Below are 57,671 nucleotides of genomic sequence, written 5' to 3'. Positions count from 1 at the left end.
CCTGTTCGGTATTCAATCCCGCTAAGTAATCCAATGCTGTCTCCCCTTGTTTTATAAGGCCGCTAAATTAGTGATTAAGGCCTAGAGATTAAAGATTAGTTGTTAAAGATTACAGCCCGGCAATAACAATTGAATCAGCCTCGTTAAGAGGTTGGCCACTAAAACCCCCTAAAATTAGGTCTGCTTATCAGTGGCGAAAACGACCATGGTACTGAACTGAGAATTATAAGCAAACCAACTGTAAACCAAATTGCCATTGTTTTATATTTCTGCTTATCACTCTCTTTTTTTTTAGCTTTTACAGATCCTATTGTAATAACAATTATCCCGATCAGCATCATAAAAATATGCTCCATACCAAAAAACCTTATGATACGCTCGTGCACTGCTGTGCTGAAGTTATGCAGGAAATAAGAAACAATTGGACTGATAAAATACAGACAAACGCCCAGTATTAACTGGATATGCGCTATTGTGGCAGTAATGTGTCTTACCGAATCATCAAACTTTAAATAAGGTTTATTTAATAGCCAACCCCTGTAAGCACGAAAAATGGCAAAAATCAGGCTGCCTAATACCAGCCATCGGGTTAAGGAGTGTAAAGCTAATAAGGTTGGATACATATGATCATGGACGATTGAGAGTGGGAAATATTTTAAAATAGTTGATTTTTTGCGTTTCCTGCAATGTGAAATTTCTCTTTGTCCCTCTTTTTTCTTAATTTCCCGCTATAAATGCCGCAAGCATTTTAGTTAACTGAAAACTTCCTGATAAAGCTGCATAAATTGGAAAAATTTACCAGGCGAAATTTTTTGAGTAAAGGCGCTATGCTTGCAGGAGCGGCGTATCCGGCTATGTTGGCTTTGGGTATGTTAAAACCATCAGAGGCACATGCGTTTGATTTGCCCGGCAGCGGTAACGGCAAAAAGATCATTATCTTGGGAGGTGGTTTAGCAGGTATGACGTGTGCCTATGAGCTCACCAAATTAGGTTATAACTGTACCATTTTAGAGGCCCGCAAACGCGCAGGCGGGCGATGTTTCAGCATCCGTAACGGTGCTACCAATACCGAAATTGACCGACCAACCGCCACTGCAACTTTCGACCCGGACCTTTACTTTAACGCCGGCCCATCGCGCATTCCGCACCACCACAAACTAACTTTACAATACTGCAAAGAACTGGGTGTACCCATCCAGGTATATAACAACGTTAACGAGGGTGCCTATTATTTTGCCGAAGGAACAGGGCCATTATCCAACAAAAAGATCCGGGCGCGCGAAGTGCATAACGATATGCGCGGTTACATGACCGAACTGCTATCTAAAAGTATTGATAAAAGCGGTTTAAATGCCGGCCTTGGTAAAGAAGATGTAGAGAAAGTTATGATGTACCTGGCTGCCGAAGGTGGTTTGGATATTGACAAGCTCTACAAGGCATCGGCCCGTCGCGGCTATACCGAAGCACCCGGGGCAGGCAATCAGTCGGGAAAGGTGGCCGAAGCGAATAAATTAGCCGATATGCTGCACTCCGGTTTATTAGACCCCGATTTTTATAATGTGGCTGAATATACCTACGAGTTGCAAATGACGATGTTCCAGGCCGTTGGCGGGATGGATAACATTGCGAAAGCATTGCAAGCTAAGGTAGCTACAATGCTTAAATTAGATGCCGAGGTTACCGCCATTACCAACTTAGCCGAAGGCGTTAAAGTTGCCTACAAAGATGCGACTGGCGCACACGAGTTGCAGGGCGATCTGTGCATATGCACTATACCGCTGCCGGTACTCAGTAATATCAACACAAATTTTTCTGGCGATGTAAGCAGGGCCATTGATTACATTGCCTATATAAAAACAGGTAAAATAGGTCTGCAGTTTAAGCGCAGGTTTTGGGAAGAGGACGATCAGATCTACGGCGGTATAACCCATACCAACAACGAGCTTACGCAGATATTTTACCCATCAAACGATTATTTGGGCAAAAAAGGAATATTGATAGGCTATTATAACTTTGAGGAAAAGGCCCATAACACAGGCAAGTTAAGCTATACCGACCGCGAGAAGCTGGCGCTGAAAAAGGGCCGGCTGATACATCCACAGTATGATAAAGAGTTTGAAAAATCGTTCTCGGTAAGCTGGCACAACACCAAATACAATATGGGCGGCTGGGCCGAGTATGATACCGATACCCGTAAAAACTATTACCCGGTACTATTAAAACCAGACAGACAGGTATACTTTGCCGGTGAACACATGACGTATTTAAACGCCTGGATGGCAGGTGCATTTGAGTCGGCACGGAGCGTAGTGGCCGCTGTTCATGCAAGGGTAACAGAGCAGCGGGTGAGCTACCCGGCCAATAATACTAAAGGTTAAATTAACACATAAATTAAAAGGATATGGCAAACATCAATCGCAGAACCTGGATCAGAACCAGCGCTTTAATGGCCGGTGGCGCGGCTTTTCTGCGCGGTGGCGTAGAAAAATTATCGGCCATGCCGGTATTAACACGGGCAAAAACCACAGCTATAAAAGAGCAAACTTTTTTAGAGAGCATTCCACCCGAGTTAAAGGCGCGGTTGAACGCGAACGAAAACCCGTTCGGGCCGTCGCCCGCAGTTAAAAAAGCCATACAGGATACCATTGATATTGGTTTTAGATATCCAATAAATCTTTACGGCCAGTTGGTTGATAAAATAGCAACGTTTGAGGGCGTTAAGCGCGAAAATATTTTGATGAATGCAGGTTCATCGCCTTTACTGTTAGCTGCAGCTATGGAGTATAGCAAAGGAGGGAAAAGTATCATCACCGGTGATCCGTCATACGACGACCTGCCATCAACAGCCGAAGGTTTTGGCGGAAAATGGATAAAAGTACCGCTAACACCCGAGTTTAAACTTGATCTTGATGCGATGGAAGCTAAGGTAGACGATAATACCGGCTTGGTTTACATCTGCAATCCAAATAATCCTACCGCCACTATTTTAGACACTGCAAAGCTGAAAGCCTTTATTGAGCGGGTGTCAAAGAAAGCACCTGTGTTTATTGATGAGGCCTACATTGATTACCTGCCCGACCCGAAAGCTGCAAGTATGATGAGCGCGGTTATAGCCGGGCATAATGTTATTGTAGCGCGTACATTTTCAAAACTTTACGGTTTTGCAGGCTTACGCTGCGGCTATTTAATTGCACAACCCAAAACGGTTGATATGTTAGGTAATTTAACATCAGGGGCATTTAACATGTCGGCTACAACTGTGGCAGGCGCCATAGCTGGCTATAACGAAACTGCCTTTTTGCAGGATGCACTTAAAAAAACCAATGCCTCTAAAGAATTTCTTTACAGCGTGTTGAAAAAGGAGGGATACAACTACATTACATCATCTACTAACTTCGTTCTGTTCCCAATTAAAATGGAAGGACGCAAGTTTGCTGAAGAAATGGCTAAACGCAGCGTAGGTATCCGTACCTGGCAAATAGCAAACCAGCATTACTGTCGGGTAAGCATAGGCACTATGGATGAGATGACAGCCTTTGCCGAAGCCTTTAAACAGATCTCATAATAAATAATATCGCTTAAAATATTAAAACAATGCGCAGATCACTTTTTACTATTTGTTTGCTTGTTATAGGTACGTTGGCATTTGGCCAAACGGCAACCCCTAATCCGCGGCCATTAACTATGGACGAATACAAGAAAGGCAAAACCTTCTCCATAGCCAACTTGGATGAAGAAACCTATGTTAAATTTGAAAACACATTTGTACTGGATAGGTACGAGGGCCGCAAACCTTACTTTATTACCGGCAGCGATGGTTTGAAAAAGCGCATAGACCTGTACAAATTTGTAGCCCGCGAAGGTTTGCAGGAATTAGGCCTGATGGTGTTTTACACCTCAGAAACCGGCAAAAAGTACCAGGCGCTTGTACCTAATTTTACTGCCGATGCCGCCGTTTGGGAAACTTACTTTGATGATATTGACAATATTAACAAGGTAGAAAAGAACTTTATATTGAAGCTTTCTTACGTGCTTTCTAAAGAGTTGAGCTTTCAACATTATAAGGTAATTAACGGAGGTAAGGTTTCTAAAGACGAATCGGCAAAGTATGGCACGGCTATCTGTTTCCCGGGGGATGAGTTGGTTACGATGAGCAACGGTGCGAAAAAGCAATTGAAGGACGTAAAAAGCGGCGATAAGATTATTACCGTTGACCCGGTTACACATCAATCGTCTGCAACAGTTGTTAAAGAGCTTACCCAACACGAGCCCGAAAACTATGCACTTACACAATTGGTTTTAGTAGCGGCAAAGGAGCAAGATGCCGTTAATGGTTTGAAGATTAATTTATCTGCAAAAGTTGTCAAAGCTACACCTAATCACCCCATGTTAACCAAAAACGGCAACAGCAAAATAGGTGATATAGGATTAGGCGAACAAGTGCTTTGCCTGGACGAAGCAAGCGGAAAATACGAAACTTACACCGTTTTGCAAAAAAACGAACATGCCGAAGGCACGCAAAAGGTATATAATATAGTTGCTGAAAAAGGTAGTACACTTATAGTGAACGGGGTAATGGTACTGCAAAAGTAATGTTGTGCAGGTAATTACATTGGGTTATGGCTTACTCAAAAGTTTTTCTGAAATTAGCCACCGATGAAAACCGAATTGTTTATTCCCTGCTTTATAGATCAGCTTTTTCCGGATACTGCATTTAATACTGTGAAACTGCTTGAAAAGGCAGGCTGTGAAGTACACTATAACCCGGAGCAAACCTGCTGCGGTCAGCCGGCGTTTAACGCCGGTTTTTGGGACGAGGCTAAAACAATTGGACGTAAGTTTTTGGATGGCTTTTCAGATGACAGCGTAATTGTTACGCCATCAGCATCATGCACGGGCATGGTGAAGAATTATTATAATGATCTGTTTACCAACACAACCGTGCATAACCATTGCCGTAATGTTCAAGGTAATATTTTTGAGTTATCCGACTTTCTGGTAAACATTATCCATTTTGACAACTTTGGCGCTGAGTTGGAAGGCAGAGCTGTTTACCACGACAGCTGCTCGGCCTTGCGCGAATGCAAGATCAAGGAAGAACCGCGTCAGCTTTTATCAAATGTATTGGGATTAGAATTGGTTGATTTACAACAAGGTGATACCTGCTGTGGTTTCGGCGGTACCTTCGCGGTTAAGTTTGATGCGATATCCGCCGCCATGGCCCAGCAAAAAGTTGATTTTGCTACGGAGGCCGGCGCAGATTATATTATATCTACCGATGCTTCATGCTTGTTGCATCTGCAAAGCTACATAGACAAAAATAGTCTATCGATAAAAACCATGCACCTGGCCGATGTGCTGGCGCATGGATGGGGGAATGTTTAATTTACGATTTTAAATTTACGAAATACGATTTTGTGGCAGCCAATTTGCATGGATTTCTCTATGCAACGCTACCTATCAGCAGAAAAAAATACCGGCGTTATTGCTTATGAAATTGTGCCCGATGGTATCAGCATAAAGTTCAGGGATGGCTCGGTGTATCTGTATACAATTCAAAGTTCAGGCAGAAAGCATATCGCTCAAATGCAGCGCTTAGCTCAAAAAGGTGAGGGGTTAACGACATATATTAACCAGCATGTCCGCGAAAATTATCAGGAAAAACTCAATTAGCCTATATCAGCCACTTCTGGTTTTGGCATGAAGCTTGTTTTATTGCAATTACACTAATATTTAAAGCCATGGAAAACTGGGTGTATTATGCAGTAGGTGTTTTTGTAATAGCAATGATATACATACTCGCCATTGGCGGAGCCGCAATAGTTGGGGGTAGATTTGACAACTGGAAAAGCCACATCATCAATCGTACCAAGGGCGTTTTTCGCTGGAAGCGGAAGAAATTTCAGCGCTACTAAGATTGTATTTAGTAAGCTTTGATAGAGCCAGAACTTACCCCCATCAAAACAGACCGTACCATCCGCTTAAGGCTTTCTGGTCTATAGACTATCACACATAGTATTGACCGCCTTCTCTACCGGCAATTCTTTTCATCTCATTTTTCCAACCATAACGTTTATCTGGTTTTATATAACAGATAAAAATCCTAAATTCGCGTCACAAAATTAAGATCGCGTTAGTAGGCGATTGACTAAAAATTAAATTTTTAAACCGTGGCTTTTTAAAAGCCTTTCCTTTTTAGGGGGAGGGTTGGACAGGGGCGACAAATCATGTTTGTAGATGATCAAGATTACACTACCCGACGGTTCCGTTCGTGAGTACGAGCAGGGAATTACTTCTATGCAGATAGCGCTGTCTATCTCTGAAGGTTTAGCACGAAACGTATTAGCAGCCGAAGTTGATGGCGAGGTTTGGGATGCCAACCGCGCTATAGAAAAAGACTCGCAGGTTAAGTTATTGACCTGGAACGATGTAAAAGGCAAATCAACTTTCTGGCACTCATCGGCCCACATGATGGCCGAGGCGTTGGAGGCACTATATCCTGGCACCAAATTCGGTATCGGGCCGGCTATCGAGACCGGTTTTTACTATGATGTTGATTTTGGTGACAAACCCTTTTCATCAGAAGAGTTTAAAAAGATAGAAGATAAAATGCTGGAACTGGCTAAGGCTAAAGAGGAGTTTACCCGTAAACCTGTTAGCAAAGCCGATGCGATAGCTTACTTTACAGAAAAAGGGGATGAGTACAAGTTGGATCTGATAAAGGATCTGCCTGATGGCGCCATTACTTTTTATACACAAGGAAACTTTACTGATCTGTGCCGCGGGCCGCACATCCCTAATACAGGTTTTGTAAAGGCTGTTAAGTTGATGAGTGTTGCCGGTGCCTACTGGCGCGGCGATGAAACCCGTAAGCAGCTTACCCGTATCTATGCCGTTACTTTCCCTAAAGCAAGCGAACTGACTGAATATCTGCGTATTTTGGAAGAAGCCAAAAAACGCGATCACCGTAAATTAGGTAAGGAACTGGAACTTTTTGCTTTTTCTGAAAAAGTGGGTATGGGCCTGCCTTTGTGGTTGCCGAAAGGCACCGCCTTGCGTGAGCGTTTAACCAACTTCTTACAAAAGGCCCAGGTTAAAGCCGGTTACGAGCAGGTAATTACGCCGCACATCGGCCACAAAAATCTGTACGTTACTTCCGGCCACTATGAGAAGTATGGTGCTGATTCTTTTCAACCGATAAAAACCCCGCAGGAAGGAGAGGAGTTCTTTTTAAAACCAATGAACTGCCCGCATCATTGCGAGATCTATAAAACAAAACCACGCTCTTACAAGGATCTTCCGGTGCGTTTGGCGGAGTTTGGTACCGTTTACCGTTACGAGCAAAGCGGCGAGCTGCACGGCTTAACCCGTGTGCGCGGCTTTACGCAGGATGATGCCCACTTGTTTTGCCGCCCCGACCAGGTAAAGGATGAGTTTAAGAAAGTAATCGACCTGGTACTATACGTGTTCGGCGCACTGGGCTTTGAAGACTACACTGCACAGATCTCGCTGCGAGATCCTGAAAATAAAGCTAAATATATAGGCACTGACGAAAATTGGGCCCTGGCCGAATCAGCTATTATTGAAGCTGCCGAAGAAAAAGGTTTAAAAACCGTTGTTGAGTTAGGCGAAGCCGCTTTTTACGGCCCTAAGCTGGACTTTATGGTGAAAGACGCCATTGGCCGTAAATGGCAATTGGGTACCATTCAGGTGGACTATAACCTGCCTGAACGTTTTGAACTGGAATATACCGGCAGCGATAACCAAAAGCATCGCCCGGTAATGATCCACCGTGCGCCGTTTGGCTCAATGGAGCGCTTTGTTGCTGTGTTGATTGAGCATTGCGCAGGTAATTTCCCGCTGTGGTTGTCGCCGGAGCAATTTATTATTTTGCCTATCTCAGAAAAGTATGAAGATTATGCAAAAAAACTTTCAGATGAGTTAAAAGATTCCGATATTTGCGGGCTAATTGACTTCAGGGACGAGAAGATAGGGCGTAAGATACGCGACGCTGAGGTTAAAAAGATCCCCTATATGCTGATAGTTGGCGAAAAAGAGACCGAACAAAATGAGGTTTCTGTTCGCAGACATGGGCAGGGTGATCTGGGAAGCATGAGTATTGAAGAATTAAAAAAGCAAATAATAAAAGAAATAACCGTATAACTTGGCATTAAACAAACCATTCAACAGAGGACCAAGGCTTCCTTTCAAGAAGAAAGAAGCTGAACACAACATTAATCAATTTATCAGGGCCGCAGAAGTTCGTTTAACGGGCGACAATGTAGAGCAGGGTATTTATGCTTTAAAAGATGCTTTAGCAATAGCTGAAGAGCAAGAGTTGGATCTGGTTGAGATATCGCCTAACGCTGTTCCGCCGGTTTGTAAAGTAACTGATTATAACAAGTTTATTTACGAGCAGAAGAAGAAGCTTAAAGAGATAAAAAGTAACGCCAAGCAAACTGTTATTAAAGAAATACGCTTCGGACCGAACACTGATGACCATGACTTTGATTTTAAATTGAAGCATGCCACCAAGTTTTTAGAAGCAGGCGAAAAGGTGAGGGCCTACGTACACTTTAAGGGCCGTGCAATTGTTTACAAAGAGCAGGGCGAGATATTGCTGCTGCGTTTTGCACAAGCATTGGAAGAAGTAGGCAAGGTGGAGCAATTACCAAAGCTGGAAGGAAAGCGGATGTTTTTAACCGTTGCCCCTAAGCTGGGTAAAAAATAGCGATGTGCAGATTTCAGATGTGCGGATGTGCAGATGAAGTTTGTTGAGTAAGATTTAAAGATGTGCAGATTGTTTTATACAGATGTACAGATGAAGATAAAGCGTTGAGAAACGCCTGTAACTAACAAAAATAAATAACGACATGCCAAAAATGAAAACCAATTCCAGTGCTAAAAAGCGTTTTAAGCTTACTGGAACCGGTAAAATTGCAAGAAAGAGCGCGTTTAAAAGCCACATCTTAACCAAGATGAGCACTAAACGTAAGCGTAACCTTACTCATGGAACATTAGTATCTGATGCTGATATGGGTAACGTAAAACGTATGCTTGCAATCGGAAAGTAATTAACAAATTAATTAACCAGGTATTAGAGTATTAAAGTCCTTTAAAAGGCACTCACTACCAAAAACAACAAAAAATGCCACGTTCAGTTAACGCCGTAGCGTCGAGAAGACGCAGGAAAAGGATCATGAACCTCGCCAAAGGTTATTGGGGTTCACGCAGCAAGGTTTACACCATTGCTAAAAACACAGTAGAAAAAGGTTTACAATATGCTTACCGCGACCGTAAGACCAAAAAACGCGAATTCCGCGCGCTTTGGATCCAACGTATCAACGCCGGTGCTCGTCAGTACGGTATCTCTTACTCACAATTAATGGGTAAATTAAACGCTAAAAACATCGGTTTAAACCGTAAGGTATTGGCTGATTTAGCGATGAACAATCCTGATGCTTTTAAAGCAGTTGTTGACGCAGTAAAATAAATTACAGGATCTCACTAATTTGTTGGTGATTTTACAGATTAAAGGCTTTCCGGTATTCGGAAGGCCTTTTTTTATTATAGCGGCACTTGCTTGCGCTGCATTCTTGCGCCAGCGGGGCCGTATGTTATGGCTTAGCAAATCAATTATCAAATAATTATATTTTTTGACAAGGGAACGTACATTTTCTGCAACACCCCGCAAAACCAAAAAAACTCCGGCAAAGTAGCCTAAAAACCGCTATTCACCTAAATCATCACAGTTTGCCTTTCCAATAATTTCATGGATGACGGCATCCAGCTCCTCTGCAGAGACCTTCAAATAAGATAACACCTGGGGCAACGACTCCTGGTTTTCAGGCTCCATGGCCATGTCGGTAAGCCCGATAATGCGGGCCAAAGGCGCCCGTACAATGTGCGATTGTGACCAGGCAATTTCTCGCAATTGTTTATTCTGCGCCTCAATAGCGGTAAGATAATTCATGCGTTCTGTTATATCGCGTTCAATTGCGATGTAATTTTTCACCTGCCCACCGGCATCAGCAACCGGCGCTATTGCAAGCGAGGCCCAGTAAGGCTGGCCGTCCTTTTTATAAAACACAGCTTCAATAGCACAACTTTCCCCATCTTTCATAGCCTTGATAAGCCTTTCAATCAGGAGCGCATCTGTTTCCGGCCCGTGTAGCAAAGCTATCCCACCCAAATTGATCTCGTCACTTGTATAGCCCGTTAATTTGGTAAAAGAGTTGTTTACGTAAATAACAGTAGGTAGCTGATCGTCGTCTCCAACCGATGTGATCATTACCGCGTCAGTCGTATTAGTGATCACAGATTCCAACAGTTTTAAATGATGTTCCTCCTCCTTTTGATTTGTTACGTCTTTCATAGCGCCTATCATCCGCAATGGCTTGTCATGCTCGTCTCGAAGCACCACCGCGTTACTGGAGGTAATGGCATAGGAGTGGTCAGCTTTTTTAAACCGGTATTCGTCTCGCCAGCGCTCATTCAGTTCGCCCTTAAGTACTGCCTGGATACTCGTTAACACGTGGCGACGCTCATCCGGGTGCAGCCGCTCCAACATCCAGTCTATCGGCACCATCTGACCTGCCTGCCCGTAACCAAAAAGCGTAGCAAAGCCTTCGCCTATCCACACCATATTTGTTGAAATGTCCCAGTCCCAAATGGCATCGGAGGCAGCTTTAGCAGCCTGGCGAAACCGTTCATTGCTTTGTAAAAGATTGGCTTCGGCATTCACCTGCTCGGTAACATCGCGGCAAATAACCATCCGGGCCGCCCGGCCAACAAAGTCAATTGGGTGACCCGTGATATCTACCAGGATAACTGTCCCGTCTTTTTTAAGGTGCCGCCAGTACTTTTGCGGTTTATAAGTTTGTTCGGTCAGTTGTGGCAATGTTTTTTCAAACACATCAACATCTTCTGCCGGTCGGAGATCCTTAATGTTCATGTTAAGAAACTCGGCCCGGCTGTATCCGTAATGATGAATAGCCGCTTTATTAACTTCTAAAATACGCAGCGATTGCGTGTCATAGATCCACTTAGGCAAGGGGCTAAGGTCAAATATTTTATGATATTTTTCTTCAGAGCGTTCAATATTCTGTTTAGCAAACTGTAATCTTAACTCGGCCTCAACACGTTCAGTCACATCCCTGAAATTATCTATTATGCCGCCTATTGCCGGATCATGCAGCATGTTGGTAAAAGTAGATTCTATCCATCGCCAGGTGCCATCGTGGTGCAACACTCTGTACGCCTTAACATTTACAGGTACACCCGGATGGGCAAACACATCATCTATTGCGTGCCTTATGTTTCCCAGATCTTCTTTGCGTACGGTGCTGAAAGGTTCAAACAGAAGTGTTTCAGACTCCGTAAAGCCGGTGATATGTTCGCCTGCAGGCGAGACGTATAAGACCCTTCCATCGGCAGACCTAATCGCTATGGCATCTGCATTATTCTCCACCAGCCCCCGAAACCGCTTTTCGCTGCGAAACATCTTTTCCTCCGCACTTTTTTGTGCGGTGATATCCCGCCCTGATATGCACAAGCCTACCGTTTTTTCGCCTTCCAGAACAGGGTTTATGCTGAAACAATACCAGCATAAATTTCCGTCGGGGCCAGGGTAAGCCTTTTCATAAGCTATTGGCTCACCGGCAATTGCTTTGGTCGCGGCCATTTTAAACAGCAGGCGCCGGTCTTCGGGCAGATAATCTAATAGTGACGTGCCCGGTGTTACCACCTTCCCCGCGGCATGCTGAAAGATCAATATATTTGCTTTGTCGTTAGATGCGATGATGGCTAAATCGGTATCAACCAATACAAATCCCTCAACCGTATGGTTAAATATCGCACGTAAATTTTCCTCTGGAGCTTTCCACTTCCGTGTATCAATAATTTCGGTACAGTAGCGTTCGCCTTCTGCTTCATTAAAAAGCCTGACTGATGAATATTCGCAAGGGAACCGCAGACCACCGGGTAAAATTCCGGTAGTTTCGCCTTTAACTGTTCCAAACTGCTCTTGTTGCATTAACAATTGTTGCAAACGCGGGTCGTCCTGATCCAGCAGATCATAACGGGTAAACTTGGTAGCAGTTACTTTGGTGAAGCCAAACAACTCGCATGCAGCCTGATTTACTGCTAACACCCGCCCCTCGCCGTCTGATAAGAAAAAGGGATTTTGCGCCGTCTCAAAAATGTGTTCATACGTAAGCTTTCCCACTGAGGCGTTTTCATGCACTATTTGAAAAATGTAAGCTACGTTACCTGCACCATCAAACACCGGGATATATTCGGGATCCCAATATCGTAAACGATTGCTTATGGGGTAGGGTATGATGCCCGGGGTTTGCGGTTGCTTAAGTTGTATAGCGCTGCGGATACTCCGCCCGGTGCGACTGATAGGAGACTGGGGATCGCCGGGCTGCAGATCGGGAAATACATCAAACAGGGGTCTCCCGCATAAGTCTTCCCTGGTACGGGACAGCAGTTGAAGATAAGCGTCATTAGCGCCAAGGATTTCAAATTGCTCATCGACTGCTAACAGCAGTGCGGCCACAGGAAAATCTTCAAAAACAGGTTTAAGTTTTTCAATCGTCAGCATGTAAGGTATCTTTGGTATTCCTGTTAGGAATACTAATATAGCCTATGTGGAATGATAGTTACAAATTTTTCTTAGAAATTAAGTTCCGTAGTTATTAGTTGTAAATGTTATTTCTTGATAATCAACGAATAAAGCAATAAGAAAAAATGATGCGGCTACCACACGCGTGCTGTACTTTGCAATTCAAAAACCTGCTGTTGCAAAAGTGTTGCTAAACTGTTGCTTTTGTGTTGCTATTCTGTTGCAATTTATGGCAAAAAACAGCCAATTTTACCAATAGACAATAATTTGATAATTAGCATGTTAATAACATTTTACAGCTGATTATACTGACGAATAAGTTATTACAGTTTAAAAATTCAACTACCTGTAAATCAAATAATTATATTTTTCCAAAAGGGGAACATACATTTTTCTGCAACACCCCGTTAAACCAACAAAAAAAGCCCCGGAAAACGGGGCTTCTTTAGCATACAATTTCTGTGAGAGTAGCAATATTTTAGTGCTTAGCTTCTGCCTTATGGGTAATGCTGCCGTTACGTTGTACGGGTTTTAAACTGTTGTCAATGTCCATGTACTGCTTAAAGTTACGCACATCGGTATCCACCATATTTTTAAACACCGGGTTTAACAGGTTGGCTATGCTTGCACCAACCCCACCTGCCGGCGGCTGGTAGCTGATGATCACATCAACAATGGTTCCGTTGCCATCGGCAGCATCCCTAAAGAAAACCTTGCCGGCATTGTCTATGATTGAGCCGGGTAATGAGCTCCATCCAATTACCTCGCCCGGTTTATCTTTAACGATCTGGGCATCCCAGCTTACGGTACCAACGCCTGTAGGCAGCCGCAATATCCAGTGCGAGCGGGTGTCGTCCACTTCTTCAACGCTTTCCAGGTGGTTCATAAATAGGGGTAGGTTATCCAGCTTGCGCCAAAAATCATATACTGCTCTGCGGGGTTTATCAATAACAAAAGCCGACTTGATAGTTACATCCACCGGCTCCTGGCTGTTTTTGCCAATAGACTCGTAAATATTACAATGCCCGCTTATGCCCCTGTTTAACAGGTAACCGCCCGCGCCCAGCTTCAATAAACTAAACAGCGGACTTTTAAACAGGCCCTTGAGTCCAGAAAAGGTAAACTTAACGCCGGCCGCTATTGATATATAACGCTCGGGCCAGTTAAGGTTAATTGGCTCCTCCCTAAGCGGAAGAGACTTGTAATTTGATATAGTGGGTGTTAATGCTCGTGTTGCCATAATGCTCTATTAACAGCATAAATGGCATACGGTTTTAAAAAGTGTGGTTAGGTGAGCCGATACTTGCCATTGGCTGATACTTATTGTACATTTGCCACGCTTTAGGTTTCCCGGAAGGTGGCAACATCACCGGGAATTAAAAGGGAATACAGTGTAAATCTGTAACTGTCCCGCAGCTGTAAGCTCCATAACCAAACGTCCAATCAATTGGTCACTACCCCGAATGTTCGGGATGGGAAGGCCGGACAGGAGGGGAGCAAGTCAGAAGACCTGCCCATAGCCATATTAATTCACAGCTTTCGGGGATTGAAGCTTGAATGTGAAATACGCTATAATACCGGCGTGCTTTCATTCTGACGCATCCCGTCTCCGCGTGCTGTAAGTTTCTTGCAACCGTGAAAATAACAGCTGTAATAAGGGCATTTTATGATAGATCATTACCTCGCCGACTGGCGTTGGTGTTGGCTGTGCTTCCGTTTCACCAGGTTTTAGCACAATCAGACACCACTAAAAAACTAAAGGAGGTGGTGATCTCCTCATCGCGGGCTGAGTTATTGAAAAGCATCACGCCGGCACAGCAAGTAAAGGCAGACCAGTTTATCCGCTACAGCGCATTTAACATAGCCGATGCCATACGCGGTTTCTCTGGTGTTACCATAAAGGATTATGGCGGCGTAGGTGGCCTTAAAACTGTCTCGGTGCGTGGTTTGGGCGCTAATCACACAGCTGTTTTGCTGGACGGTATTCAAATTAGCGATGCCGAGAATGGGCAGATAGACCTGAGCAGGTTCAACCTTAATAACGTTGCCGAAATAACTCTTTATAACGGCCAGCCGTCTGATATTAACCAGCCGGCAAGGTCATCTGCCTCAGCTACAGTACTCTCTATAAAAACAATTAAACCAAATCTAACAGACGCAAAGCCTTATGCAATTACAGCAGGCTTAAAGGCAGGTTCGTTTGGTCTTATCAATCCATATCTGCAATGGCAGCAGCGATTGGGGAATCAATGGTCGTTTATTGTGAATGGGTATACAGAAAATGCAAACGGAAAATACGGCTATTACATTAATGATGGCAGTAAAGATATAAGGCAGGAAAGGGTGGCGGCTGATGTAAAAATTCAGCAAATAGATGGTGCGGTTTATTGGCAGGGTAAGGGCAGCAGCGCGTTTAACTTAAGGGTGAATTATTACCACGGCAACAGGGGGCTGCCAGGTCCGGTTGTTTTATACATACCTCCGCCTGAAGGGCAGCGGTTATGGAACAGTGATTTTTTTATGCAGTCCGGCTATCAAAAGAGTTGGAATAATGGCCTGCGCCTGCTGGTAAACGCCAAATATGCTAACAGCTACCTGCATTATTATAACCCTCAGTTTTTTAACTCAGACGGATTTTTAGATCAGCATTACCGCCAGCAGGAGTTTTATCAATCGGCATCCTTAGCCTACCTTATTACAAAAAACTGGGAAATATCTTACGCCAGTGATCTTGCTATTAATAGCATGACGGCTAACCGCCCTTTGTTTAAAAGCCCCACCAGGACTACTTTGCTAAATGTATTGGCTACCAATTTTAAAGTAGGCAAGTTAACCCTGCAAGGAAGTGTTTTGAATAGCAATATTAACGAAAGTGTTGCCACCGGCACAACATTACCCGATAGAAACGTGTTTTCGCCAACGTTAATGGCGAACTATAAGCTAGGTGAGCCGTTCACTGTTCGCGCCTTTTACAAGAATACATTCCGAGTGCCTACTTTTATTGAGTTATATTATCCCTACATAACCAATACCGGTCTTAGGCCTGAGTTTGCAGACCAATTTGATGTTGGCGCTACTTATGGTAAAAATCTGACGGGGGCAGTGGATTATCTCTCATTTACGGCAGACGTATATTTCAATAAGGTAAAGGATAAAATTATTTACACACCTAACGTATATGGTGGTTCAGTGCAGAATGTAGAAAAGGTTAATGGAGTTGGAGCTGATATTGGCATCAAAACCGAAACACGCTTTAGCAACGTCTACAAAGGTGTGTTAACGATTAATTATTCTTATCAGCGGGCAATGAACTTAAGTTACCCGGACGAATCGACCTACAAAAATCAATTGCCGTATACGCCGCAGCATCTTGTCAATCTAAATGCTGGCATTAATAGAAAGGGTTGGGGAGTTTATTATAATCAAGTTTTCTCGTCGCTGCGCTTTTATAATAATAATAATGATATAACCTTCCCAAATGATTACTTACCTGCTTACGGTTTAGCAGATCTATCTATTATTTACAAAGGAAGTTACAAGCTGTTGCCTTTTATGGTATCCGCAGAGATAAATAACCTTTACAGTGCGAGTTACGTCGTGGTGCGCAATTACCCCATGCCCGGCAGATCATTCAGAATTTCATTTCAAATAACTATATAACATAATCCCATGAAACAATTTAAACTCAACCACCTGATAACCGCGCTAACGTTTGTGGTGTTACTGGCATCCTGCAAAAAAAACGACCCAGTATTTACTTTACCTACGCAGGGTGTTTATGTGCTTAATCAGGGCAATTTCACCAATACCAATAGTACGCTTACCTATTACGACTATCTTGCTAAAACTACTTCGCCGGATATATACCAATCAGCAAATGGAAAAAAAATTGGCGACACCGGTAACGATGTAGGAATATATGGCAGCAAAATGTACCTGGTTATGAATGGCAGCAATCTGGTTACCGTGGCCAATGCAAAAACAGCTGTATTAACTAAGCAGATAACTATAGCTTCGCCCCGCTTTGTTGTTTTTTATGATAAGAGCGCGTTTGTTACGTCGTATAACGGTACCGTATCCGTTATCGATACCGCTACGCTTGCTATCACCAAAACCATTACAGTTGGGCGTGCACCAGAGCAAATGGCTATTTCTAACGGTAAATTATATGTGGCTAATTCAGGTGGTTTAGATTACCCCAATTTTGATAAAACTGTGTCGGTCATTGATCTTAATACGCTTACCGAAACTAAAAAAATAACCGTTACTGACAACCCAATTAGCTTGGCAGCCGATGCGTATAATAATGTTTATGTATTGTCATTAGGTAATTATGCTGCTACATCGCCGTCGGTAGATCCCGGGTTGACCATAATAAACACTTCTACTGATGTTGTAAAGTCAAAACCGGCCGTTAGCGTAGGTTATAACATTCCAATTATTGTGCAGGGCGATTACGTGTATTTTCCAACAGCCGACAACAAGATTACAATGTTTAATGCAAAAACACAAGCATTTGAAAAAGCCAATTTTATTACTGATGGTACTGTAATAACTAACCCTTTTGCTATTGCATTTGATAATTTAACTAAAAATATTTTTGTGGCTGATGCTAAAGATTACAAGTCAAACGGCACTTTAACAGCTTTTGATGCAACAGGCAAAAAAGTTTACACGGTTACAACAGGCATCAACCCAGGTAAAATTGCATTTATCAATAAGTAAATTATTGCCATTTTATTTAATGCGATAAATAACTAATTTTACTTCATCAATAAAAAGTATGTCACTACAAAAAGTTAACACCCGCACCATTGTTCTTATTTTGATGATAATAGCAGCAACTGCTATGCGCCTGATAAGCTATGAGTATAAATTCATGAGCAACTTTAGTCCGGTTGGTGCTATCGCTATGTTTGGGGGTGTTTATTTTACTGACAAATGGAAAGCTTACATTGTTGTACTGTTATCGCTTTATGCAAGCGATGTGGTAATCAATCATTTTTATACCAATAGCTGGATATTCTTTAGCGGTGATACTTTCTGGAACTGCGTATGCTTTTGCTTAATGGTATTTATTGCGTCGCTTATAAAAAACATCAACTTCCGCACGTCATTGATCATCCTGTTTGCTCCGGTAACCATACACTGGTTAATAATGGATATGCCATGGATCAACGATGCCGGTGGACTTTACCCTAAAACGGTTGCAGGTTATGGCTCGGCTTTAATTGCAGCCATTCCGTTCGAGAAGAATATGCTGTTAGGTGACGCCGTATTTGGCTTCATACTTTTTGGCGGATTTGAACTGGCGAAGAAGAAATACAGTGCATTACGAACCCGCACAGAGCTGGCGCTCTAAATTAATTTTTAAATAAGAATTAGAGCGATCAGGCAACTGATCGCTTTTTTTATGGAGTTGTCCTATGAAAAAGAAGATAGTTGTTTTAACAGGTGCCGGCATAAGCGCAGAGAGTGGCCTGCAAACATTTAGGGGAAGCGACGGCTTGTGGGAAGGTTACCGCATTGAGGATGTAGCTACACCCGAGGCTTGGGCCGCTGACCCGACACTGGTACAGGAGTTTTATAATATGCGCCGTAAAGGCGCGTTAAGGGCGCAACCCAATGCCGCACACAAGGCACTTGTTGACTTGGAAAGCAAATACGACGTAACCATCATTACCCAAAATATAGATGATCTGCATGAGCGTGCAGGTTCCACTAATGTAATGCACCTGCACGGGGTTATTACAAGATCGCAGTCAAGCATCAATCCTGAATTGACTTATCCTATAGAAGGCTGGGAGTTAAAAATGGGAGAGGTGTGCGAACTGGGTTCGCAATTGAGGGCGCATGTGGTTTGGTTTGGCGAGGCGGTACCGATGATAGAACCGGCCATTCATTTATGTGCGGCAGCTGATATTTTTATTCTTATAGGCTCGTCGCTGGCTGTGTACCCGGCCGCGGGGTTGATCAATGCTGTTCCGCGGAGCGTACCTAAATATATTGTTGACCCAAATATTCCGGATGTAAAGGTTAGCAACATTATTAAAATAGAGGAGAACGCAACTGTTGGTATTCCGGATTTGGTAGTATATCTGCTGGCAAATTAGCGGGGCAATAAGTTGCAACGGTTTAGCAACAAAATAACCTGCATGGCACACATTTTTTTTCAACATCCCATAAAACAATAAAAAAGGCCTTCATTTTTTTAAATGAAGGCCTTTTTTATTTAAGTTGATTTTATTAGATCAGGTTGCTGTCTGTCAAAACCTGGTTCATGTTACGTACAGCATCCGCGCTTTTGTTAAAAGCAGCTTGCTCATCAGCAGTTAAGCTGTAGTCAACAATCTTCTCCCATCCGTTCTTGCCTAATATAACAGGCACCACCAATGAAATGTCAGACTGGCCATACTCGCCATCCAAAGCAACACCGCAAGAAAGTAGTTTCTTTTGGTCGCGTACAATAGCTTCAACCATAAAGGCCGTACCTGCACCAGGTGCATACCATGCAGAAGTACCAATAAGCTTAGTTAAAGTAGCGCCGCCAACCATAGTAGCTGCAACAACTTTATCCTGCTGCTCTTTGCTTAAAAAGTTGGTAACCGGTACGCTGTTCCAATAAGCGTGGTTTATCAACGGTATCATGGTGGTATCACCGTGGCCGCCTATAACAACTGCGTTAAGGTCGGCAGGAGAGCATCCTAGTTCCTGGCTCAGGTAATATTTAAACCTTGCAGAATCCAGCGCGCCGCCCATACCTATGATACGGTTTTTAGGCAAACCCGAAGTTTTAAGCGTTAAGTAGTTCATGGTATCCATTGGATTAGATACTACTATAATAATAGTGTTAGGCGAGTATTTTAAAACATTCTCGGTAACGCTTTTAACAATACCTGCATTAGTGCCAATCAATTCTTCGCGTGTCATACCAGGTTTACGTGGCAAACCTGATGTAATAACAACCACTTCAGAGTCGGCAGTAGCTGCGTAGTCATTGGTAACACCTTTAATTTTGGTATCAAACTCTAAAAGAGCCGAAGTTTGCATCATATCAATAGCCTTGCCTTCAGCAAAACCTTCTCTGATGTCTAATAAAATCAACTCTTCGGCTAACTCTTTCCTTGCAATGTTATCCGCGCAGGTAGCGCCGACTGCACCGGCACCAATAACGGTTATTTTCATGATTTATATGTTTTATTTTATAGATGAATTAATACAGAGCGCAATTTTAATAAAAAATAAACAATACTCTCTGCAACCCAGCTAAATAATAGAAAAGAATAATACTACAACGGTTTAGACGGGGCATCTAACCTAATAGCGTACAAGAAAAGAAAAATATTAGAAATGAAGATTTAATGTTAGCTGCAAAAGACTGCTATCTGTGGCAAAATATAATCTAATGGTTAAACAAATTGGATTTTTAATATAAATACGTAATATTTTTATGTGATTTTAAATTTTTACATACTTTTTGTGATAATATTTTCAAAAAATAGATTTATTATTTTAGATTTGTCTTCATAAAGCGATTTTTACTGGTAAAAATCGCAATTCGTGTTAAACTTTACAAATTACATAAAAAATGGCAACAAAACTCGAGTACATTTGGCTTGATGGGTATAAACCAACTCAAAGCCTGCGTAGTAAAACAAAAATTGTTAAAAGTTTCAGTGGAAAAGTTGAAGATCTGGATAACTGGAGCTTCGATGGTTCATCAACTGAGCAGGCACCAGGTGGTTCTTCGGATTGTATCTTGAAACCAGTGTTCACTGTACCTGATCCACAAAGAAAAGACGCTCACTTAGTAATGTGCGAAGTATTGGATTCAAAAGGTCAGCCACATGAGTCAAACGGCCGTGCGCTTATCCAGGATGATGATAATGATTTCTGGTTCGGTTTTGAGCAAGAATATTTCCTTTGGGATCCTGCAACCAACAAACCTCTTGGTTTCCCGGCAGGTGGTTACCCAGGTCCGCAAGGCCCGTACTACTGTTCAGTAGGTGCGCAAAATGCGTTCGGCCGCGAGATTGTTGAAGAGCACTTAGACGTATGTTTAGAGGCTGGTTTAAATGTTGAGGGTATCAACGCTGAAGTTGCTGCCGGACAATGGGAATTCCAGATCTTCTCTAAAGGCGCTAAAGAAGCTGGTGACCAAATTTGGGTTGCCCGTTATTTGTTAGAAAGAATAGGCGAGAAATATGGAGTTTCTATCAACTACCATTGTAAACCGCTTGGTCAGTTAGACTGGAACGGTTCTGGTATGCACGCTAACTTCTCAAACACTACTTTACGTACTGCAAACAGCAAAGCTACTTTTGAAGCAATTTGCGAGTCTTTCCGCCCTGCAGTTGAAGAGTGTATTGCTGTTTACGGAGCATACAACGATCAGCGTTTAACCGGTAAACACGAAACAGCTTCAATTCATGACTTTAGCTATGGTGTATCAGATCGTGGTGCTTCTATCCGTATCCCGCTTTATACTGTAGATCATGACTGGAGCGGTTATTTGGAAGATCGTCGTCCAAACTCGGCTGCCGATCCATACAAAGTTGCTGCAGTTATCATCAAAACTGTAAAGTCAGCTAAATTGTAACCACTCTAAAACTTATACTGTTAGATCCCTTCCGGCGAAAGCCGTGGAGGGATTTTTTTTATGTCCTGATGTAAGCCAAATAATCGCCTGATGTGATTTCTCGCAAACTTTCAACCGGTAAGTTGTAAAGATAGATCCAGCATGTAACCATTTTAACACCAGTGGTTACGGTGATAGATTTGCGTATAAATAAATTGGGTTGCTCTTGTTCCGGCCCAAAACCTTCGTAATCATCTAACATTATTAATGCCGAAGTCGTGTCCCGCAATTGATAAATGCTCCCCTTTATATTATAACCGTTATTGTCTGCTACGGCTCCGGGATACTCACCGCAGTCATAGAGGCGTCCTTTAAAAACAGCAGGTCCAATTCGGTTGGCATTGTGCCTTAAATAGTTTGCGAACTCGTTGTTATCATCAAGTAAAGAACCATAAACTAATAGCAGATCATTATTCATAAACTAATATAAAGTTTTAAGGTTGTAGCTGATAAAGTTTATAATAACATCGTTATTAGCTATCTTGGTACAGTTTAAATCTGACCATGGACGAACAGCAAATTTCTGCGTATTTGCAGGAAAACAACATACAGAAAATAAAATTTGCTTTTGCAGATATTGATGGCGTATTACGCGGAAAGATAATACACGCCAAAAAGTTTATTGATGGACTAAAAAGCGGATATGGCTTTTGTGATGTTGTTTTTGGCTGGGATAGCAGCGATAACGCCTATGATAACGTGTCGCTTACAGGTTGGCACACGGGCTATCCTGATAGGCTTTGTTATATCGACTTGTCTACATTTAGAACAGTGCCATGGCAGGACGATATTCCATTTTTTTTAGGAGATTTTAGCGGTAGCAAAAGCGATGGTTTAGCCGCATGCCCGCGCAGTCTGTTAAAACAAATTACCGCCGAGTGCGAGTCTCTGGGTTATCATCCTGAATTTGCGCAGGAGTTTGAGTGGTTTAATTTTAAAGAGACGCCGCAATCAATAAGTGATAAGAATTTTGTAAAACCACAGCCGATAAGCCCGGGGATGTTTGGTTACTCAATACTACGAACTTCTGAAAACAGTGAATTCTGTTATGATCTGTTAAACTTGCTGACAAAGTTTGACATTCCGGTAGAGGGTTTCCACACAGAAACCGGGCCGGGTGTTTATGAAGCGGCAATAATGCATAGTCACATCATGGAAGCTGCAGACAGGGCGGTATTGCTAAAAACAGCCGTTAAAGAAATTGCTTACAAGCATGGTATAATGGCATCATTCATGGCCAAGTGGGACGAAAACTTACCCGGGTGCGGTGGTCATGTGCATCAGAGTTTATGGAGCTGCGACAAAACCAAAAATTTATTTTATGACGGCAGCGACATCAACAAAATGAGCGAGCTGCATAAACAATATCTGGCGGGGCAGTTATATTGCCTGCCGCATCTTATCCCTATGTATGCGCCTACCATTAATAGTTACAAACGTCTTGTAGAAGGGGCTTGGGCACCAACTACCATAACCTGGGCAGTTGAGAATCGTACCACTGCACTAAGGGTTATCAATACATCCGAAGCCTATACCCGTCTGGAAACCCGTATACCAGGTGCTGATACAAATCCATATTTGGTAATGGCAGCTGCTCTTGCATCTGGATTGTATGGAATTAAAAATAAACTCAAATTAGAAATTCCGCAGACCATGGGCAATGGCTACTCAAATTTGGCCGATGGTAAAATAGCCGCCAACCTGTATGATGCTTCGGTTACAATGAAAAACTCTGCTGTAGCCAAGCAACTATTCGGTGAATCGTTTGTTGAACACTTTACACAAACCCGCTTATGGGAGTGCAGGCAGTTTAATAAAGCCGTTACAGATTGGGAGCTAAAAAGATATTTTGAGATAATTTAAATGATATTAATCATATAATTGTTCCAAATTATATCTTTGCCGCCCTTGTGAGCAAACAAACAATGGATCATTCTTTAATTATAAGAAAAGCCTGGGAAGGTTATGATGCTTCAAAAACCATCAAAAGTATTGAAGACATCAGCGCGATGGTGTCAACCAACAGGGTTTTTAGGGTAACATTTGATGATGATGATATCATCATAGCTAAGTTTTCCTACTTCGGAAAATACGAGCATTTTAAAGAAGATCATCGTATTATACATAGCCTATCTAACAATTTGCTTTACCCTTTTGAAAATGTGTTGGCTAAGTCGCTGGTAAAAAACAATCGCGTTTATATTTATCACTACAAGCAAGCTAAAATCGATGCGTGGGTCGTTTTCTATAATCCCACACGTATTCTGGAGCGCTTACCACGCCGCCTTGATGAAAATCATATAATGAAGCTTGGACAGCAGGTGGGTAAGTTTCATAAAGCTTGTAAGCACATAAAAAATGTGTTGCCAAAATCTTCAAAAACCCTTCGCACTGATATTTACTCGTTGATGCACCAATTAGAGGTTAACGAGAAACAGTTTGGTTCTGCCATGAAAGCTGATTTCCTTAAGTATCACTGTGAAACTTTTCTGAAAAACCGCTCAAAATATACCATGAGCTCTTTTGATATTATTCCGGTTTTTATTGATTGGAACATAGGAAATTTTTCGGTAGACGGTAATCAGAATTTGTATTCACGTTGGGATTACGATTGGTTCAGGATGAGTTACAGGGTGCTCGACTTTTATTTCTTGAGCAGGGTAGTGTCTGATGTTGGTGATAGGACCGTGTTTAGCTATGGGATTAACACGCTGAATGAAGAGCGTTTTATATTATTTTTAAAAGAATATCATGCTGTAAATCCACTTACCGCAAATGAAGTTCGATTCTTAAAAGAAGCGTACCGTTTTTTTATTCTTAATTACGTGATAAAGGATGGTAAGTACTTTTTTGCAGAGCAATACGCTAAAAAACTACAAGGGGAGGCTTTTGAGATCTATCTTCCATCGGTTGACAGGGACTTTGATGCCGAAAAATTGGTGTCAGCATTACAACTTGATTAAAGCTCGCCCAGTAATTGCATGCATTTGTCGTGTAAAATGATATATTTGGAATACACTATCTAACCCCTACAAGATAAGTATGCAGCGAATTGATAATTTCAAAACCATTATAGACAAGTATGATGTAGTGTTTTTTGATGCATTTGGCGTGTTGAAAAACTATACCGGGCTTGTTAAAGGTATTGAAGGCACTTTTGAATATCTGGCCGAACAAAACAAAGAGTATTATATAGTAACTAATGATGCATCGCGCAGCCCTGAACAGTTGGCGGCATCGTACCACTTGCTAGGCCTGGAAGCTATTACCGCTGATAGGATCATTTCCTCGGGTATGCTCACCAAAGAGTACCTTGATTTGAAAGTCGAGGATGGTATAGTTGCTTATTTGGGTACAGAAAATTCTGCTCACTATATTGAAAGTTCAGGTCTCCACACCATACCGGTTTCGCAAATAAACCAGGATAATTTCGATCAGGTTAACGCCCTTATTTTTTTGGATGATGAGGGATTTGACTGGCGCAATGATTTGAACACGGCGGTTAATTTGCTGCGCAGACGGCCTATACCGGCTATCGTTGCGAATACTGATTATGCTTATCCGGTATCTGTAAACAATGTAGCTGTAGCAATTGGTGGTTTAGCTAAAATGATGGAAGATATTGTTGGTAAGGCATTTATACGTTTTGGTAAGCCCGATTCGCAAATGTTTATGTTTGCTTATGATTTGATACGCGAGTATCGTCCTATTAGCAAAAAAGACATTGTTATGGTAGGTGATACCTTGCAAACCGATATTTTAGGAGGTAATAAATACGGTTTAGATACCGTGCTGGTATTATCTGGCAACACGCTTGCGAAAGACGCGGACGTTCGCATAAATTCTACGGGGATTGTACCCACTTATATCTGCGAATCTGCCGTGATTGAGCGGGATATGTTTTAATTATAATTTACTCAATTTATCGTAATCTTCTGGCGTGTCGATATCAAAAGCACCCAACGGAAAAGGAGTTTCAACTACCGCCTTTAAATGTTTTTGTATTATCCTTTTTGCGCCATCATTCCCTGTCATCATTAATAATTCCTCAAAAAACTCTTTGTCAAATAACACAGGGGGCCCCATTGTCTCATTGTATGAACTTGCAATTATTTTGCGGGGAGCAGCCTGTTCGATCAATTTGTTGATGAATTCGTGCTCCACAAGGGGTTGGTCAGTAAGCATAAATAGAACTGATGAGAGTTCAGGTTGCAGTTTTAACAATTCATTTAAACCATAACTAATTGTAGCCCCCATGCCTGTATGCCAATCATCATTTACAAAAACGTGTACAGGTTCATTGATTATTGTAGGAGCGATGCTGTTAGCGTTGGCACCTAGAACTACAGCAACTGTATTTGCTTTGGACGCAACGGCAGCTTTTACAGCAGTTTGCAACAAGGTATGGCACTTAAAACGTAAATTTTGTTTTGCTTCGCCCATACGGGTTGATGCGCCTGCTGCCAAAATGATAATGCCGGTCATAAGTCCTGCTTAATGATCTGGTCAGCGCGATCATGTATAAAGGTTTTGTTTCTTAAAGAAACCGCCTCGCTCTTTTTTAACACAGCCTGTATTTCTGAGATAATAGATAGTGCTATCTCATCAGCATTTTCTGAACCTATTGCCAATCCCGCAGGGCCATAAACATTTTCTAATTGGTCACCGGTTATTTCCAGTCCATCTTCCCGCATATCGTTTAGCATTCGGTTTAACCGTTTTTTAGGGCCCAGGCAGCCTATATAAGCCAAATTCAAAGACAATAATTGCTTCAGTATAGCCATATCGTAGTTAAAGTTATGCGTCATCAACACCACCGCTGTTCTTTCGTCAAGCAATAATGACGAAAGTGCTTGCTCCGGTTTGGCAGTGATTACCTGTTTGGCTGATGGAAATCTTGCCGGTACCGCATAATTAGCCCTTCCATCAACTATCGTAACCTGCCAGCCTAAAACCGCTGCAAAATTCATTAACGGAATGGCATCATTGCCGGCACCAAATATCACCAGCGAAACAGCAGGTTGCAATAACTCTACAAAACAGGTAAACTCGTTATCGTACGAATACGCTTTTGTTACCGAATTACCGTTTCGAAGCACATAGCGTGCATCATCCATAACTGCATTTTGAATTATTTCGTCTGGAAAGTTGTTGGTGATAAATTCGTCATCTGATAATAACAAACAAGTTCCGGGTTGCTCTTTCTTTTTGTCTTTTAATGAAAAAAGAGTTGCCAAAACAACAGGCCTCCTTCTACTTAAAAATAACTTGAATAAGTTAACCGGACTATTATTGTCATTCGTTGACAAAGGTTCAATCAGGATATGGATAACGCCATTACAACCCAATCCCACACCAAATTTGGCGTCGTCATCGTCCGTAGTATCATAAGTAACCAACATTGGGCGGTTCTGGGCCATTGCTAAGCGGGCTTTGCGCAAGGCATCTCCCTCAAGGCAACCGCCGCTTATTGCGCCGGTAAGCTCACCATCATCTGCAATTAACATTCGCGCTCCGGCATGGCGGTAGGACGATCCCTCCACATGCACTACTGTTGCCAAAGCGGTTTGTTTACCCAATGCCGCTGCCTTATCAAAAGCGGTTACAATGTCTTGCAGTTCTTTCATCTGAAACAAATATAAACGAATGTTTGGAGCTTGTGCGGCAATCAATAGCCACATTTTTGTGATAAAACGACAATTAAAAAACACAGCGTACGGCAGATATGTGTAATTTTACAATGATATAAATAGAAATTGGACAGTTGTTAACGGATAATCACGGCAGAAAAATAAATTATCTGCGCCTTGCGGTGACAGATAGGTGCAATTTGCGCTGTTTTTATTGCATGCCAGAAGAAGGCCTCAACTGGCTGTCGCGTACGGAGTTGATGAGCTATGAGGAAATGATGCGTGCTTGTTCTCTCCTTGTGAAAATGGGAGTTGAGAAAATACGTATTACCGGGGGCGAACCTTTTGTACGCAAGGACATAATGAGCTTATTGGCTGGTTTGTCCAAATTAAATGGGCTAAAGGATCTTAGTATGACCACCAACGGCGTACTCACTGCACCTTACGTTGGCGAAATGAAGAAGCTGGGTATAAATACGGTCAATCTTAGTTTGGATACCCTGGATGCTAATCGTTTTTTTACTATTACGCTTCGTGATGAGTTTGCAAAGGTGATGGAAACATTGCAGGAGTTGCTTCGCAATGATATGACGGTTAAAATAAACGCTGTTGTTATGGCAGGCAAGAACACCCAGGATATTATTCCGCTGGTTGAGTTAACTAAACATTTGCCTGTAAGTGTACGTTTTATTGAAGAAATGCCTTTTAACGGCGATGGACATGTTTATAAGGGACTGGAATGGGATCATGCGCGTATTCTGAATGAGATTCAACAGCATTTTCCGGGTATTACAAAAAGTATTGATCCGGCTAATTCAACAGCCTATAATTACAACATCCCTGGCCATAAGGGCAGTGTTGGCATAATTGCAGCCTACTCGCGCACGTTTTGCGGCACATGCAATCGTATCCGCGTTACGCCGCAAGGGACGTTGAAAACCTGCTTATACGATGATGGAGTAATAAATGTTAAAGACTTAATGCGGGCCGGATGTGACGATGCTCAACTGGAACAACATTTAATGGCAGCGTTTGGTAGGCGCACAAAGGATGGCTGGGAAGCAGAGCGCCAACGCGTTGCTAAAACCGGAATACATGAATCAATGGCCACTATAGGTGGATAGTAAAATACTTCTACCAAAAACTAACAAATAAATAAGAATGATAACGGTTGAACAGGCCGAGGAACTGATATTGAGCAACGCCGGTGATTACGGTGCTGAAATAATTTTGTTTGAAGAGTCGTTAGAACGTGTACTGGCTGAAACAATAAAAGCTGACCGCGATCTGCCGCCTTTTGACCGTGTGAGTATGGACGGTATTGCCATGAGATATGCTGACTTTGAAAAAGGAATAAGAACTTTCGTAATAAAAGCTACACAAGCTGCCGGGGATACACCGGTGAACGTGGAGCAAACAGGTGAATGTGTTGAGATAATGACAGGCGCTGCTTTACCCGAATCGGTTGATACGGTGATAAGATATGAGGACCTGGAGATAAGCGACGGTAAAGCAACCTTGCAAGTAAAGGATATTAAAAAAGGTCAGAATATTCATATTCGCGGTGCAGATAGGCGGCAGGGCGATGTAATATTAACGCCCGGTCGCATTATAACACCGGCTGTTATCAGTATGGTGGCCTCGGTTGGCGAAACGGAATTGCGGGTAAAGCGTAAACCGCGAGTTGTAATTATATCATCAGGCGATGAAATTGTGGAGGCGGAGGCAAAGCCTACACCTTATCAAATAAGGGGCTCTAATAGTTACATGGTTAAGGCTGTGCTTGCGCAGGCCGGAATTGACACAGGCATGGTTCATGTTCCCGATGAGCCAGAGGCGATCAAGTCTATATTGCAGCAATGTCTTGTTAATTTTGATGTGCTACTTTTAAGCGGGGGCATATCAATGGGTAAATTTGATTATATCCCACAAGTTTTAAAAGAGCTGCAGGTAGAACAAATATTTCACAAAGTGCAGCAGCGTCCCGGAAAACCGGTTTGGTTCGGCAAGCACGAGAATGGCCCTGTAGTATTCGCTTTCCCGGGTAACCCGGTGGCTACATTTATGTGTACCCAACGGTATTTTCTGCCGTGGCTTAGTAAAACGTTGGGTGCTGAAGCGAAAATGGCTACTTATGCTGTTTTAAATGCTGATATAACTTTTCATCCGCCCTTGCAATACTTTTTACAGGTAAAACTGTCTTTTACGGAAGAAGGCAGACTACTTGCTACACCTATTGAGGGTAATGGTTCTGGCGATTTTGCTAATTTAGCAGATACCGATGCGTTTATGGAACTTCCTTTGAATAAAACTGAGTTTAAAAAGGGCGAAGTTTATCGTGTGTGGGTGTTTAACCAATTACAATAATGAGCGAATTTACTCACTTAGATAAAACCGGCAAAGCTACAATGGTTGACGTTTCTGCAAAAGCAGTTACACACCGTACTGCTACTGCACAAGCTTTGGTTTTTTTACCCGAAGTGGTTTTGACCCAATTAAACAATGGCGACCTAACAACAAAAAAGGGCTCTGTATTTCAAACAGCCATTATAGCGGGTATTATGGCGGCAAAAAGAACCGGCGATCTAATACCGCTTTGCCATCCCTTGGGAATGGATAATTGCAACATAGATATCAGTATAAATGATAAACAGGATGTGGTGATAAATTGCACCGCGAGCATATCAGCAAAAACAGGGATAGAAATGGAGGCTTTGGTAGGGGCAAGCGTTGCTGCACTTACAATTTATGATATGTGCAAAGCCCTAAGCCATGACATTGTTATAAAAGAAGTAAAATTGATTGAAAAAACCGGAGGTAAGCATGACTTTAAAAGAGCATAAAAAACATGCCTCGCTCACAAAACCCTTAATCGGCAATTTCGCCAGGAATGAGTGGGCTATTGTGGGCGCGCCGTGTGTTAATATTAAACTCCTGGCTAACGACGTGATACAGGCATTATCGCCCAAATATAAATGTGCTTATGTGGACGCTTCACATAATGATGAAGTGGTTTCGCCACCCGGACGATTAGCCGCAGGTGCCTATTTAGAGTACGTTGATCAGCAAAATCATCACCAGTTCAATCACAACAATGCACTTTCCCCAGCTGAACTGAAACAACAATTTTCTGATGGTGATGTAGTGTTGGTTAACGGCAATCACCAACAGGCCAAGGCCCAGGTAGTTATTATATATCCAAACAAAGTAGCTTCACTACAAAAGCGGATAGATCAGCTTACTAATGTGCAGCTGATCTTATTAGCGGAAGGTGCTGACGATGTTTTTCACTTTGTCAAAGAGGCGTTGCCTAACTGGCAACAAATTCCGATATACGGTTTAAATGAAACCGAAAAGATCATTGCTTTTTTTGAAGATAAGTTGAGATTAGCCAAACCTCCTTTAAAAGGTTTGGTTTTAGCCGGCGGACAAAGCCTGAGAATGGGACATGATAAAGGCGCAATAAACTGGCATGGCACAGAGCAACGTTATTACATAGCAGATATATTAAGTTCTTTTTGCAGCGATGTATATCTCTCTTGTCGCGCAGAACAAACCCCAACATTTGATACGCAATACCAAACCATAGAAGACACTTTTACAGGGCTGGGGCCGTTTGGAGCTATTCTTTCGGCTTTCAGACAAGATCCAAACAGCGCATGGCTGGTAGTCGCTTGCGATTTGCCTTTGTTAAATAAACTTACCCTGCAAAACCTTGTTGAAAGCCGCGATGTATCAGCTGTAGCAACTGCATATGAAAATGAAGAGGAAGGTTTTCCCGAGCCGCTTATTACTATATGGGAGCCTAAAGCTTATGTTCGTTTATTGAATTATCTTTCTCAGGGGTATTCCTGCCCGCGTAAGGTATTAATCAACAGTGATATCAAGCTGCTTCACGCCATTGATGGCAAGGCATTTACTAACGTAAATACGCCGGAAGATTTGGCGCAGATAAAAGAACAACTGACTGTTAAAAACACATTCATACAATGAATGCCGACCAGCTTAGATACAGCTGCCAAATAGCGTTACCCGGCTTTGGTTATTCTGGACAACAACTACTGCAACAGGCAAAAGTATTAGTGATAGGAGCGGGAGGCCTGGGCTGCCCGGCTACTCAATACCTGGCAGCGGCAGGTGTAGGCACTTTAGGCATTGTGGATTTTGATGTAGTTGGGGCAAGTAATTTGCACAGGCAGATATTATACACCCCGGCAGATATTGGTAAGAAAAAGGTTGACATTGCTGCAGATCGTCTTAGAAAGCAAAATCCCGCTATCAAACTCGTTGGGCATGATTTGAAAGTAACTTCTGCCAATGTGTTGACTTTAATAAATGGGTATGATATTGTATTAGACGGCACCGATAACTTTGAGAGCCGGTATTTGATTAATGATGCTTGTGTAATTGCCGGTAAACCCATTGTTTACGGCGCAATTTATCAATATGAGGGACAGGTAGCCGTATGGAACGTGAGAAACGAAGACGGTACACAATCTCCTAATTATCGTGATCTTTTTCCGCAGGTTAACGCAAATTTAATACCTAATTGTACCGATGGAGGGGTTATCCCCACGCTGGCTGGAATAATAGGATGCATACAGGCTAACGAAGTTATTAAATACATTACGCAGACAGGTGAGTTGTTAGCGGGTAAAATGTTGGTTTTTGATGCTGCCACTTTACAAAATCGTACCATTAAAATAGGCTATAGCACACAAACTAACATCACGAGTTTTGCCGAAACCATGTCTGTTGCGACAATGTCCGTAGCAGAAGCAAAGGCTGGCTTAGGCGAAGACACGCTGGAGTTGGTTGACATACGCACGGATCAGGAGCGAGACGCCGTTAATATAGGCGGTGTACATTTTGAAGCAGATGAAATAGATGATCATGCAGATTATTTAACCAATGAGCGCGTAAAAGTGCTATACTGCTCATCTGGTAAGCGTAGCACTGAAACAGTAAAGCTTATCAAACAAAAATGGCCAACTGCAAAAGTATATTCATTAGAAGGCGGTTTAAAAGCGTGGTTTGCAAAACATTAGGTTGATTTTCCGGTACCCTGGCTGGCCAACAGATCGCTTAATCATTTAAAATTAAGTTATTCTTATTTAGGGATGTGCTGCAACCCAGACCTCACCATCCTCAAAAACTTCTTTTTTCCAGATAGGGACGGTTTCTTTAAGTGTATCAATAATATAACGACAGGCATCAAAAGCGGCTGCGCGATGTGCGGCGGCTACGGCAATAACAACCGGTATTTCACCAATTTGCAACACGCCGGTACGATGATGTACCAATATTTTTTGCACTGGCCATTTATTTAATACCAGAGCAGTAATTTTTTCTATTTGCCGCAAGGCCATAGTTTCATAAGCTTCAAATTCAAGACGGGTTACCGCCTTGCCCTTGGTAGCATTACGAACTGTTCCAATAAATACGTCAATACCGCCACACTCAGGCGACATAACCCATCCCACACATTCCTGTACGTTTAGCGTCGATGGCGATAATTTTATATTTGTATTCATTGTTAAAAATTACAATCTAACCGCCGCTAACAGGAGGGATGATGGCTATTTCGTCACGTTCATGAATGGTGTCACCGTCCAATGCATATTCGTTGTTTACGGCTATCATGTATGTAGACAATTGTTTTAGCCTGGGATAACGTTGCTCCAAAATATATCTCAGATTAGAGACGTTAGCGTCGTTTGGCAACTCTGCAATTGTTGTAGAACCGTTAAATATTTCTTTTGCTATACCGAAAGCAAGTACGTTGATCTGCATTTTAAACTCTTATCATGCAAATATGCCTATTGCAGGTTATCAACGCAAATTACTTTTTTACTATCAAAATACCGACTGCCGGAAAAGTGGTTAAAAAGTTGGCGGCTAAGTGTTGAGTCTTTAAGCCGAGTTTGTCAAAGTTGTTTTGATATTCCTTCATGTGTCTAAAATCTGCGATAATGGCGCACCCGCCATTTTTAAGCACTCGTTTTATTTCCCGACATGCAGTTAACCGACCGTCCTTGTCATAGATGTTATGCAGACACATGTTGCTCAATATCACATTAAAAGAGTCATCGGCAAACCCCATTTGCATTACGTTTTCATTTAATACTTCAACTTTATCAGCAACACCTTCAATGTTAGCGTTATTAAGAGCGGCCAAGGCATTATTACCGGAAAGATCTTCCGCGTTCCAAATATCAATGCCGGTGGATTTACCTGTCGTAAGTCTTTTAGCGGCACCAATCATCAACAGTCCCTTACCGGTTCCAACATCCAGCACATTTTCGTCACCCATCCACACTACCAGATTAAGCATGCGCTCGCTATGTTTATACTTCCCCCATAAAGAATATGCCAGCATAAGTATCCCGCCTAAGGTAAAACACAGCGCTGTCCATATAAAACTACTCGTTATGATAGTTACAGATCCGATCTTTATAATAGGGATAAAAACAGCTAAAGCGGCGGCCGCAATGCCCGCAATAAATAAATTACGGATTACGCCGGGCGCATCAATGCCATAATTGGGTTTGCTTTGGATAATTTGATGCATGCTAATATTAGGTTAAACCGTGTATAAATGTAATAAAAATATTTTTTTTAATAAATTATATAAAGTATATGGATTTAGTAGTATATTTGTTTTGTTATTAAAACGGAAGTAAAAAATTGATGAATTACTCAACACATAAGTCGTTATACAAAGCTGTTAAAGCTTATGGGGAGATTTATGGGTTATGTAATTGTTGTAGGCATGTAAAGCCCGATAGTGGGCAACTCAAAAACAATCAATTTTTACATTTATTTCTAAACACAATGGCAACTACATCCGCAATAAAATATCCAACATTTGATCTGTCAGAAGTAACTATAGATAGGGATTTATCTTATAAAAATTATCAATCACTAAAACCTGTTAAAACCGGTTATGCAGTTCCTCGCATAGGGTTTGATTTTGCTTATTCACGCTGGCAAAGCTTTTTAAACGGTGCAGCAGACGATACATTTGTTGCTACAAAACAATTGTACGGCCAGCCACTTGTTATTAGCTTTTATTCTAAACATTGGAACGTTAAAGGACTAAATTACCTAAAACAGTTAAACAGCTTAAATAATGAAGTTAAGGCTAACGGCGGCAGCCTAATAATAATCAGCGCCGAAGCTTTTAGCGAAGAGTTAAAAGACCTGGCATTCAAAAATAACCTGTCTTTAACTTTCTATTTTGATCAAAACAACGATGTTGCAGAACAGGTAGGTGTTTATTCTGAAACTGACCCGATCTGGAACTGGTTTGCAGGTATAGACCAGAATGTACCGCTATTGTCAACCTTTGTTATTGCAACAGAAAATGTTGTAGTATTTAATCATAATCACCGCGACCACGAAGAAGGTTTGCCGGGCCATGAGATAATTAAAGCAGTAAGTGATTCAGCTTATATAAGCAACCTGCTATTATCAGCATAAGTTTTTCACTTTTAATACAGAAAAGCCGATTGTTTTGCAGTCGGCTTTTTTATTAGCCGGTTTTTGTAAAACTGTAGATGCCGTATTATCGTTCATCGCTATATGAATTATAGTAAAAAAGTTTTTTATGGTTTGTTAGTTTTGCTTATGGCATCAAATACTTTTGCTCAAAGCCGGGCTAAGCAAATCACAGAACAAATTTTGGTTAACGGGATGGAGCGTAAAATAATAACCTACATTCCGGCAAACAATTCTAATAAGCGAATGCCTCTTGTAATAGCCCTGCATGGGGGTTTTGCTACACCTAAGTCAATGTTTCGCCTTGCTGATTTTAGGCCTATTGCCGACAAAGAAAATTTTATTGTAGTATGCCCAGCATCAAAACGCATGTGGCATGACGGCGCAGACAACAAAGGAATTGATGACGTGAAATTTATTGGCCAGGTGATAGACTATATGATAGAAAAGTATAATGCCGACCCGGAGCGCGTTTACATTACAGGTGTGTCCAACGGCGGCTTTATGACCACACGATTAGCTTGTGAAATTCCGAACCGTGTTGCCGCGATAGCAGTAGTTGCTGCTACGTTAGATGTTGGAGAAGGGTATGACGTTAAAAGCGCTTTGCCGGTTATATATATGCATGGCACAAAAGATCCAATAATTAGTTACAACGGCGGTAAACTGTTCGGCCGTAAAATGTATTCACACAGGGATATTATTGAGAAATGGGTTAAAATGGATGATTGTAACCCCGAACCTGTAAAAACCGATATTTCGGATAGTAGCCATGATGGTACACAAGTTTTTAAGCAAGAATACGTTAACAAAACTACCGGATTAAAAGTGATAAGCTACAGCATTGGCAACGGTGGGCACACCTGGCCGGGTGGTCGTCAGTATTTTCCCGAATTCATCATTGGTAAAACAACCCGCAACTTAAACGCCTGTCAAACCATTTGGGATTTTTTTAAAAGTTATAGCAAGAAACAATCATAATATTGATATTACTATGTTGGCTTAACCTCCTTTTATAAATATATTAGCGCGAATTATCTTTTTCCGTTTTACCTATAAAAACAATTCCTCTGGCATTTGTTATCCTCCAGAAATAATATGAGCATACAATTAACAGCCGATACTATAAAACTACAACAAGAGCAAAAGCTACAACAACTGTTAGTTTATATTAATGAGCGATCGCCGTTTTACCGCGAGTTGTTTAATAACAATTGTATAGATATTTCTACCATAAAAACGCTGGAAGATCTTACAAAATTGCCAACAACGGATAAGGAGGATTTGCAAAAACGCAACGACGACTTTTTGTGCGTATCTAAGCACCAGATCATTGAATATGCATCTACATCCGGCACTTTAGGTAGCCCGGTTACCATTTCCCTTACCGATAATGATTTGAGCAGGTTGACCTGGAATGAATATAACTCATTCGTTTGTGCAGACGGTTCATCAGATGATATTTATCAACTAATGCTTACGCTCGACAGGCAATTTATGGCTGGTATAGCCTATTATTCTGGTTTACGTAAGTTAGGAGCAGGTATTATCCGGCTAGGGCCCGGCGTACCCGCATTGCAGTGGGAAACCATACAACGTTTGAAACCGACAGCCATAGTTGCTGTACCATCTTTTATTTTAAAGCTGATACAATTTGCGAAGGACAACCACATCGATCTTAATAACACTTCGGTAAAAAAAGCCATCTGTATTGGCGAAAATATCCGCAACAGCGATTATTCTCTGAATATATTAGGTAAGAAAATAACCGACAGCTGGGATATTCAGCTTTTTTCTACCTATGCATCAACCGAAATGCAAACCGCTTTTACAGAATGCGGACAGGGTAGAGGGGGGCATTTACAACCGGAACTGCTGATTGCTGAATTGTTAGACGAAAATAATCAACCCGTACCGCCACATACGCCGGGCGAAGTAACCATTACCACATTAGGGGTTGAGGGAATGCCTTTACTACGATATAAAACCGGCGATATCTGCATGTACGATGAAAGCCCTTGCAGTTGTGGCCGAACAAGTATGCGCCTTTCGTCAATCATCGGTCGTAAAAAGCAGATGATAAAGTTTAAGGGTACAACTTTGTATCCCCCCGCTATGTTTGATCTGTTGAATGAAATGGAGGAGGTACTTGATTATGTTGTTGAAGTTTACTCAAATGATATTGGCATGGACGAGGTATTACTATACCTACTTCCGATGGATGATAGCAAGGCATGTGACAACCGCATCCGTGCTTATTTGCAGGCAAGGTTGCGTGTTAGTCCGCATGTAAATTATATTGGCGTAGAACAAATGCAAAAAATGCAATTTCCTGAATCTGTTCGCAAGCCGGTGAAGTTTATAGATAGGCGGGGCACTACCTAATATTTTGCATCATTGGTTTGTAATAAGCGCATAAATAGCCTTTAACCAACCATATATTTATACATTTACCAACTAAATTTAAAACAACACTACAATTTGCCCATGATACTTATTGGACAAAACAAACTCACACTAAAAGATTTTTCTGAGATAATATTTAATAACCAGGATGTTGAGTTAGACGCGGCGGCAATCAAAAATGTGGAGGATAGCTTTGATTTTTTGCAAAGTTTTTCATCTAACAAATTAATATACGGCATTAATACCGGCTTTGGGCCAATGGCTCAATATAAAGTCAGCGAAGAAAATTTACTGCAGCTGCAATATAACCTTATCCGCAGCCACAGTTCGGGCAGCGGTGCGCTTTTGTCGCCTGTTTTTACTAAGGCTTTAATGATTGCCCGTTTAAACAGCCTTATTCAGGGTTACTCCGGTGTTCATCCTGATATTATCAATTTACTAAAGCAGTTAATAAATAATGATATATCACCTTGTGTTTTTGAGCATGGGGGCGTAGGCGCAAGTGGTGATCTTGTTCAACTGGCACACTTAGGTTTAGTGCTGATAGGTGAGGGAGAGGTTATGTACGAGGGCCAATTGCGAGCAACTGCTGATGTGTTTAATAAACTTAACATAAAACCACTGAGCATCCGCGTGCGCGAAGGATTGGCCACTATAAACGGCACATCTGCCATGACTGGGGTAGGTATGGTAAATATTGCGCAGGCGCAGAAACTATTGGCCTGGTCGGTGATGTTCTCGGCTATGACCAACGAGGTTGTTAAAGCTTATGATGACCATTATTCGCACGAGCTGAACATTGTAAAGCATCACGAGGGTCAAAATAAAGTGGCAGAAACGTTACGCAATGTCCTGCAAGGCAGTAAGATGATCCGCAGCCGTACAGACCACCTTTATCGTCCGGATAATATAGATCAGGAAGTTTTTGAAGATAAAGTGCAGGAGTATTACTCTCTGCGTTGCGTTACACAGATTTTGGGGCCGGTTTTAGATACGATTGGCAATGCCGAACATGTTTTGGTGAATGAGCTGAACTCTGTTAATGATAACCCGGTTATTGATCATCATAACGGCAACGTGTTTCATGGCGGCAATTTCCATGGTGATTATGTGTCACTTGAGATGGATAAATTAAAGATAGCAATCACAAAATTGTCTATGCTATCGGAGCGCCAGCTAAACTATATTCTGAACGATAAGCTAAATCAAAAATTTCCACCTTTTGTAAATCTTGGTGTTTTAGGCTTCAATTTTGGTATGCAGGGTGTGCAGTTTACCGCCACCTCAACCGTTGCAGAAAATCAGACATTGTCTTTCCCTATGTACGTGCATAGTATTCCAAATAACAATGATAATCAGGATATTGTAAGCATGGGCTGCAATGCAGCTTTAATTACAGCAAAGGTGATAGATAATGCTTTTACGGTATTATCTATACAGTTAATGAGCATTTTGCAGGCTGTTGACTACCTGCAATGCCAAGACGAAATGGCGCCGGTAACGCGCCGGTTATATAACGATGTAAGAGCAATTTTTCCTAAATTTATTGAGGATACCCCAAAGTATAAAGACATGGAGCGGGTTAAGCAATACCTACAAAGTACAACGGCATTAGCAGCACAAACAATATGAAATGCGCATTAGTTACCGGCGGCTCAAGAGGCATAGGACGAGCTATTTGTTTAAAAATGGCTGCAATGGGTTATTACGTATTGGTGAATTTCAAAAGTAACGTAAACGAAGCTGAAAATACCCTTGCCCAAATAAAACAAGCCGGCGGCAACGGCGAATTGCTTGCTTTTAACGTTGCCGACAAGGAGCAAATTAAAGAGGTGTTGCAAACCTGGATGAACGCCAATGAAAGCGCCGATATTGAGGTGTTGGTAAATAATGCCGGGATACGTGATGACAGCTTGATGGTTTGGCTGAAAGATGAACAGTGGGACAATGTTATTAAAACAAGTTTGGATAGCTTTTTCTATGTTACCCGCCTGGTTTTGGAAGAGATGATGCTGAACCGCTTCGGCCGTATTATTAACGTAGTATCGTTATCAGGTATAAAGGGGTTACCTGGTCAAACTAATTATTCGGCTGCTAAGGCTGGCGTAATTGGAGCAACCAAAGCTTTGGCGCAGGAAGTTGGCCGCAGTGGTATTACCGTAAATGCGGTAGCGCCTGGTTTTATTAAAACCGATATGACGGATGGTTTGGACGAAAAGGAACTGCGACGAAATATCCCTGTTAATCGCTTTGGCTTGCCTGAAGACGTAGCACATGCCGTTGGATTTTTAGCATCAAAGGAAGCATCATACATAACCGGCGAGGTTTTATCAATTAACGGAGGCTTGTATACCTAATGGAAGAGTTGGATATATTATCATTGATTCCACAAAAACCACCATTTGTTATGGTGGATGAACTGATTTATTCTGATGATAATATCACGCATACTAAATTTGTTGTTCCGGTAGATAACGTATTTGTTATCAACGGCGAGTTTAGCGAAGCAGGATTGATGGAAAATATGGCTCAAACTGCAGCTGCAGGATCGGGCAATATGGCGCGGATTGAGAACCGACCGGTTTCAACAGGCTACATCGGTCAGGTTAAAAATTTAGAAATTTTTGAATTGCCTAAAGTGGGTGATGAGCTGCTAACCGAGATAAAAATAGAGATACAGGTTTTTGATGCGGGTATAGTATCTGGCAAGGTGTGGCGCGAAGACAAACTGCTGGCGCAATGCGAAATGAAAATATTTATTAATCAGTAATGCGACAGGTTTACGTAGCTGCGGATAATATTATATCGCCCTTAGGAAATACCACTGCCCGCAATATGGAGCTGCTTAAAAATGGTATTTCGGGAATAGCGGAGCACAATAATGCCGACATCTCTTCGGTTCCTTTTTTTGCGTCATTACTTGGTGAAAATGATTTTCAGGACAATTTTACTTATACCAAATTCGAAAAACTTCTTATTGCTTCGATAGAACAAGCTTTAAGCGGTTGTGACATTGATCCTAAAGATGACCGAACTATTCTTATCGTTTCATCGACCAAAGGCAATATAAGTTTACTGGAGACAGAACCTGATCGGCCGGATTTAAAAACGCGAATAGCTTTGCACACTTCTGCTAAACTGATTGCAGACTATTTTGGTTTTATCCACCAACCGATAATTGTATCAAATGCCTGTATATCCGGTGTAATGGCGATTTTAACCGGATTACGTTTGTTACAAACCGGAGCGTATGATAACGCCGTAGTTGTTGGTGCAGATGTGATAACTAAATTTGTATTATCGGGCTTTCAATCGTTCCAGGCAGTAAGCAACGAGCCTTGCAAACCATTTGATGCCAACAGAACCGGAATTACTTTGGGCGAGGGTGCAGCAACCCTAATCTTAACGTCTGATACGAAATATGACCAACGGGCAAAGGTTTTATCAGGAGCCATAAGTAATGATGCTAATCACATTTCTGCGCCATCCCGCACTGGCGAAGAACTTTGCCAGGCAATTGAACAATCACTTGATGATGCAGGCTTAACAGCTCAGGACATTGATCTTGTATCGGCACACGGAACCGCCACTATGTACAACGATGAGATGGAAGCCAAAGCTTTGGCATTAGCCGGATTAAGCAATGTTTCTACAAATAGCCTTAAGGGGTTTTATGGCCATACTTTAGGTGCCGCAGGACTCATTGAGTCGGTGGTGTCTTTGCAGTCGCTTAAAGAGGGCATAATACTGCCTACGCCGGGCTTCAAAATTTTGGGGGTAACCAGTGCCTTAAATATATCCACCAGATTGACAGTGTCGCCATTAAAAACATTTTTAAAAACCGCGTCGGGCTTTGGCGGTTGCAACGGCGCCCTGCTATTTAGTAAATAGCTTGTTGGCATATCATATTTTCCTTACTTTAAGCTAATGTTTCAATTTAAGCAGTTTAGCGTTGATCAAAGCAACTGCGCCATGAAGATCAATACCGATGGCGTATTGCTTGGTGCATTGGCTGAAAGCAATCCCTCTTTCATTTTAGATATAGGAACCGGTACCGGTGTTATAGCCCTAATGTTGGCGCAAAGGTTTGGTAACGCCAAAATTGATGCAGTTGAAATTGATGAGTCGGCAGCGGACACTGCTCAAAGGAATTTTCAGAACTCGCCATTCGCAAACTGGTTGAATATTTACACACTTAGCTTTAAGGATTTTTTTGAGAGACATCCTTCCAGGCAATACGATCTGATAGTTTCTAATCCACCATTTTATATTAATTCCCTGCTTTCTCCAACAGAGAAAAAGCAATTAGCAAAACATACAGATCACCTCTTTTTTGAGGATATGCTTAACGTGGTTTCAAAACTTCTTTCAGCGCAAGGCTCTTGTTGGTTGATTTTGCCTTTGCAAACGGCAGAACTTGTAAAAGTGATAGCTGCAAGCGTGGGCCTACATCTCAATAAAGTTATCTATGTAAGGTCATTCGCTGCTAAAGAGCCCCACCGCAAGATAATTGTACTTAGTCGTGTGCTGTGCAATATAAAGGAGGAGCAGTTTGTGATTTATGAATCGGAGGGGGTATATACGCAACAGTATAAAAATACACTCAAAGAGTTTTTTACAATATTTTAAATTCAAGAATGGTTCGTATTGGCCTCATCTCGGACACGCATGGTTTTTTAGACGAGCGTGTATTTAAGCATTTTGAACTTTGTGATGAGATCTGGCACGCTGGCGATTTTGGCACCATTGAGCTTGCAGATGCTTTAGCTGCCTTTAAACCATTACGCGGGGTGTATGGCAATATAGATGGAAAAGAATTGAGGCAAACTTTTCCGGAGAATTTGAGGTTTAATTGTGAAGGACTGGATGTGTGGATGACGCATATTGGCGGTTACCCGGATAGGTATAGTGCCCAGGTTAAGAAAGAGATCTATAATAACCCTCCGGGATTATTTATAAGCGGCCACTCACATATTTTAAAAGTGATTTTCGATAGAAAAATAAATTGCTTACATTTAAATCCGGGAGCCGCAGGGAAGCAGGGATGGCATAAAACGCGTACACTAATGCGTTTTTCCATAGCAGAGGGTAAAGTAAAAGATATGGAAGTGATAGAACTTAAAAATAACGTGTAAAATACAAATACGCCTATGAAAGTAACAAAGACCCTCGGACAATTTATTATTGAAAAACAAACTGATTTTCCATACGCAAAAGGGGAGCTTTCGCGATTGTTGCGCGACATTGGCATAGCAGCCAAACTGGTTAACCGCGAAGTGAACAAAGCAGGCTTAGTTGACATCATAGGCGAAGCCGGCACAGATAATATTCAAGGCGAGCATCAAAAAAAGTTAGACGTGTACGCTAACGAGCAGTTTATCTCTGCACTAACTTACGGGGGCGAATGCTGCATAGTGGTTTCCGAAGAAAACGACGAATATATACACATTGAGGGTGAGGTTTCTAAAAACGCTAAGTATATAGTTGCTATTGACCCGCTTGATGGCTCCTCTAATATTGATGTGAATGTTAACGTGGGTACTATATTTTCTATTTACCGCCGCAACTCGATAAGTGGTAAGCCAACCATGGAAGATATTTTACAAAAAGGCGTCAAACAGGTTGCAGCGGGTTATATTACTTATGGATCGTCTACCATGTTGGTTTATACCACAGGTAAGGGAGTAAATGGTTTTACGCTTGATCCTTCAATTGGCGAATTCTGCCTATCACATCCTGATATGCGGATCCCTGTAGACGGCCATATCTATTCAATTAACGAGGGGCATTATACGCACTTCCCCGATGGCGTTAAAAAGTACATTAAATACTGTCAGGTGGAAGATAAGGGCACAGGCCGTCCGTACACTTCGCGCTATATCGGCTCAATGGTGGCTGACCTGCACCGAAATCTTATTTTAGGAGGCATATTTATATATCCTGCAACGGCAAGTGCTCCAAACGGCAAATTACGTTTGGTGTATGAATGTAACCCAATGGCGTTTATAATTGAACAGGCGGGGGGAAAGGCAAGCAACGGCTATCAGCGAATTTTAGATCTCGATGTAAACACCCTTCACCAACGCTCTGCTATATTTATCGGATCTGAAAATATGGTTAACAAGGCTGAAGAATTGATGTCGTTTTTCTCACCGCAGCAAACCAAAAAGAACTTTAACGGCGACGTGGTTATTCAGTAGATTAGTGATGAGGTTGGTAATTACAGCAAACCACCTTTGCTCGCTTCCACCTCAAAAACAGAATCTATCAGTAATTCCTTTTGTTTAGCAGCCGCAACGGCCAATTGGTCGCACCGCTCATTTTCGGGGTGGCCGTTGTGGCCGCGTACCCAGTTAAACTTTACGTTGTGCAGTTTGCTTATTTCCAGATAGCGTAGCCAAAGGTCCTTATTCTTTTTGTCTTTAAAGCCTTTTTGCAGCCAACCGTATACCCACCGCTTTTCAATGGCATCAATAACATATTTAGAGTCGGAGCTTATCAGAACATCCTGATTGGGTTTGGTTAATGCTTCCAGTCCCTTGATAACAGCCAGCAACTCCATGCGGTTATTTGTGGTTTTACGGAAACCTTCTGAAAGTTCTTTATAATGTTTTCCAGCACGCAATATCACCCCATACCCACCAGGACCCGGGTTGCCGCTTGATGCGCCGTCTGTAAATATTTCAATCATTGGTTAGTTCATGGTTGATAGTTAATAGATCATAGCGTTACATCAACCGCCGGGTAAAATTAGGAATTTATACAGGATTCTATGACCGACGAACCATTAACTACTATCTAATTGATCTTCTTTCTTTTCAACCGCAAAGAATTCCCTATCACCACCACATCAGAAAAAGCCATGGTGAACGCACCCATCATCGGGTTTAAAAAACCTAAGGCAGCTACAGGTATAGCTATAATGTTGTAAGCAAATGCCCAAAACAGGTTTTGCTTTATGGTGAGTAGTGTATGCCTGCTAATCTGTAGAAACTTAACTACGGTGCTCAAATCGTTATTTAATAACACCACCCTGGCCGATTGTATGGCTATCTGGCTGGCACCGTTCATAGATATCCCCACATCGGCACGGGTTAAGGCAGGGGCGTCGTTTATGCCGTCGCCTATCATTAAAGTTTTACCCTTCTTTTTGTAAACGTCAATGATGCTTAGTTTTTCATCAGGTAGCTTTTCTCCATGCACGTCATCAATGCCCAATGCTGAAGCCACTTTAAGGCAACGATTCCTTTTGTCGCCGCTTAGTAGGACGGGCTTGACGCCCATGGACTTCAACTGCGTAATTAACATGGCAGCCTCCGGTTTTATGGTATCATCAATTGCTATCTGTGCCAGCAACACCTGGTTTTTGTAGAGCGACAAATTGTAATCCGTATCAGCAACCTTGCCTGCTCCTAAAAAGTAGGTGTTGCCCTGCACATCTTCGGCACGCATACCTAATCCTTTTTCCTCAGTGGCAATACGGAGTATGGTTTTGGTTTGAGGCAGGCTTTTCAATTGCTGAACCAACGATACCGCTATGGGGTGATTAGACCGTTCCTCAATAGCCGTAATAATACCGCGCACCTCTTCAATGCCCGCTCCATCGGTCAGTTTTATATCCTGTATGCTGAACTTGCCTGTGGTAAGGGTTCCAGTCTTGTCAAACACTACATATTTGGCATCAGTAACGGCTTCGACTGTGTCGCCACCTTTAATTAGGATGCCGCTCTTGGCAGCCCTGCCCAAACCCACCATAACGGCGGTAGGTGTGGCCAATCCCATGGCGCACGGGCAGGATATCACCAAAACAGCTATCGCATTCATTAGGGAGGTCTGCAGACTCAGGTCCCGAACAAAGTAGGTGAGTAGGAACGTAATCACCGAGATCAATATAACCGCTGGAACAAATATAGCCGCTACCTTATCACCCAGCTTTTGCACAGGCGGCTTGGCTGCCTGGGCTTTCTTCATCAGCTCAATGATTTGGGATAGGGTGGTATTTGCTCCCACTTTAGTAGCCAGCATAGTGATATTACCCTTAACTACCACCGTACCGCCTATCACCTTGCCATATTTTTCTATATCCACCGGGACACTTTCACCCGTTAACATACTTTCATCAATGGAGGCCTCGCCGGATAACACCTCACCATCCACCGGCACTTTGTCGCCATGGTTAACTATCAAGGTGTCGCCAGGGCGGACGTCTTTAGCGCTGATCACCTCTACGCTGCCGTTGATAATTCGGTTTGCGGTGGTTTGCTGGATCTTCATCAGGTCTTTAACGGCTGATGTGGTTTGATTTACCGATCGCTGCTCAAAAACGTTACCCAACAGCACTAGTGTAATGATGGTGGCGCAGGTCTCATAAAACATATATAGCGGATCCAAATTTTGAAACGTGCCCGCCAGGCTATACACAAAGGCAGCTGTAGAACCAATAAAGATCAGCACATCCATATTGGGTACGCCGCCCTTTACCGAGTTAAAGGCGCTTTTACCGAAATGCAGGCATCCAACAATAAAAACCGGCAGGCACAAAGCCAGCTGTACCCACGGCGAGTGCAATACGTGCCAAGGCAGCACCATGTGCAGCAATAAAGGGGCGGTAAACGCGGCGCAAAACAAAAACTTGTTCTCCACCTGCTCGTAAAACTTGGGAGAATGCGTTGCCGGGTCGTCAATTACTTTGAAGCCGAGTCCCTCTATGTCTTTTATAATTTGAGGCAGGGGTAGGGTGGCGCTATTGGAAAATTTCACCTCCTCGCCGGCAAAATCAACTGAGATGTCTTGCAAGCCCTTCTTTTCCAGTAACCTGTGGATAGACATGGCGCAGTTATTGCAATGCATCCCGGTTACATTCAGTTCAATCAGTTGTTCTGCCATGTAACAAATTTACGGCTTATTTAGACGCATTCTAAATATTTAGCGTAAGACTTTTGTAATTTTAAAAAATAGCTTGACTTTCACGCTCAATTTTTTACATTTGCACTCCCAACAAAACGGTAGATGTAGCTCAGTTGGTTAGAGCATCGGTTTGTGGTACCGAGGGTCGTGGGTTCGAGCCCCATCATTTACCCCACTTTTAAAAAGCCTTTTTACAGCTGTAAAAGGGCTTTTTTATGCCCTGAGGGCAGTTTTTTCTATGAAATTCTAATTCGTCAGTTGAAAGCTGATGCGTTGTGTTTAACACGAAAACTGCCAAACTTGACGAAAATGTTTTACAAATGTTTTACAACGGGTTTCGTCATTATGGCCACAATCAAGGAAGTGATTCTCAAACACCACAAAAAGGAGGACGGTACTTATAATATTAAGTACCGTTTGACTCATAATCGAAAAATAACTTACATTAACACCAATTATTTCGCTGGTGAAAAGCAGTTAAAAAAAGACTTTACTGTCAAAGACAAGTTTTTGCTTTCGGTGATTTCTACGGACATTGCTAAATACCGGATGAAGTTGCTAGAATTGGATAGCGTACTTGTGCATTTTGATGCCAAGGAATTGGCAAATCGTCTTACCCAAACCGATGAAAATTTTGTTGTTGATATCGTAGCTTTTGGGAGACAGTATGTAAGTGAATTGCTTGAGCAGGGTAGGAAAGGGACGGCCCATCCATTACTAACAGTTATTAATAGTCTCTGTGATTATTTTAAAAGTCAAAAAATTGAGATCGACCAAATAAATTCCTTGATGTTGCCCAGCTATGAAAGGTACTTACGAAAAGAGAGACGGTTTATACGTAAAAATCAATTTGGTAATGATGTCGATTATTTAAGCAAGGGGCTTTCTGATTCCGGACTTCACAATCATATGCGTGACCTGAGAACGCTCTTTAACGCGGCGAGGGATAGATATAACGACGATGATAGAGGCCTGATCAGGATCAAGCACTATCCCTTTAAAAAGCATAAAGTAATCGATGCTCCGATGACTGCAAAAAGAGCGTTAACTATCGAGCAAATTATTAAAATCCGAGAATTTAAATGTATTCCGGGTTCACGTGCAGAGCTGGCAAAGGAAATCTTTCTTTTATCATTTTATATGTGCGGTATGAACGCAAAGGATATTTATAATCTTAGTCAATCTGCTATTGTTAAAAACAGGGTAGAATATAATAGATCAAAAACAAAGAGTCGAAGAAAGGACGGTGCTTTTATAAGCGTAAAGCTTATTCCCGAGGCTTCCCCGTTACTCTTAAAATATGTTAATAGATTGAAAGAAAGATATGCAGAATCCGGAAACTTCAATAAAGCATTGAATAAAGGATTGAAGGAGATTGGCGAAGTAATAGGTATTCCTTCATTAACCATGTATTGTGCCCGCCATTCTTTTGGTAGTATAGCAAGAAATGAGTGTCGTTTTTCCAAGGATGATGTTGCATTTGCCCTAAATCATCTTGATCCCACAACCAGAACGACAGATATCTATATAAAGCCAAATTGGGGGATAATTGATGATGTGCAGTTTAAGGTTGTCTCAATATTAAGCAAAGGGGACACAAGAAATAGCTGCTTCGACCAAACTTAAATTCTTAGATCGGATTTCCGCTTAACTGAGAGTGTGGTATTAGCTTCGCAGCGATACCTGAAAACGCGCGATCCCTTGGGCTATCCTAGTATATATTTGAACTCGACTATAGGTAAAACATTTGTTTTACCTAATTTTAAGTGATCCCATACGATCCGGTTAATATGTCATTTGGTGCAGCTTAAAGAAGTTCGTTTCCCTTAACAAATGTAATTTTATCGTACAATTATTACAAAGATAAAATAGTGAAAAAGCATGTTAAATAAAAATACTACTTAATCTATAGATTTAATTTGAATTATTCATTTTTAGTAATACTTTTGCATCAGAAACTATCATCTTGTTTAAAAATGGATTCATCATTGAGCCGCTTGTCTCTGCATAACACTAAGGATTTCCTACTTAGTGATAGTTGTTGTTGTTGATTTCCACAATTCGAATTAACCGCTACCGAAAAGGTGCGTTTCCTGATATTTAAAGAGAATTTAATTGCAAAAAAAGTGGGCGGTCAGCAAACAGTATGCATTATTAGTAGCGTTAGATCAGGTAAAAGCTTACCCCTAATTATTAAATAACAAATAAAAAAGTATGAAAAGAAAATTACATTGATAGATAAAAGGGGATACTCAGAGTACCCCCTTTAATTAAAACATAGTGAAGCAGGTGTTCAATTGGTCGTTGGGCCTGCTCCAATCCATAAATTTTAATCTAACGAATATATGCAAAATAGTTCAGGAGCCAAATCGGCATGGACCAGGGCCTCCTATTATACCATAAATTTTTATCTGCTAATAGCAGTTTTCTCTTTTGTTCCTATCCTGTCTTTTTCGCAGGGACGCCTTTTAATCAATTCAACCCTCGATGGGCAGATCATTGATGCCAAAACTAAAGAAGGATTAGTTGGCGCCTCGTTACGCATTAAAGGCTTAACGCACGCAACTACAACGGATATCAACGGGAAATTCCAGTTTGTAACCGGTCAGAGCTTTCCTTATACCCTCGTTATAAGTTATGTTGGATATGAGCCGCAGGAAGTAGTTGTGAGTGGCAGTCCCATTGTTATCGCATTGGTACCTTTGGCGAACCAGTTAAGTGATGTGGTGGTGGTCGGCTATGGTACGCAACGTCGTAAAGACCTGACCGGATCGGTTTCAAGCGTTCCGGCTGACAGGCTTAATCAACCCACGTCATCGGCGGATAACCTATTAAGAGGAGCTGTAGCGGGGGTCAATGTAACGCAAAGTTCAGGCGCGCCTGGTGCAAGTTCAAGCATACGCATTCGTGGCGGCAACTCCGTAACAGGTGGTAATGAACCCCTCTATGTCATCGATGGCTTCCCGGTTTATAACGATAATTCATCCACGTCAGCAACCGGTGTGGCTGGATCAGGTGCAGGCTTAAACGCGCTGTCTACTATCAATCCAAGTGATATCGAATCCATAGATATTTTAAAGGATGCGTCAGCAACCGCTATTTATGGTTCACGCGGGGCTAATGGCGTTGTATTGGTCACTACCAAAAAAGGTAAAAGAGGCGCTAACAATGTCAACTATTACGTTTACACGGGCGTCCAGAAGTTATCAAAATCATTATCGCTTTTAAACGGAAGGGAATGGGCGCTGTTTAGAAACGACATCATCGCCACCCTGGCACCCAACATAAGTAATCCGCTACAGTTCACGCAAGCACAAATCGATGGTTTTGGGGAAGGGAATAACTGGCAGGCGGCTGCATTCAAGAATGCGCCTATACAGAATCACGAGTTATCATTCTCCGGCGGCGATGAAAAGTCAAGATACGCCATATCCGGCAACTACCTGAACCAGGACGGCATTCTAGTGAACACTAATTTTACCCGCTATGCCGGCCGTTTCAATTATGAGCGTGATTTTTCTACTAAGTTTAAAATCGGCATCAATGTAACTGGTAGCCGCTCGGTGAATAAAGGGGCAACAGGCAGTACCGGCAGTAATAATTTTGGCCTTACCACGAGCGTTGCAGCAGTAGTAGGCACCGGGCCAACCATACCTATTAAAAATGCAGATGGGTCTTATAATTTGGTCAACCCCTATGCAACAGGGATAGTGGCTAATCCTATTCAGGATCTGTATGTGGTTACAAACCAAACTAACGTTACGCGTACATTAGGTAATTTTTTTGGAGAATATAAAATCCTACCCGGGCTAACTGCTAAAGTCAGCATCGGTGCAGATTTGTTGAACACCAGGCAAAATTATTATGCACCATCCAACAGCACCAATGGTTATGTTGATAAGGGCTATGCCGTTATCGGCACCCGTGAAGTAAATTCCTGGTTGAACGAGAACACGCTCAATTACAGTAAAACATTTGACAAGCATGCACTGTCTGCTTTAGTTGGATATACAACGCAATATGCATACGGTCAGGCCGCCACATCCGGGTCAAAAAACTTTGTTTCCGATGCTACAACCTTCAACAACTTAGCGGGTGGCACAACAGTAGTCGCACCTACATCTGATGCGTATAGCTGGGCGCTAAATTCCTACCTGGCGCGTGTAAATTACTCTTACGATCAAAAATATAATCTTACCGTTTCTCTACGGGCAGATGGGTCATCAAGATTCGGCGACGGTAATAAATGGGGTTATTTCCCATCAGCAGGTTTCTCATGGAACGCAAGCGATGAGGATTTTCTTAAAGACAACAAAACGATCAATAACTTAAAACTGAGATTAAGCGCGGGTGTGACCGGTAACCAGGAAATTGGCCAATACCAATCTATGGCTACGCTTAGCCCGGTGAGTTACTTTTTTAACCGCACACAGGTTACCGGTTTTGCCGCAAGCCGCCTATCTAATCAGGACCTGAAATGGGAGAAAACTGCACAATACAATGCCGGTGTAGACCTTGGTTTGTTGGATAACCGAATTACTTTAGTATTTGACGCTTATTACAAAAGGACAAACGACCTGCTTCTGAGTGTGCCGATACCTACTTCATCGGGTTTTTCTACTTCCCTGCAAAACATTGGCAGCGTAGAAAATAAAGGTATAGAAATAGCTGTTAACACCGATAATATCAAAAGCGAATCCTTCTCCTGGAAAACATCAGTGATCTACGCCAAAAATGTCAATAAGGTACTCAGCCTCGGTAATAATCGCACATCCTATTTCCCAAATGTTGCTTCAACAGCACTAGGTTTGTTACAGCCTGTTAATGTAGTGGTTGGACAGCCATTGGGTACTTTCTGGGGTTACCAGACCAACGGCATTTTCCAATCGCAGTCAGAAATCACTAACTCGGCTACCTTAGACTCCAAAGCGAATACAAGGCCAGGTGATCAGAAATATGTTGACGTAGTGCCGGATGGCGTTATCAATTCAGCAGACAGGGTGAACCTGGGTACTGCACAGCCCAAATTCATCGGAAGTATAAACAATACGTTTGCTTATAAAAACTTTGATCTTTCTGTATTCCTGCAAGGGTCATATGGTGGCAAAATCTACAGTGCGTTAAGGCAGCAGCTGGACATCACAAGCCTGGTATTAAACACCACTACCGACCTGCTGGACCGCTGGACAACCACTAACCCAAGCAACTCGGTTCCACGCGCTACCAACCAGCCGGTGGCGCAAATGTCTAACAGGTTTATTGAGGATGGATCGTTCCTGCGGCTGAAAACCGTAACGTTTGGGTATTCATTTAAAGCGGACCTGCTAGCCAAGTTGCATGTTAAGCAGTTACGCGTTTACGTATCCGCTCAAAACCTTCATACCTGGACAAAATATAAAGGTTACGATCCCGAGGTAAGCAGCTTTGAGCAAAACAACACCCTGCAAGGAATTGATTTTGGTGCATATCCGAATTCGAGAACTTTCTTAGCCGGACTTAACATCACCTTATAATCTCATATCATGAAAAAAACAACAGCATTATTGGGCTTAGCATTGATCGTTACGTCGTGCAATAAACTCATAGAAAAGCCTCAATCTTTAATCACAAAAGAACAGTCCTACAAAACGGAAGCCGATGCGACGGCCGGCGTAAACGCCATATACAATACGATGATTTTGGATCCTGGTGATCAGTCCATCTATGGCAGAAATTTGAACTTTTTGGTGGACATGACAACGGATGACCTGTCGGCAGGCGTGTCAGCCATTAATCCTAACGTGCAGTCGCTAAGTAAGATAACTTATGATGCCAATAACGATCGCGTTGCTGCCATTTGGCGCCAGCACTATGTTGGCATTAACCGTGCGAATGTTGCTATCGATAGGATAGCCGAAATAAATTTCGACCAGACCTCTAAGAACAACCTGATAAGAGAAGCGAAATTTTTACGCGCCTTGTTCTATTTTAACATCGTGCGCTTATTTGGTGGCGTTCCACTCGTTCTGCATGATGCAACATCGGTTGATCTGGGCTCTCTCAAGAAAAACAGGGCAAGCGTGGACGAGGTGTATGCACAAGTTATAAAGGATCTGGAGGATGCGGAAACCCTGCCGCAGGCTACCGGTGCAAATATCGGCAGAGCAACCGGCGGAGCAGCAAAGTCTTTATTGGCTAAAGTATACCTTACCCGTAAAGACTGGGCCAAAGCGGCAAGCAAAGCTGCAGAGGTGATCAACGGCCCTTATGGTTATGACCTGTTTCCAAACTTTGCAGACAACTTTAAAGCCGCCAGAAAAAATACTGTCGAAAGTATTTTTGCTGCGCAGTATGAAGCTAATGGTGGCGCAGGTATATCATCATCTATCTACTTCATTACATCATTCCCCTCTCCGACAGGTAACCGGGCGGATGTACCCGCGGACGGTCAGCTATACGCCCTGTATCAACCGGGTGACACCCGCAGGGATGCCACTTTTTACACGTCAAAAGTATACAACGGAGTAACTTACAACTATACCGCCCCCGGCTACTTCAATAAGTACGTGGATGATGCGCTGTTGGCCACACCCAACCTGGCAAGTATCAACTTCCCGATTTTACGCTTTTCTGATGTATTGCTAATCTACGCGGAAGCGCTCAACGAAAAAGACAACGCCCCTTCAAGCGAGGCCTATGCAGCCATCAACAAGGTAAGGAGGCGTGCCTTTGGCAAACCCATTAATACACCCGATGCGAGCGTTGATCTGACGGGGTTAGATTACGGCTCATTTAAAGCAGCCGTATACCTGGAAAGACGTTTGGAATTTGTACAAGAAGCGCAAAGATGGTTTGACCTGGTGCGTACCGGCCGTTTGGTGGCGGAAGTAAGCAAGGTGGCTACCAAAACATCGGTAGCAGAAAAGAATAACCTGTTTCCTATACCGCAGAGTGAGATCAGTTTAAATCCGGAGGGTTTACCTCAAAATCCCGGCTATCCAAGATAATCGTATGAAAATAGATCAACAAACCCGCAGGCAGATCATCAGGAACGTCACCTTAAGCCTGTTTATTTACGCGCTGCCCGTTTTGCTTATGTTCCTGTCTTTTTATATATCCGGCAAAAGGCCGTGCGAACAGCGTCGTGCAGCCGTCACATCAGTCATTAATCAAAAACAACCCAGTTATGGCAGCGAATAGCATAGCACAAGATATTGCCTTGATAGCCAAAAAGATCGGCGTGGGCATCGTGATCACGCTGGTTCCGCTTATCATCCTTGTAACAGGACTGTGGCTTGTTCAAACATTGCTTTAGCATTTATCATAAGTAAGAAACATCATGGAAAAATTAATAACACCCGCCTTTCAGTTTTTTAATAGCTGGGGGTTCCCTGGCATCATACTAATCCTGGGAATATTTGAATTTTCTTTAGGGCTCTATGAAAAGCGCTGGTCGAAGAATGAACGCTTACTGGATATTTTCAGTTTCATATTGGGCCCGATTATAATAGGGCCGCTGGTGGCCTTATTCGGCCTAAAGTTTCTGCCGCTTATCATCCCGCAGTTCAAGGATATATTCGCATGGGTGCCTTTTGTTTGGGGCTTTCTGATCATAGCGGTTGCCGATGATCTGACGCAGTACTGGTACCATCGCCTGCACCATCAGATACCCTGGCTGTGGCGCTTTCACCGTACGCATCATTCCGCGTCCTACATGGGGATGGCTATGGCCAGCAGGCAGAACATCATCTATACCGTATTTTTCTCGCAGATCTATCTAACGGCCATACTGGTTTACCTGGGTCTGGGATTTCCCGCGATCTTTGTTCGCGCGATCAAAACCCTGATCACACTTTTTGCCCACTCCAGCATTCCCTGGGATAAGCCTTTTTACAGGTATAAATTTTTACATCCGGTAGCCTGGGTCATCGAGCGGGTTATTTCAACACCGGCAACTCATCACGCCCACCATGCTGCATCAACCGATGATGGCATAGGTTATTACAAAGGCAATTTCGGCAACATGTTTTTTATATGGGATGTGATCTTTGGCACCGCACATATTACACGGCAGTTTCCCAAAGCCTATGGTATCTCTCACTATGAAGGTGACGAGTGGTATGCACAATTGTTATGGCCCATTTTAAAATCAAAAAAAGAAGGCAGCGAACTTGCGGCCAGAGGACCCGTAGTGCGCGACGACATTCAACCGCAGCCGCAGCGGATGGAAACCACACCAATAATTCAAACTACTTAAACATATTAAAATGAAAAAAATTATAGCATTAGCGATAGGCGGGTTATTCCTATCGCAGGCAAACGCCCAAAACATAACCCAGCAACAGCAACCTTTCAAAGGGGTGATCGGAAAAACCCTGGCCGAATCAAAAGAATCCTGGACACTACCGGTAAAGGCACCAGCCGGCGCGCCTAACATAGTATGGATACTGCTGGATGATGTAGGGTTTGGCGCTACAAGTACATTTGGAGGCGTAATTAATACGCCCACCTTTGATAGCCTGGCCAATAACGGGTTACGTTTTACCAACTTTCACACAGCCGGTATTTGCGCGCCGACCCGCGCCGCTTTACTAACCGGCCGTAACCACCACTCCGTACACGAAGGTGGGTTTTCACACGAGATTTTAGCAGCCGGTTTTCCGGGCTATGATGGGAAGATCCCTTCAGATAAAGGAACCGTTGCAGAAATATTGCGTGAAAGCGGCTACAATACCTTTGCCGTGGGTAAATACGGCTTAACGCCAGATGCTGATACCAGCGACGCCGGACCTTTTGACAGATGGCCATCAGGTAAAGGCTTTGATCGTTTCTTCGGTTTTTTAGGCTCACAAACCGATCAATACAAACCGGCGCTCGTTCTGGACAACTATTCGGTTAAACCCGACGGCCGTCATTTAAATGAACAGATCACTGATAAGGCGATCAGTTTTATTGATGCGCAAAAGAAAGCTGCGCCAGACAAGCCGTTTTTCCTTTACTACTCACCGGGTGCCACACACGCCCCACACCAGGTACCCGACAAATGGCGCGATATTTACAAAGGCAAGTTTGATAAAGGCTGGGACGTATTCAGGGAAGAAGTTTTCGCCAGGCAAAAAAAACTGGGCGTAATTCCTGCCAACGCTGTATTACCGGAGCGTAACCCTAATATAAAAGCCTGGGATAAGTTATCTGCCGACGAGAAAAAGCTGTATGCCCGTTTCATGGAAGTGTATGCCGCATTTCTAACCTACACGGACCACGAGGTTGGCCGTGTAATTAATCACTTAAAAGAAATCAAGCAACTGGACAATACACTTGTATTCGTAGTTATTGGCGACAATGGTGCCAGTAAAGAAGGTACTCTAAACGGTGATATAGACCGTTCTTTGTTTGCTAATGCTTTGTCCGAAGAGGAAAACGTTAAGTACAATCTGGCCAAAATTGATAAGATAGGTACGCCTGAAGGTATAGAGGCGAATTATCCTTTAGGCTGGGCACAAGCGGCTAATACGCCATTCAAATACTGGAAGCAAGATGCCAATTCTGAAGGTGGTACCCGTAACCCGCTGATCGTATTTTATCCAAAAGGAATAAAAGAAAAAGGCGGTATCAGGAACCAATATGGACATGTTATCGATCTGTTGCCAACTACACTGGAATATATCGGCATAAAAGCACCAGAGCAGATCAGGGGCATCAAACAGGATGAGATACAAGGCACTTCCCTGGTATACTCTTTTGATAACGCCAAAGCGCCATCAAAGCATACCATTCAGTATTATGATATTTTCGGTACACGTGCCATATACAATGATGGATGGAAAGCGTCTTATGCTTTTAAATCTACTGTAAAAAATGCATTAAGCAACGATTTCAGCGTCTCTAAGGAAAGTGCCGACGGATGGGAACTGCATAATCTGAACGAAGATTTTAACGAGCGGATCGACCTCTCTAAAAAGAACCCGGCGAAGCTCGAAGAGTTAAAAAAACTATTTGACGTGCAGGCACAAAAGTATAATGTCTATCCAATAATCACCTGGGATGATGTTTTCAAAAAGATCATCAGCAGAGGCGGTGTAAAATAAAACGGGAACAAATCAGGGAAGGGGCGTAAGGCCCCTTCTTCTTTAGACAATTAAAATTTAATACTGAATAATATATGTTAGTTAAAAAAACGATCACATGTTTAAGCTTGGCGATAACGCTTACGCTCTTAGGTTCAGGCTATACCGAAGCGCAAGTTCAAAAGAAGAAGAGCCCTAATATAATAATCATATTAGCGGACGATTTAGGATATAAGGACCTGCATGCTTATGGTAACAGCAGTATCAGAACCCCAAATATTGATGCACTGGGCAAAACAGGCACCCGCTTCACCCAGGCGTATTCAACGGCTGCCATCTGTTCACCCTCCAGAGCCGCATTAATAACCGGGCGCTACCAGCAGCGTTTTGGCTTTGAGTATTTAGCCGGAAATAAGAGCTTAAAAATTACACCCGAATTTTTGAAGCAGTACCAGGCTATGTTTGCCTCTATGCGTGCTTTGGGTCAGCAACAGGATACCACTACTTACGCTGCCGGTCAATTCGACGGACTGCCGAAAGGTTTGCCCGCGACAGAGACATCACTGGCTTCGCTGTTAAAGCAAAAAGGTTATAGTACAGGGATTGTGGGCAAGTGGCATTTAGGTGATGAGGAATATAACCCACTCCAACATGGCTTTGATTACCAGTATGGCTTTTTAGGCGGATCGGGCCTTTATGCGCCGGAGCACTCAACCGGCGTAGTTGATTACCACTTGCCCTGGTGTTTCAGTGATGCACCCGGATGGCAAAGAAACGCGCTGCTGGGGAGCAATATACTGCGCAACAACACAGTAATTGATGAAAAAGGCTATTTAACCACGCGGATAGGAGAGGAGGCTGTCGCCTTTATCGATAAGAATAAAAGCAAACCGTTTTTTCTATATGTGCCTTTCAATGCACCTCATGATCCTTTTCAGGCCTTACAATCCGATTTTGATAGCTACGCCAACATCTCAGATACTACAAAAAGAGTCTATTTTGCGATGATAACCGCAATGGACAGGGCAATCGGTCAGATTGTTAGCCAGCTAAAAAAGAACAATATAGACCAGGAGACCATCATATTTTTTGCAAGCGACAATGGTGGTGCAACTTATACCCGTGCCACAGACAATGCGCCACTAAAGGGCGGCAAGCTTTCCGTGTTTGAGGGAGGTTTCCGCGTTCCGTTCTATGTAGTTTATCCGGGTAAGGTTCCTGCAGGCACGGTTTACGATAAGCCGGTGAGCTTGCTGGACGTTTTTTCTACAGCAGCAGCGGCGGCAAAAATTGCCTTACCCAAGGGCAGAGATTATGATGGGATAAACCTTGTTCCTTATCTTAATAACACCGTTAAATCACCGCCACATAACATTTTATACTGGCGCAGCGGCTTTAACAAAGCCATACGTAAAGGCAACTATAAGCTATACGTAAACCAGCGTATTAACAAAACATTCTTGTACGATCTCGCTAAAGATGTATCCGAAAAGAGCGATATCGCCACGCAATTTCCGGCAAAAGTGCAGGAATTGAAGAACGACTTAAAAGCATGGGAAAGTAAATTAAAAACACCTAACTGGCCTAATTCCGCTAACTATCTGTTAGATGTAGATGGCGAGAAGTACCCCTTCCCGCTATAAATAAATAATAGCCTAAATAAAAACAGCTGCTTTATAAAGCAGCTGTTTTTTGTTTATAGGAATCAATTTGTTGTATTCACTATATCGGGAAGTAATTCACGTCTTTGCCGTTTTCGTAACACATATACCATACGCTCGGCCAGGCAGCCGGCGGCAAACCGTTCTCCCATAGCTTTAATTCGTTCTGTAGTTGTTTAACCTTTGCGGGATTCTTTTTAAGCAGATCTGTTTTCTCGGAGATATCCGTCTTGATATTGAAAAGATAAGTTTTTC

The 57,671-nt window shown here is 42.5% G+C and carries 55 protein-coding genes, 1 tRNA gene and 1 riboswitch (2 of these 57 running past the window's edge); of the genes, 42 read left to right on the top strand and 14 right to left on the bottom strand.

From position 1 onward, the window contains the following. Both ACVW2L_RS08895 and ACVW2L_RS08890 read right to left on the bottom strand, forming a co-directional pair. Positions 1-34 carry the beginning of an ATP-dependent helicase gene (locus tag ACVW2L_RS08895; protein WP_457127612.1) on the bottom strand. Its footprint begins 2,252 nt before the window's first position, so the window shows 34 of its 2,286 coding nt (coding positions 1-34); it begins with the start codon at positions 32-34; the stop codon falls past the left edge of the window. Between the two features lie 124 nt (positions 35-158). Continuing rightward, a complete protein-coding gene (locus ACVW2L_RS08890) occupies positions 159-623 on the bottom strand; it encodes a hypothetical protein (RefSeq protein ID WP_457127611.1) in 465 nt (154 codons plus the stop codon). Positions 624-785: 162 nt separating this feature from the next. Between ACVW2L_RS08890 and ACVW2L_RS08885 the strand changes: the two genes are divergently transcribed. From ACVW2L_RS08885 to rplT, 10 genes are all read left to right on the top strand, one after another. After that, a complete protein-coding gene (locus ACVW2L_RS08885; protein ID WP_457127610.1) occupies positions 786-2,378 on the top strand; it encodes an FAD-dependent oxidoreductase in 1,593 nt (530 codons plus the stop codon). 23 nt (positions 2,379-2,401) lie between these two features. Further along, the gene (locus ACVW2L_RS08880; protein ID WP_457127609.1) at positions 2,402-3,565 is read left to right on the top strand and encodes a pyridoxal phosphate-dependent aminotransferase; all 1,164 of its coding nucleotides are present in this window, start codon (positions 2,402-2,404) and stop codon (positions 3,563-3,565) included. A gap of 29 nt (positions 3,566-3,594) precedes the next feature. Then, the gene (locus tag ACVW2L_RS08875; protein WP_457127608.1) at positions 3,595-4,593 is read left to right on the top strand and encodes a Hint domain-containing protein; all 999 of its coding nucleotides are present in this window, start codon (positions 3,595-3,597) and stop codon (positions 4,591-4,593) included. 63 nt (positions 4,594-4,656) lie between these two features. After that, on the top strand, positions 4,657-5,385 hold the full coding sequence (locus ACVW2L_RS08870) for a (Fe-S)-binding protein (protein WP_457127607.1): 729 nt from the start codon (positions 4,657-4,659) through the stop codon (positions 5,383-5,385). 48 nt (positions 5,386-5,433) lie between these two features. Then, complete coding sequence (locus tag ACVW2L_RS08865) at positions 5,434-5,673, top strand: hypothetical protein (protein ID WP_457127606.1); 240 nt, start codon at positions 5,434-5,436, stop codon at positions 5,671-5,673. A gap of 68 nt (positions 5,674-5,741) precedes the next feature. After that, positions 5,742-5,915 (top strand): hypothetical protein, encoded by a 174-nt coding sequence (locus ACVW2L_RS08860; RefSeq protein WP_457127605.1) that lies wholly within the window; start codon positions 5,742-5,744, stop codon positions 5,913-5,915. A 322-nt stretch (positions 5,916-6,237) separates the two neighbouring features. Next, positions 6,238-8,163 carry a threonine--tRNA ligase gene (thrS, locus tag ACVW2L_RS08855; RefSeq protein WP_457127604.1) on the top strand — a complete coding sequence of 642 codons (1,926 nt, stop codon included), beginning with the start codon at positions 6,238-6,240 and terminating at the stop codon, positions 8,161-8,163. 1 nt (position 8,164) lies between these two features. Beyond that, a complete protein-coding gene (gene infC / locus ACVW2L_RS08850; RefSeq protein ID WP_457127603.1) occupies positions 8,165-8,731 on the top strand; it encodes a translation initiation factor IF-3 in 567 nt (188 codons plus the stop codon). Between the two features lie 142 nt (positions 8,732-8,873). Next, positions 8,874-9,074, top strand: coding sequence for a 50S ribosomal protein L35 (gene rpmI / locus ACVW2L_RS08845; RefSeq protein ID WP_457127602.1), 201 nt, complete (start codon positions 8,874-8,876; stop codon positions 9,072-9,074). Positions 9,075-9,148: 74 nt separating this feature from the next. Further along, positions 9,149-9,493, top strand: a complete 345-nt coding sequence (rplT, locus tag ACVW2L_RS08840; RefSeq protein WP_377097889.1) for a 50S ribosomal protein L20 — start codon at positions 9,149-9,151, stop codon at positions 9,491-9,493. A 237-nt stretch (positions 9,494-9,730) separates the two neighbouring features. Here rplT and ACVW2L_RS08835 read toward each other — a convergent pair whose 3' ends face one another. Both ACVW2L_RS08835 and ACVW2L_RS08830 read right to left on the bottom strand, forming a co-directional pair. After that, positions 9,731-12,607, bottom strand: coding sequence for a PAS domain S-box protein (locus ACVW2L_RS08835; RefSeq protein WP_457127601.1), 2,877 nt, complete (start codon positions 12,605-12,607; stop codon positions 9,731-9,733). 499 nt (positions 12,608-13,106) lie between these two features. Next, positions 13,107-13,868, bottom strand: a complete 762-nt coding sequence (locus ACVW2L_RS08830; protein ID WP_457127600.1) for an SRPBCC family protein — start codon at positions 13,866-13,868, stop codon at positions 13,107-13,109. Between the two features lie 86 nt (positions 13,869-13,954). Continuing rightward, positions 13,955-14,160, top strand: a riboswitch (cobalamin riboswitch). Between the two features lie 103 nt (positions 14,161-14,263). Between ACVW2L_RS08830 and ACVW2L_RS08825 the strand changes: the two genes are divergently transcribed. The 4 genes from ACVW2L_RS08825 to ACVW2L_RS08810 all read left to right on the top strand — a co-directional run bounded on the left by ACVW2L_RS08825 (position 14,264) and on the right by ACVW2L_RS08810 (position 18,741). Beyond that, positions 14,264-16,288: a TonB-dependent receptor plug domain-containing protein gene (locus tag ACVW2L_RS08825; RefSeq protein WP_457127599.1), complete on the top strand. Its 2,025-nt coding sequence runs from the start codon at positions 14,264-14,266 to the stop codon at positions 16,286-16,288. Between the two features lie 9 nt (positions 16,289-16,297). Further along, entirely contained in the window at positions 16,298-17,353 is a 1,056-nt protein-coding gene (locus ACVW2L_RS08820; RefSeq protein WP_457127598.1) for a YncE family protein, read from the top strand. A 58-nt stretch (positions 17,354-17,411) separates the two neighbouring features. Then, entirely contained in the window at positions 17,412-17,990 is a 579-nt protein-coding gene (locus ACVW2L_RS08815) for a DUF6580 family putative transport protein (protein ID WP_457127597.1), read from the top strand. Between the two features lie 64 nt (positions 17,991-18,054). Further along, positions 18,055-18,741, top strand: a complete 687-nt coding sequence (locus ACVW2L_RS08810; RefSeq protein WP_457127596.1) for a Sir2 family NAD-dependent protein deacetylase — start codon at positions 18,055-18,057, stop codon at positions 18,739-18,741. Positions 18,742-18,874: 133 nt separating this feature from the next. Here ACVW2L_RS08810 and mdh read toward each other — a convergent pair whose 3' ends face one another. Then, positions 18,875-19,813: a malate dehydrogenase gene (mdh, locus tag ACVW2L_RS08805; protein WP_457127595.1), complete on the bottom strand. Its 939-nt coding sequence runs from the start codon at positions 19,811-19,813 to the stop codon at positions 18,875-18,877. Between the two features lie 403 nt (positions 19,814-20,216). Between mdh and ACVW2L_RS08800 the strand changes: the two genes are divergently transcribed. Continuing rightward, positions 20,217-21,227: a glutamine synthetase beta-grasp domain-containing protein gene (locus ACVW2L_RS08800; protein WP_457127594.1), complete on the top strand. Its 1,011-nt coding sequence runs from the start codon at positions 20,217-20,219 to the stop codon at positions 21,225-21,227. Between the two features lie 58 nt (positions 21,228-21,285). Here ACVW2L_RS08800 and ACVW2L_RS08795 read toward each other — a convergent pair whose 3' ends face one another. After that, positions 21,286-21,684, bottom strand: a complete 399-nt coding sequence (locus ACVW2L_RS08795) for a gamma-glutamylcyclotransferase family protein (RefSeq protein ID WP_457127593.1) — start codon at positions 21,682-21,684, stop codon at positions 21,286-21,288. An 86-nt stretch (positions 21,685-21,770) separates the two neighbouring features. Between ACVW2L_RS08795 and ACVW2L_RS08790 the strand changes: the two genes are divergently transcribed. The 3 genes from ACVW2L_RS08790 (at position 21,771) to ACVW2L_RS08780 (ending at position 25,172) form a co-directional block, all read left to right on the top strand. Continuing rightward, the gene (locus ACVW2L_RS08790) at positions 21,771-23,129 is read left to right on the top strand and encodes a glutamine synthetase family protein (protein WP_457127592.1); all 1,359 of its coding nucleotides are present in this window, start codon (positions 21,771-21,773) and stop codon (positions 23,127-23,129) included. 62 nt (positions 23,130-23,191) lie between these two features. Beyond that, positions 23,192-24,229, top strand: coding sequence for a hypothetical protein (locus tag ACVW2L_RS08785; protein WP_457127591.1), 1,038 nt, complete (start codon positions 23,192-23,194; stop codon positions 24,227-24,229). A 79-nt stretch (positions 24,230-24,308) separates the two neighbouring features. Continuing rightward, positions 24,309-25,172 carry an HAD-IIA family hydrolase gene (locus tag ACVW2L_RS08780; protein ID WP_457127590.1) on the top strand — a complete coding sequence of 288 codons (864 nt, stop codon included), beginning with the start codon at positions 24,309-24,311 and terminating at the stop codon, positions 25,170-25,172. On the opposite strand, the gene ACVW2L_RS08775 is transcribed toward ACVW2L_RS08780, so the two are convergent. Both ACVW2L_RS08775 and ACVW2L_RS08770 read right to left on the bottom strand, forming a co-directional pair. Further along, entirely contained in the window at positions 25,173-25,751 is a 579-nt protein-coding gene (locus ACVW2L_RS08775; RefSeq protein WP_457127589.1) for a nucleotidyltransferase family protein, read from the bottom strand. Next, complete coding sequence (locus tag ACVW2L_RS08770; protein ID WP_457127588.1) at positions 25,748-26,893, bottom strand: XdhC family protein; 1,146 nt, start codon at positions 26,891-26,893, stop codon at positions 25,748-25,750. The genes ACVW2L_RS08775 and ACVW2L_RS08770 overlap by 4 nt, the downstream gene beginning before the upstream one ends. A 137-nt stretch (positions 26,894-27,030) precedes the next feature. Between ACVW2L_RS08770 and moaA the strand changes: the two genes are divergently transcribed. From moaA to moeB, 5 genes are read left to right on the top strand one after another with little or no spacing between them, the layout of a single operon-like run. Continuing rightward, positions 27,031-28,020: a GTP 3',8-cyclase MoaA gene (gene moaA / locus ACVW2L_RS08765; protein WP_457127587.1), complete on the top strand. Its 990-nt coding sequence runs from the start codon at positions 27,031-27,033 to the stop codon at positions 28,018-28,020. 37 nt (positions 28,021-28,057) lie between these two features. Beyond that, complete coding sequence (locus tag ACVW2L_RS08760; RefSeq protein ID WP_457127586.1) at positions 28,058-29,263, top strand: molybdopterin molybdotransferase MoeA; 1,206 nt, start codon at positions 28,058-28,060, stop codon at positions 29,261-29,263. Then, positions 29,263-29,739, top strand: a complete 477-nt coding sequence (gene moaC, locus ACVW2L_RS08755) for a cyclic pyranopterin monophosphate synthase MoaC (protein ID WP_457127585.1) — start codon at positions 29,263-29,265, stop codon at positions 29,737-29,739. The genes ACVW2L_RS08760 and moaC overlap by 1 nt, the downstream gene beginning before the upstream one ends. After that, positions 29,720-30,889, top strand: coding sequence for an NTP transferase domain-containing protein (locus ACVW2L_RS08750; RefSeq protein ID WP_457127584.1), 1,170 nt, complete (start codon positions 29,720-29,722; stop codon positions 30,887-30,889). Before moaC ends, ACVW2L_RS08750 begins: the two co-directional genes overlap by 20 nt. After that, positions 30,886-31,944, top strand: a complete 1,059-nt coding sequence (moeB, locus tag ACVW2L_RS08745) for a molybdopterin-synthase adenylyltransferase MoeB (RefSeq protein ID WP_457127583.1) — start codon at positions 30,886-30,888, stop codon at positions 31,942-31,944. Before ACVW2L_RS08750 ends, moeB begins: the two co-directional genes overlap by 4 nt. A gap of 66 nt (positions 31,945-32,010) precedes the next feature. Here the strand turns inward: moeB and ACVW2L_RS08740 are convergent, their stop codons facing one another. The 3 genes from ACVW2L_RS08740 to ACVW2L_RS08730 are packed head-to-tail and all read right to left on the bottom strand — an operon-like array spanning position 32,011 to position 33,467. After that, positions 32,011-32,430 carry a molybdenum cofactor biosynthesis protein MoaE gene (locus tag ACVW2L_RS08740; protein ID WP_457127582.1) on the bottom strand — a complete coding sequence of 140 codons (420 nt, stop codon included), beginning with the start codon at positions 32,428-32,430 and terminating at the stop codon, positions 32,011-32,013. Between the two features lie 16 nt (positions 32,431-32,446). After that, positions 32,447-32,689 carry a MoaD/ThiS family protein gene (locus ACVW2L_RS08735; RefSeq protein ID WP_457127581.1) on the bottom strand — a complete coding sequence of 81 codons (243 nt, stop codon included), beginning with the start codon at positions 32,687-32,689 and terminating at the stop codon, positions 32,447-32,449. Between the two features lie 49 nt (positions 32,690-32,738). Next, positions 32,739-33,467: a class I SAM-dependent methyltransferase gene (locus ACVW2L_RS08730; RefSeq protein ID WP_457127580.1), complete on the bottom strand. Its 729-nt coding sequence runs from the start codon at positions 33,465-33,467 to the stop codon at positions 32,739-32,741. Positions 33,468-33,730: 263 nt separating this feature from the next. Between ACVW2L_RS08730 and ACVW2L_RS08725 the strand changes: the two genes are divergently transcribed. From ACVW2L_RS08725 to fbp, 10 genes are all read left to right on the top strand, one after another. Further along, positions 33,731-34,378 (top strand): redoxin domain-containing protein, encoded by a 648-nt coding sequence (locus tag ACVW2L_RS08725; protein ID WP_457127579.1) that lies wholly within the window; start codon positions 33,731-33,733, stop codon positions 34,376-34,378. Between the two features lie 147 nt (positions 34,379-34,525). Beyond that, positions 34,526-35,377 (top strand): alpha/beta hydrolase family esterase, encoded by an 852-nt coding sequence (locus ACVW2L_RS08720; RefSeq protein ID WP_457127578.1) that lies wholly within the window; start codon positions 34,526-34,528, stop codon positions 35,375-35,377. 117 nt (positions 35,378-35,494) lie between these two features. Next, on the top strand, positions 35,495-36,781 hold the full coding sequence (locus ACVW2L_RS08715; protein ID WP_457127577.1) for a phenylacetate--CoA ligase family protein: 1,287 nt from the start codon (positions 35,495-35,497) through the stop codon (positions 36,779-36,781). A gap of 102 nt (positions 36,782-36,883) precedes the next feature. Further along, entirely contained in the window at positions 36,884-38,434 is a 1,551-nt protein-coding gene (locus ACVW2L_RS08710; protein WP_457127576.1) for an HAL/PAL/TAL family ammonia-lyase, read from the top strand. Then, a complete protein-coding gene (fabG, locus tag ACVW2L_RS08705) occupies positions 38,431-39,159 on the top strand; it encodes a 3-oxoacyl-ACP reductase FabG (protein WP_457127575.1) in 729 nt (242 codons plus the stop codon). Before ACVW2L_RS08710 ends, fabG begins: the two co-directional genes overlap by 4 nt. Further along, positions 39,159-39,572 carry a 3-hydroxyacyl-ACP dehydratase gene (locus ACVW2L_RS08700; RefSeq protein WP_457127574.1) on the top strand — a complete coding sequence of 138 codons (414 nt, stop codon included), beginning with the start codon at positions 39,159-39,161 and terminating at the stop codon, positions 39,570-39,572. The genes fabG and ACVW2L_RS08700 overlap by 1 nt, the downstream gene beginning before the upstream one ends. After that, positions 39,572-40,693 carry a beta-ketoacyl-[acyl-carrier-protein] synthase family protein gene (locus ACVW2L_RS08695; protein WP_457127573.1) on the top strand — a complete coding sequence of 374 codons (1,122 nt, stop codon included), beginning with the start codon at positions 39,572-39,574 and terminating at the stop codon, positions 40,691-40,693. The genes ACVW2L_RS08700 and ACVW2L_RS08695 overlap by 1 nt, the downstream gene beginning before the upstream one ends. Before the next feature lie 81 nt (positions 40,694-40,774). Continuing rightward, positions 40,775-41,431: a tRNA1(Val) (adenine(37)-N6)-methyltransferase gene (locus ACVW2L_RS08690; RefSeq protein ID WP_457127572.1), complete on the top strand. Its 657-nt coding sequence runs from the start codon at positions 40,775-40,777 to the stop codon at positions 41,429-41,431. An 8-nt stretch (positions 41,432-41,439) separates the two neighbouring features. After that, the gene (locus ACVW2L_RS08685; RefSeq protein ID WP_457127571.1) at positions 41,440-41,937 is read left to right on the top strand and encodes a metallophosphoesterase family protein; all 498 of its coding nucleotides are present in this window, start codon (positions 41,440-41,442) and stop codon (positions 41,935-41,937) included. Between the two features lie 15 nt (positions 41,938-41,952). Continuing rightward, complete coding sequence (fbp, locus tag ACVW2L_RS08680; RefSeq protein ID WP_457127570.1) at positions 41,953-43,002, top strand: class 1 fructose-bisphosphatase; 1,050 nt, start codon at positions 41,953-41,955, stop codon at positions 43,000-43,002. Between the two features lie 20 nt (positions 43,003-43,022). On the opposite strand, the gene rnhA is transcribed toward fbp, so the two are convergent. Further along, entirely contained in the window at positions 43,023-43,493 is a 471-nt protein-coding gene (gene rnhA / locus ACVW2L_RS08675) for a ribonuclease HI (protein WP_457127569.1), read from the bottom strand. A gap of 107 nt (positions 43,494-43,600) precedes the next feature. Further along, positions 43,601-45,688, bottom strand: coding sequence for a heavy metal translocating P-type ATPase (locus tag ACVW2L_RS08670; protein WP_457127568.1), 2,088 nt, complete (start codon positions 45,686-45,688; stop codon positions 43,601-43,603). Positions 45,689-45,807: 119 nt separating this feature from the next. Between ACVW2L_RS08670 and ACVW2L_RS08665 the strand changes: the two genes are divergently transcribed. The 9 genes from ACVW2L_RS08665 (at position 45,808) to ACVW2L_RS08625 (ending at position 57,398) form a co-directional block, all read left to right on the top strand. Beyond that, positions 45,808-45,884, top strand: a tRNA-His gene (locus ACVW2L_RS08665). A gap of 170 nt (positions 45,885-46,054) precedes the next feature. Continuing rightward, positions 46,055-47,335 (top strand): site-specific integrase, encoded by a 1,281-nt coding sequence (locus ACVW2L_RS08660; RefSeq protein ID WP_457127567.1) that lies wholly within the window; start codon positions 46,055-46,057, stop codon positions 47,333-47,335. A gap of 719 nt (positions 47,336-48,054) precedes the next feature. After that, on the top strand, positions 48,055-51,222 hold the full coding sequence (locus ACVW2L_RS08655; RefSeq protein ID WP_457127566.1) for a SusC/RagA family TonB-linked outer membrane protein: 3,168 nt from the start codon (positions 48,055-48,057) through the stop codon (positions 51,220-51,222). Positions 51,223-51,231: 9 nt separating this feature from the next. After that, a complete protein-coding gene (locus tag ACVW2L_RS08650; protein WP_457127565.1) occupies positions 51,232-52,695 on the top strand; it encodes a RagB/SusD family nutrient uptake outer membrane protein in 1,464 nt (487 codons plus the stop codon). A gap of 4 nt (positions 52,696-52,699) precedes the next feature. Next, on the top strand, positions 52,700-52,888 hold the full coding sequence (locus tag ACVW2L_RS08645) for a hypothetical protein (RefSeq protein WP_457127564.1): 189 nt from the start codon (positions 52,700-52,702) through the stop codon (positions 52,886-52,888). Next, positions 52,875-53,003, top strand: coding sequence for a hypothetical protein (locus tag ACVW2L_RS08640; RefSeq protein WP_457127563.1), 129 nt, complete (start codon positions 52,875-52,877; stop codon positions 53,001-53,003). Before ACVW2L_RS08645 ends, ACVW2L_RS08640 begins: the two co-directional genes overlap by 14 nt. 24 nt (positions 53,004-53,027) lie before the next feature. After that, the gene (locus ACVW2L_RS08635) at positions 53,028-53,945 is read left to right on the top strand and encodes a sterol desaturase family protein (protein WP_457127562.1); all 918 of its coding nucleotides are present in this window, start codon (positions 53,028-53,030) and stop codon (positions 53,943-53,945) included. Between the two features lie 10 nt (positions 53,946-53,955). Further along, complete coding sequence (locus ACVW2L_RS08630; RefSeq protein ID WP_457127561.1) at positions 53,956-55,776, top strand: arylsulfatase; 1,821 nt, start codon at positions 53,956-53,958, stop codon at positions 55,774-55,776. A gap of 74 nt (positions 55,777-55,850) precedes the next feature. Then, complete coding sequence (locus ACVW2L_RS08625; protein WP_457127560.1) at positions 55,851-57,398, top strand: sulfatase-like hydrolase/transferase; 1,548 nt, start codon at positions 55,851-55,853, stop codon at positions 57,396-57,398. A gap of 79 nt (positions 57,399-57,477) precedes the next feature. On the opposite strand, the gene ACVW2L_RS08620 is transcribed toward ACVW2L_RS08625, so the two are convergent. After that, on the bottom strand, positions 57,478-57,671 hold the end of the coding sequence (locus ACVW2L_RS08620) for a sulfatase (protein ID WP_457127559.1). The gene runs 1,360 nt beyond the window's last position; 194 of the gene's 1,554 nt are visible here — the last part of the coding sequence; the start codon falls outside the window, past its right edge; the stop codon is at positions 57,478-57,480.

It is taken from the genome of Mucilaginibacter sp. HD30, assembly GCF_054061755.1.
Note: the sequence above shows the minus strand (reverse complement) of the source record. Positions and strands in the feature narration are given on the sequence as shown.

Coding starts and splice junctions, on each gene's coding strand:
- ACVW2L_RS08655 (WP_457127566.1), top strand. CDS start 48,055: ATGCAAAATAGTTCAGGAGCCAAATCGGCATGGACCAGGGCCTCCTAT.
- ACVW2L_RS08800 (WP_457127594.1), top strand. CDS start 20,217: ATGGCAACAAAACTCGAGTACATTTGGCTTGATGGGTATAAACCAACT.
- ACVW2L_RS08690 (WP_457127572.1), top strand. CDS start 40,775: ATGAAGATCAATACCGATGGCGTATTGCTTGGTGCATTGGCTGAAAGC.
- ACVW2L_RS08630 (WP_457127561.1), top strand. CDS start 53,956: ATGAAAAAAATTATAGCATTAGCGATAGGCGGGTTATTCCTATCGCAG.
- ACVW2L_RS08775 (WP_457127589.1), bottom strand. CDS start 25,751: ATGACCGGCATTATCATTTTGGCAGCAGGCGCATCAACCCGTATGGGC.
- ACVW2L_RS08890 (WP_457127611.1), bottom strand. CDS start 623: ATGTATCCAACCTTATTAGCTTTACACTCCTTAACCCGATGGCTGGTA.
- ACVW2L_RS08700 (WP_457127574.1), top strand. CDS start 39,159: ATGGAAGAGTTGGATATATTATCATTGATTCCACAAAAACCACCATTT.
- ACVW2L_RS08880 (WP_457127609.1), top strand. CDS start 2,402: ATGGCAAACATCAATCGCAGAACCTGGATCAGAACCAGCGCTTTAATG.
- ACVW2L_RS08720 (WP_457127578.1), top strand. CDS start 34,526: ATGGCATCAAATACTTTTGCTCAAAGCCGGGCTAAGCAAATCACAGAA.
- moaC (WP_457127585.1), top strand. CDS start 29,263: ATGAGCGAATTTACTCACTTAGATAAAACCGGCAAAGCTACAATGGTT.
- rpmI (WP_457127602.1), top strand. CDS start 8,874: ATGCCAAAAATGAAAACCAATTCCAGTGCTAAAAAGCGTTTTAAGCTT.
- rplT (WP_377097889.1), top strand. CDS start 9,149: ATGCCACGTTCAGTTAACGCCGTAGCGTCGAGAAGACGCAGGAAAAGG.
- mdh (WP_457127595.1), bottom strand. CDS start 19,813: ATGAAAATAACCGTTATTGGTGCCGGTGCAGTCGGCGCTACCTGCGCG.
- fbp (WP_457127570.1), top strand. CDS start 41,953: ATGAAAGTAACAAAGACCCTCGGACAATTTATTATTGAAAAACAAACT.
- ACVW2L_RS08695 (WP_457127573.1), top strand. CDS start 39,572: ATGCGACAGGTTTACGTAGCTGCGGATAATATTATATCGCCCTTAGGA.
- ACVW2L_RS08770 (WP_457127588.1), bottom strand. CDS start 26,893: ATGAAAGAACTGCAAGACATTGTAACCGCTTTTGATAAGGCAGCGGCA.
- ACVW2L_RS08660 (WP_457127567.1), top strand. CDS start 46,055: ATGGCCACAATCAAGGAAGTGATTCTCAAACACCACAAAAAGGAGGAC.
- ACVW2L_RS08645 (WP_457127564.1), top strand. CDS start 52,700: ATGAAAATAGATCAACAAACCCGCAGGCAGATCATCAGGAACGTCACC.
- ACVW2L_RS08740 (WP_457127582.1), bottom strand. CDS start 32,430: ATGAATACAAATATAAAATTATCGCCATCGACGCTAAACGTACAGGAA.
- ACVW2L_RS08795 (WP_457127593.1), bottom strand. CDS start 21,684: ATGAATAATGATCTGCTATTAGTTTATGGTTCTTTACTTGATGATAAC.
- ACVW2L_RS08860 (WP_457127605.1), top strand. CDS start 5,742: ATGGAAAACTGGGTGTATTATGCAGTAGGTGTTTTTGTAATAGCAATG.
- ACVW2L_RS08780 (WP_457127590.1), top strand. CDS start 24,309: ATGCAGCGAATTGATAATTTCAAAACCATTATAGACAAGTATGATGTA.
- ACVW2L_RS08730 (WP_457127580.1), bottom strand. CDS start 33,467: ATGCATCAAATTATCCAAAGCAAACCCAATTATGGCATTGATGCGCCC.
- thrS (WP_457127604.1), top strand. CDS start 6,238: ATGATCAAGATTACACTACCCGACGGTTCCGTTCGTGAGTACGAGCAG.
- ACVW2L_RS08865 (WP_457127606.1), top strand. CDS start 5,434: ATGGATTTCTCTATGCAACGCTACCTATCAGCAGAAAAAAATACCGGC.
- ACVW2L_RS08875 (WP_457127608.1), top strand. CDS start 3,595: ATGCGCAGATCACTTTTTACTATTTGTTTGCTTGTTATAGGTACGTTG.
- ACVW2L_RS08750 (WP_457127584.1), top strand. CDS start 29,720: ATGACTTTAAAAGAGCATAAAAAACATGCCTCGCTCACAAAACCCTTA.
- ACVW2L_RS08725 (WP_457127579.1), top strand. CDS start 33,731: ATGGCAACTACATCCGCAATAAAATATCCAACATTTGATCTGTCAGAA.
- ACVW2L_RS08870 (WP_457127607.1), top strand. CDS start 4,657: ATGAAAACCGAATTGTTTATTCCCTGCTTTATAGATCAGCTTTTTCCG.
- ACVW2L_RS08640 (WP_457127563.1), top strand. CDS start 52,875: ATGGCAGCGAATAGCATAGCACAAGATATTGCCTTGATAGCCAAAAAG.
- ACVW2L_RS08635 (WP_457127562.1), top strand. CDS start 53,028: ATGGAAAAATTAATAACACCCGCCTTTCAGTTTTTTAATAGCTGGGGG.
- ACVW2L_RS08710 (WP_457127576.1), top strand. CDS start 36,884: ATGATACTTATTGGACAAAACAAACTCACACTAAAAGATTTTTCTGAG.
- ACVW2L_RS08835 (WP_457127601.1), bottom strand. CDS start 12,607: ATGCTGACGATTGAAAAACTTAAACCTGTTTTTGAAGATTTTCCTGTG.
- ACVW2L_RS08685 (WP_457127571.1), top strand. CDS start 41,440: ATGGTTCGTATTGGCCTCATCTCGGACACGCATGGTTTTTTAGACGAG.
- ACVW2L_RS08820 (WP_457127598.1), top strand. CDS start 16,298: ATGAAACAATTTAAACTCAACCACCTGATAACCGCGCTAACGTTTGTG.
- moeB (WP_457127583.1), top strand. CDS start 30,886: ATGAATGCCGACCAGCTTAGATACAGCTGCCAAATAGCGTTACCCGGC.
- ACVW2L_RS08670 (WP_457127568.1), bottom strand. CDS start 45,688: ATGGCAGAACAACTGATTGAACTGAATGTAACCGGGATGCATTGCAAT.
- ACVW2L_RS08735 (WP_457127581.1), bottom strand. CDS start 32,689: ATGCAGATCAACGTACTTGCTTTCGGTATAGCAAAAGAAATATTTAAC.
- ACVW2L_RS08650 (WP_457127565.1), top strand. CDS start 51,232: ATGAAAAAAACAACAGCATTATTGGGCTTAGCATTGATCGTTACGTCG.
- ACVW2L_RS08790 (WP_457127592.1), top strand. CDS start 21,771: ATGGACGAACAGCAAATTTCTGCGTATTTGCAGGAAAACAACATACAG.
- ACVW2L_RS08760 (WP_457127586.1), top strand. CDS start 28,058: ATGATAACGGTTGAACAGGCCGAGGAACTGATATTGAGCAACGCCGGT.
- rnhA (WP_457127569.1), bottom strand. CDS start 43,493: ATGATTGAAATATTTACAGACGGCGCATCAAGCGGCAACCCGGGTCCT.
- ACVW2L_RS08715 (WP_457127577.1), top strand. CDS start 35,495: ATGAGCATACAATTAACAGCCGATACTATAAAACTACAACAAGAGCAA.
- ACVW2L_RS08625 (WP_457127560.1), top strand. CDS start 55,851: ATGTTAGTTAAAAAAACGATCACATGTTTAAGCTTGGCGATAACGCTT.
- ACVW2L_RS08815 (WP_457127597.1), top strand. CDS start 17,412: ATGTCACTACAAAAAGTTAACACCCGCACCATTGTTCTTATTTTGATG.
- ACVW2L_RS08785 (WP_457127591.1), top strand. CDS start 23,192: ATGGATCATTCTTTAATTATAAGAAAAGCCTGGGAAGGTTATGATGCT.
- fabG (WP_457127575.1), top strand. CDS start 38,431: ATGAAATGCGCATTAGTTACCGGCGGCTCAAGAGGCATAGGACGAGCT.
- ACVW2L_RS08830 (WP_457127600.1), bottom strand. CDS start 13,868: ATGGCAACACGAGCATTAACACCCACTATATCAAATTACAAGTCTCTT.
- ACVW2L_RS08810 (WP_457127596.1), top strand. CDS start 18,055: ATGAAAAAGAAGATAGTTGTTTTAACAGGTGCCGGCATAAGCGCAGAG.